54 protein-coding genes, 1 tRNA gene, 1 riboswitch and 1 other annotated feature (2 of these 57 only partly in view) are annotated in these 57,671 nt (G+C 45.2%); of the genes, 11 read left to right on the plus strand and 44 right to left on the minus strand.

The genetic code is table 11. The features are described 5' to 3' along the window. Together M1M80_RS14575 and hemA are read right to left on the minus strand one after the other, a co-directional pair. Positions 1–226 carry the 5' portion of a cytochrome c biogenesis protein gene (locus M1M80_RS14575; protein WP_003222575.1) on the minus strand. 605 nt of this gene lie to the left of the window's left edge, so 226 of the gene's 831 nt are visible here — the first part of the coding sequence; it begins with the start codon at positions 224–226; its stop codon lies off the left edge, out of view. A 7-nt stretch (positions 227–233) separates the two neighbouring features. After that, entirely contained in the window at positions 234–1,601 is a 1,368-nt protein-coding gene (gene hemA, locus M1M80_RS14580; protein ID WP_060399213.1) for a glutamyl-tRNA reductase, read from the minus strand. Between the two features lie 231 nt (positions 1,602–1,832). Here hemA and M1M80_RS14585 point away from each other — a divergent pair, with 231 nt between their 5' ends. After that, a complete protein-coding gene (locus tag M1M80_RS14585) occupies positions 1,833–2,330 on the plus strand; it encodes a hypothetical protein (RefSeq protein ID WP_003237604.1) in 498 nt (165 codons plus the stop codon). Positions 2,331–2,353: 23 nt separating this feature from the next. On the opposite strand, the gene yihA is transcribed toward M1M80_RS14585, so the two are convergent. The 13 genes from yihA to ilvB all read right to left on the minus strand — a co-directional run bounded on the left by yihA (position 2,354) and on the right by ilvB (position 19,446). Next, positions 2,354–2,941, minus strand: a complete 588-nt coding sequence (yihA, locus tag M1M80_RS14590) for a ribosome biogenesis GTP-binding protein YihA/YsxC (protein WP_003229621.1) — start codon at positions 2,939–2,941, stop codon at positions 2,354–2,356. Then, positions 2,938–5,262: an endopeptidase La gene (gene lon, locus M1M80_RS14595; protein WP_003237606.1), complete on the minus strand. Its 2,325-nt coding sequence runs from the start codon at positions 5,260–5,262 to the stop codon at positions 2,938–2,940. Before lon ends, yihA begins: the two co-directional genes overlap by 4 nt. A 180-nt stretch (positions 5,263–5,442) precedes the next feature. Continuing rightward, positions 5,443–7,101, minus strand: a complete 1,659-nt coding sequence (gene lonB, locus M1M80_RS14600) for an ATP-dependent protease LonB (RefSeq protein ID WP_003237608.1) — start codon at positions 7,099–7,101, stop codon at positions 5,443–5,445. A 153-nt stretch (positions 7,102–7,254) separates the two neighbouring features. Then, positions 7,255–8,517 (minus strand): ATP-dependent protease ATP-binding subunit ClpX, encoded by a 1,263-nt coding sequence (clpX, locus tag M1M80_RS14605; RefSeq protein ID WP_003222561.1) that lies wholly within the window; start codon positions 8,515–8,517, stop codon positions 7,255–7,257. Between the two features lie 271 nt (positions 8,518–8,788). Further along, positions 8,789–10,063: a trigger factor gene (gene tig / locus M1M80_RS14610; protein WP_019259085.1), complete on the minus strand. Its 1,275-nt coding sequence runs from the start codon at positions 10,061–10,063 to the stop codon at positions 8,789–8,791. A 227-nt stretch (positions 10,064–10,290) separates the two neighbouring features. Continuing rightward, positions 10,291–11,295 carry a DNA damage checkpoint antagonist DdcA gene (gene ddcA / locus M1M80_RS14615; protein WP_060399214.1) on the minus strand — a complete coding sequence of 335 codons (1,005 nt, stop codon included), beginning with the start codon at positions 11,293–11,295 and terminating at the stop codon, positions 10,291–10,293. A gap of 118 nt (positions 11,296–11,413) precedes the next feature. Continuing rightward, positions 11,414–12,013 (minus strand): 3-isopropylmalate dehydratase small subunit, encoded by a 600-nt coding sequence (gene leuD, locus M1M80_RS14620; protein ID WP_019259087.1) that lies wholly within the window; start codon positions 12,011–12,013, stop codon positions 11,414–11,416. Between the two features lie 12 nt (positions 12,014–12,025). Then, positions 12,026–13,444 (minus strand): 3-isopropylmalate dehydratase large subunit, encoded by a 1,419-nt coding sequence (gene leuC / locus M1M80_RS14625; RefSeq protein WP_060399215.1) that lies wholly within the window; start codon positions 13,442–13,444, stop codon positions 12,026–12,028. 49 nt (positions 13,445–13,493) lie between these two features. Beyond that, positions 13,494–14,591 (minus strand): 3-isopropylmalate dehydrogenase, encoded by a 1,098-nt coding sequence (leuB, locus tag M1M80_RS14630; protein ID WP_060399216.1) that lies wholly within the window; start codon positions 14,589–14,591, stop codon positions 13,494–13,496. A 20-nt stretch (positions 14,592–14,611) separates the two neighbouring features. After that, positions 14,612–16,168 (minus strand): 2-isopropylmalate synthase, encoded by a 1,557-nt coding sequence (locus M1M80_RS14635; protein WP_060399217.1) that lies wholly within the window; start codon positions 16,166–16,168, stop codon positions 14,612–14,614. Next, positions 16,155–17,183, minus strand: a complete 1,029-nt coding sequence (gene ilvC / locus M1M80_RS14640) for a ketol-acid reductoisomerase (protein WP_060399218.1) — start codon at positions 17,181–17,183, stop codon at positions 16,155–16,157. The genes M1M80_RS14635 and ilvC overlap by 14 nt, the downstream gene beginning before the upstream one ends. Before the next feature lie 23 nt (positions 17,184–17,206). Next, entirely contained in the window at positions 17,207–17,725 is a 519-nt protein-coding gene (ilvN, locus tag M1M80_RS14645; protein WP_003237622.1) for an acetolactate synthase small subunit, read from the minus strand. Next, entirely contained in the window at positions 17,722–19,446 is a 1,725-nt protein-coding gene (gene ilvB, locus M1M80_RS14650) for an acetolactate synthase large subunit (RefSeq protein WP_060399219.1), read from the minus strand. The genes ilvN and ilvB overlap by 4 nt, the downstream gene beginning before the upstream one ends. 122 nt (positions 19,447–19,568) lie before the next feature. Continuing rightward, positions 19,569–19,815: a binding site (T-box leader), on the minus strand. Positions 19,816–20,260: 445 nt separating this feature from the next. Here ilvB and cotQ point away from each other — a divergent pair. From cotQ to M1M80_RS14665, 3 genes are all read left to right on the plus strand, one after another. Continuing rightward, entirely contained in the window at positions 20,261–20,587 is a 327-nt protein-coding gene (gene cotQ / locus M1M80_RS14655) for an inner spore coat protein CotQ (protein WP_060399220.1), read from the plus strand. Positions 20,588–20,774: 187 nt separating this feature from the next. Further along, positions 20,775–21,230, plus strand: coding sequence for a GNAT family N-acetyltransferase (locus M1M80_RS14660; protein WP_060399221.1), 456 nt, complete (start codon positions 20,775–20,777; stop codon positions 21,228–21,230). 189 nt (positions 21,231–21,419) lie between these two features. Next, positions 21,420–22,244, plus strand: a complete 825-nt coding sequence (locus M1M80_RS14665) for a YsnF/AvaK domain-containing protein (RefSeq protein WP_060399222.1) — start codon at positions 21,420–21,422, stop codon at positions 22,242–22,244. Positions 22,245–22,306: 62 nt separating this feature from the next. Here the strand turns inward: M1M80_RS14665 and M1M80_RS14670 are convergent. From M1M80_RS14670 to sdhC, 12 genes are all read right to left on the minus strand, one after another. After that, positions 22,307–22,380 (minus strand) — tRNA-Arg (locus M1M80_RS14670). A gap of 130 nt (positions 22,381–22,510) precedes the next feature. Continuing rightward, entirely contained in the window at positions 22,511–23,020 is a 510-nt protein-coding gene (locus tag M1M80_RS14675) for a metallophosphoesterase (protein WP_003237634.1), read from the minus strand. A 16-nt stretch (positions 23,021–23,036) separates the two neighbouring features. Continuing rightward, complete coding sequence (locus tag M1M80_RS14680) at positions 23,037–23,633, minus strand: XTP/dITP diphosphatase (protein ID WP_080429044.1); 597 nt, start codon at positions 23,631–23,633, stop codon at positions 23,037–23,039. Between the two features lie 12 nt (positions 23,634–23,645). After that, a complete protein-coding gene (gene rph, locus M1M80_RS14685; protein WP_019259098.1) occupies positions 23,646–24,383 on the minus strand; it encodes a ribonuclease PH in 738 nt (245 codons plus the stop codon). 111 nt (positions 24,384–24,494) lie between these two features. After that, a complete protein-coding gene (gene gerM, locus M1M80_RS14690) occupies positions 24,495–25,595 on the minus strand; it encodes a spore germination protein GerM (protein ID WP_060399224.1) in 1,101 nt (366 codons plus the stop codon). A 114-nt stretch (positions 25,596–25,709) separates the two neighbouring features. Beyond that, positions 25,710–26,528 (minus strand): glutamate racemase, encoded by an 819-nt coding sequence (racE, locus tag M1M80_RS14695; RefSeq protein WP_080429045.1) that lies wholly within the window; start codon positions 26,526–26,528, stop codon positions 25,710–25,712. A gap of 7 nt (positions 26,529–26,535) precedes the next feature. Then, positions 26,536–26,976, minus strand: a complete 441-nt coding sequence (locus M1M80_RS14700) for a MarR family winged helix-turn-helix transcriptional regulator (RefSeq protein WP_003237645.1) — start codon at positions 26,974–26,976, stop codon at positions 26,536–26,538. 249 nt (positions 26,977–27,225) lie between these two features. After that, a complete protein-coding gene (gerE, locus tag M1M80_RS14705; RefSeq protein ID WP_003184172.1) occupies positions 27,226–27,450 on the minus strand; it encodes a spore germination transcription factor GerE in 225 nt (74 codons plus the stop codon). Positions 27,451–27,565: 115 nt separating this feature from the next. Next, positions 27,566–28,009 (minus strand): acyl-CoA thioesterase, encoded by a 444-nt coding sequence (locus tag M1M80_RS14710; protein WP_003237647.1) that lies wholly within the window; start codon positions 28,007–28,009, stop codon positions 27,566–27,568. Between the two features lie 59 nt (positions 28,010–28,068). Further along, positions 28,069–28,830, minus strand: a complete 762-nt coding sequence (sdhB, locus tag M1M80_RS14715; RefSeq protein ID WP_003222517.1) for a succinate dehydrogenase iron-sulfur subunit — start codon at positions 28,828–28,830, stop codon at positions 28,069–28,071. A gap of 2 nt (positions 28,831–28,832) precedes the next feature. After that, positions 28,833–30,593, minus strand: a complete 1,761-nt coding sequence (gene sdhA / locus M1M80_RS14720; RefSeq protein ID WP_019259104.1) for a succinate dehydrogenase flavoprotein subunit — start codon at positions 30,591–30,593, stop codon at positions 28,833–28,835. A gap of 33 nt (positions 30,594–30,626) precedes the next feature. Then, a complete protein-coding gene (gene sdhC / locus M1M80_RS14725; protein WP_003222512.1) occupies positions 30,627–31,235 on the minus strand; it encodes a succinate dehydrogenase cytochrome B558 in 609 nt (202 codons plus the stop codon). 291 nt (positions 31,236–31,526) lie between these two features. Between sdhC and M1M80_RS14730 the strand changes: the two genes are divergently transcribed. Then, entirely contained in the window at positions 31,527–31,973 is a 447-nt protein-coding gene (locus M1M80_RS14730; RefSeq protein ID WP_003237653.1) for a YslB family protein, read from the plus strand. 45 nt (positions 31,974–32,018) lie between these two features. Here M1M80_RS14730 and M1M80_RS14735 read toward each other — a convergent pair whose 3' ends face one another. From M1M80_RS14735 to zapA, 14 genes are all read right to left on the minus strand, one after another. Continuing rightward, complete coding sequence (locus tag M1M80_RS14735; RefSeq protein WP_060399226.1) at positions 32,019–33,248, minus strand: aspartate kinase; 1,230 nt, start codon at positions 33,246–33,248, stop codon at positions 32,019–32,021. A gap of 126 nt (positions 33,249–33,374) precedes the next feature. Then, positions 33,375–33,554: riboswitch (Lysine riboswitch) on the minus strand. A 64-nt stretch (positions 33,555–33,618) separates the two neighbouring features. Next, positions 33,619–35,391 carry an excinuclease ABC subunit UvrC gene (uvrC, locus tag M1M80_RS14740; protein WP_060399227.1) on the minus strand — a complete coding sequence of 591 codons (1,773 nt, stop codon included), beginning with the start codon at positions 35,389–35,391 and terminating at the stop codon, positions 33,619–33,621. 135 nt (positions 35,392–35,526) lie between these two features. Beyond that, positions 35,527–35,841, minus strand: coding sequence for a thioredoxin (trxA, locus tag M1M80_RS14745; protein ID WP_003222500.1), 315 nt, complete (start codon positions 35,839–35,841; stop codon positions 35,527–35,529). Between the two features lie 326 nt (positions 35,842–36,167). Then, positions 36,168–37,655: an alpha-L-arabinofuranosidase AbfB gene (gene abfB, locus M1M80_RS14750; protein ID WP_060399228.1), complete on the minus strand. Its 1,488-nt coding sequence runs from the start codon at positions 37,653–37,655 to the stop codon at positions 36,168–36,170. 213 nt (positions 37,656–37,868) lie between these two features. After that, positions 37,869–38,846 (minus strand): electron transfer flavoprotein subunit alpha, encoded by a 978-nt coding sequence (gene etfA, locus M1M80_RS14755; RefSeq protein ID WP_060399229.1) that lies wholly within the window; start codon positions 38,844–38,846, stop codon positions 37,869–37,871. Between the two features lie 35 nt (positions 38,847–38,881). Then, the gene (etfB, locus tag M1M80_RS14760) at positions 38,882–39,655 is read right to left on the minus strand and encodes an electron transfer flavoprotein subunit beta (RefSeq protein WP_060399230.1); all 774 of its coding nucleotides are present in this window, start codon (positions 39,653–39,655) and stop codon (positions 38,882–38,884) included. 14 nt (positions 39,656–39,669) lie between these two features. Further along, positions 39,670–40,446, minus strand: coding sequence for an enoyl-CoA hydratase (locus M1M80_RS14765; protein WP_060399231.1), 777 nt, complete (start codon positions 40,444–40,446; stop codon positions 39,670–39,672). A 14-nt stretch (positions 40,447–40,460) separates the two neighbouring features. After that, positions 40,461–41,045 carry a fatty acid metabolism transcriptional regulator FadR gene (fadR, locus tag M1M80_RS14770; protein ID WP_003237670.1) on the minus strand — a complete coding sequence of 195 codons (585 nt, stop codon included), beginning with the start codon at positions 41,043–41,045 and terminating at the stop codon, positions 40,461–40,463. 110 nt (positions 41,046–41,155) lie between these two features. Beyond that, a complete protein-coding gene (gene lcfA / locus M1M80_RS14775) occupies positions 41,156–42,838 on the minus strand; it encodes a long-chain-fatty-acid--CoA ligase LcfA (RefSeq protein WP_060399232.1) in 1,683 nt (560 codons plus the stop codon). A 188-nt stretch (positions 42,839–43,026) separates the two neighbouring features. Next, entirely contained in the window at positions 43,027–43,431 is a 405-nt protein-coding gene (locus tag M1M80_RS14780; protein ID WP_003237674.1) for a DUF350 domain-containing protein, read from the minus strand. Between the two features lie 14 nt (positions 43,432–43,445). Next, positions 43,446–45,803, minus strand: coding sequence for an endonuclease MutS2 (locus M1M80_RS14785; protein WP_060399233.1), 2,358 nt, complete (start codon positions 45,801–45,803; stop codon positions 43,446–43,448). 20 nt (positions 45,804–45,823) lie between these two features. Beyond that, positions 45,824–47,536 (minus strand): DNA polymerase/3'-5' exonuclease PolX, encoded by a 1,713-nt coding sequence (polX, locus tag M1M80_RS14790; RefSeq protein WP_060399234.1) that lies wholly within the window; start codon positions 47,534–47,536, stop codon positions 45,824–45,826. 72 nt (positions 47,537–47,608) lie between these two features. Then, positions 47,609–48,142: a CvpA family protein gene (locus M1M80_RS14795; RefSeq protein ID WP_003237680.1), complete on the minus strand. Its 534-nt coding sequence runs from the start codon at positions 48,140–48,142 to the stop codon at positions 47,609–47,611. Between the two features lie 6 nt (positions 48,143–48,148). After that, positions 48,149–48,406 carry a cell division protein ZapA gene (zapA, locus tag M1M80_RS14800; RefSeq protein ID WP_003237682.1) on the minus strand — a complete coding sequence of 86 codons (258 nt, stop codon included), beginning with the start codon at positions 48,404–48,406 and terminating at the stop codon, positions 48,149–48,151. 133 nt (positions 48,407–48,539) lie between these two features. Here zapA and rnhC point away from each other — a divergent pair, with 133 nt between their 5' ends. Continuing rightward, on the plus strand, positions 48,540–49,481 hold the full coding sequence (gene rnhC, locus M1M80_RS14805; protein WP_060399235.1) for a ribonuclease HIII: 942 nt from the start codon (positions 48,540–48,542) through the stop codon (positions 49,479–49,481). 35 nt (positions 49,482–49,516) lie between these two features. Here the strand turns inward: rnhC and pheT are convergent, their stop codons facing one another. Then, positions 49,517–51,931 carry a phenylalanine--tRNA ligase subunit beta gene (gene pheT, locus M1M80_RS14810; protein ID WP_060399236.1) on the minus strand — a complete coding sequence of 805 codons (2,415 nt, stop codon included), beginning with the start codon at positions 51,929–51,931 and terminating at the stop codon, positions 49,517–49,519. 15 nt (positions 51,932–51,946) lie between these two features. After that, positions 51,947–52,981 carry a phenylalanine--tRNA ligase subunit alpha gene (gene pheS, locus M1M80_RS14815; RefSeq protein WP_003237687.1) on the minus strand — a complete coding sequence of 345 codons (1,035 nt, stop codon included), beginning with the start codon at positions 52,979–52,981 and terminating at the stop codon, positions 51,947–51,949. An 80-nt stretch (positions 52,982–53,061) separates the two neighbouring features. Between pheS and M1M80_RS14820 the strand changes: the two genes are divergently transcribed. Continuing rightward, entirely contained in the window at positions 53,062–53,268 is a 207-nt protein-coding gene (locus M1M80_RS14820; RefSeq protein WP_019259117.1) for a hypothetical protein, read from the plus strand. 66 nt (positions 53,269–53,334) lie between these two features. Here M1M80_RS14820 and M1M80_RS14825 read toward each other — a convergent pair whose 3' ends face one another. Beyond that, positions 53,335–54,081, minus strand: a complete 747-nt coding sequence (locus M1M80_RS14825; RefSeq protein WP_003237689.1) for a TrmH family RNA methyltransferase — start codon at positions 54,079–54,081, stop codon at positions 53,335–53,337. Between the two features lie 119 nt (positions 54,082–54,200). On the opposite strand from M1M80_RS14825, the gene sspI reads away from it, so the two are divergent. The 4 genes from sspI to M1M80_RS14845 form a co-directional block, all read left to right on the plus strand. Then, the gene (sspI, locus tag M1M80_RS14830) at positions 54,201–54,416 is read left to right on the plus strand and encodes a small acid-soluble spore protein SspI (RefSeq protein ID WP_003222464.1); all 216 of its coding nucleotides are present in this window, start codon (positions 54,201–54,203) and stop codon (positions 54,414–54,416) included. A 68-nt stretch (positions 54,417–54,484) separates the two neighbouring features. Continuing rightward, positions 54,485–55,591 carry a CdaR family transcriptional regulator gene (locus M1M80_RS14835; protein WP_060399237.1) on the plus strand — a complete coding sequence of 369 codons (1,107 nt, stop codon included), beginning with the start codon at positions 54,485–54,487 and terminating at the stop codon, positions 55,589–55,591. 102 nt (positions 55,592–55,693) lie between these two features. Beyond that, positions 55,694–57,106: a glycolate oxidase subunit GlcD gene (gene glcD / locus M1M80_RS14840; protein ID WP_060399238.1), complete on the plus strand. Its 1,413-nt coding sequence runs from the start codon at positions 55,694–55,696 to the stop codon at positions 57,104–57,106. After that, positions 57,103–57,671, plus strand: the 5' end (the start) of a protein-coding gene (locus tag M1M80_RS14845; protein WP_060399239.1) for a (Fe-S)-binding protein. 766 nt of this gene lie beyond the right edge of the window; 569 of the gene's 1,335 nt are visible here — the first part of the coding sequence; its start codon is at positions 57,103–57,105; its stop codon lies beyond the right edge, outside the window. The genes glcD and M1M80_RS14845 overlap by 4 nt, the downstream gene beginning before the upstream one ends.

A 57,671-nucleotide genomic window follows, 5' to 3' on the forward strand; every position in this document is an offset into this window, starting at 1 on the left:
AAAAGTAAAGCGCCTCCGTCACATTTAATACTGGAAACCGCCCCGTCACCCACATAAAATAGGCCAAATACACGGTTTGCAGAGTCCAGACAATAGAAAGCAACCAGAAGGCCATTTTTCCAGCCTTCCGGTTGTGTTGAAGAAAATCTATAAAATAAAAGAGTACACTTAATGCGTAAATGACGATTGTTCCCTCATTAAGTCTTGCCATTGCAGTATCAATCATTCAGCATTCACTCACTTACAAGTGGGGCAAAGCCCGCTTTTGATTCAGCCTTCTTAAAAGAATGGACCTTTTGGCTGCTTTCGACAGTTTTTATCATTTGACGGCCCGCAGCTTCTTCAATATCAAAGATCTGCATAAACAAGGCCAGCTTTTCTTCAGAATCAGCATCTGCTGCAAGCTCTTTCACCTTTAATATCGGATCGCGCAGCATTTGATTAATGATACTTTTGGTATGTTTGTTCAACAGTTTTTTCTCTCTTGTGCTCAAGTGCGGCAGCTTCCGCTCGATACTGTCCATCGTTTCTGACTGGATGGCAAGCGCCTTTTCGCGCAATGCGGAAATAACTGGCACAACCCCAAGTGTATTTAGCCATTGTTTAAACTCCACAATGGTTTCTTCAATTAACAGTTCAACTTTTTCAGCGGTTTCTCTCCGCTCTTTCATGTTCGCTTCTACAATGCCTTCCAGATCATCGATATCATAAAGGAAAACACCTTCAAGGTCATTCAGCGCCGGATCAAGATCTCTTGGCACAGCAATGTCCACCATAAACAGCGGACGTCCCTTACGAAGCTTATTCGCGTTTTCCATCATCTCTTTGGACACGACAAAATCACTTGCGCCGGTTGAACTGATTAAAATATCGGCCTCCGCAAGCGCGCTTTCAAGCTGATTCAAGCTTCTCGCTTCACCGGAGAAACGGTCTGCAAGCTCCTTCGCTTTCAAGTAAGTTCGGTTAATGACAGTAACCTTGCCGATTCCCTGTCCGTGCAGGTTTTCCGCTGCAAGCTCGCCCATTTTTCCCGCACCGAGAATCAAGATGTGCTTGCTTGAAAGGTTTCCGAAGATTTTTTTCGCAAGTTCAACTGCTGCATAGCTTACTGACACTGCATTTGAGCCAATGTCTGTTTCAGCGTGAGTCCGTTTACCCACCGTAACAGCCTGCTTAAACAGCTCATTAAAAATCGTCCCGATCGTTTTTTCTAGCTGAGCTGTTTTAAAGCTGTCGCGCACTTGGCCGAGAATCTGCGTTTCGCCAATCACCATCGAATCAAGTCCGCAGGCTACACGGAATAAATGCTCAACAGCCGCATCGCTCTCGTAAAATGTTAAGAACGGTGACAGCTCTTCTTTGCTTAGTTGAAACCAATCAGCTAAAAACTTTTTTATATAATAACGGCCGGTATGGAGCTGGTCGACTACCGCATAAATTTCGGTGCGGTTGCAGGTGGAAACGATGATGTTTTCAAGAATGCTTTTCTCTTCTTTCAGCTGCACCATCGCTTCTGCCAGCTCATTTGGCTGAAAGCTTACTTTTTCACGTATCTCAATAGGGGCGGATTTATAATCTACTCCCACAACAAGTATATGCATCGCTTTAATTACACCCCCAACACCCAATCTTTATTTATAATCATTCTAACATAGAACTCATTATTTATAATAATTATAACATAGTTTCTTTCGTAAAATGTGAACAGATTTTAAAATTCTTATGCTATATTAGAAAAAGCTTCACGCAAAAGAAGCATTCCTATTGACAATACCAAAAACAGCAGATTTTTACTACACATCAGCTCTAAAAAACAAGAAGGTGATATTTGCATGAAACAAAAATCAATTTTATTCCCTTGTCTGCTCCTTGCCGCTTCTGTATATGCATGGCTTGAAAGCGGCCAAGCCGAACTGTTTTCAGGGCAGGATCAATGGCCTGTTCTCCTCATGCTGTTAGGCGCTGCCTTTGTATATCAAGGAAAAAAAGAAGCCGTCACACCCCATTTTTTTATCGGTTTGCTTCTTTTCGGAATTGGTTTGCACTTTTTTGCAAAGCCGAAATGGACATGGTGGCCGGATGATTTTGAAATGCTTCTCTTTCTGATCGGTTTCTCGCTCTTGATTTCAACCGTTCAGAAAAAAGAATATGTATATGAAGCTGTGTCGATGATTTGTTTTTCCCTGTTTTTGTACTTTTTCAAACAAATAATGGCGTGGCTTGAGTCTGCTCGTATTCCGACAGCGCTTCTGAAAGAGTATTGGCCGTTTGTCTTTATTGGAATCAGTTTATTGTTATTATTGATAAAACGAAAAAAATCTATACGATAAATAAAACCGGCAGAGAGTATTCTCTACCGGTTTATCATTTTTTTGATCGCTCCCCAAGCTTCATCTTTCCCCTTTTTCGTTTCTGAGGAGAAGAGAATCAGTTCGTCTTCCGGATCAATATTTAATGTCTGTCGGACAACCTTCGCGTGTTTGTCCCATTTTCCTTTCGGGATCTTATCCGCCTTTGTAGCGATAACAATAACAGGAATGCCGTAATACTTTAAGAATTCATACATCTGCACATCATCATTAGACGGCGCATGCCGCAAATCAACGATCTGCACCACTGCTTTCAATTCCTCGCGTGTCGTGATGTAGGTTTCAATCATTCTGCCCCAAGCTTCACGCTCAGATTTTGACACTTTGGCAAAACCGTAGCCCGGTACATCCACAAAATGCAACTCATCATTGATAATGTAGAAATTGAGCGTTTGTGTTTTTCCCGGTTTAGATGATGTTCTCGCAAGATTTTTGCGATTGATTAATGAATTGATAAAAGATGATTTTCCCACGTTCGATCTTCCGGCCAGTGCAATTTCCGGAAGCCCGCCCTCAGGGTACTGTTCCGGCTTAACTGCACTGATCACGATTTCTGATTTTGTGACTTTCATTTCTTCTCTCCTACTAAGGCATGTTCCAAAACTTCGTCTAAGTGGGACGCCAATATAAATGTCAGCCCTTCTCTGACGCTTTCCGGAATATCCTCTATATCTTTTTCATTCTCTTTAGGCGCAATGATGGTCGTTAATCCCGCTCTATGCGCGCCAAGCGCTTTTTCCTTCAATCCGCCGATCGGCAGCACACGTCCGCGTAGCGTGATTTCCCCAGTCATGCCGACTTCGCGTGAAACCGCCCGCCCAGTTAAAGCAGAAACAAGCGCTGTCGCCATCGTAATACCGGCTGACGGACCATCTTTAGGCACCGCACCCTCAGGTACATGTATATGAATATCATACTTCTCATGAAAGTCAGGTTCAATGCCAAGTTCTTCTGTTTTTGAACGCACATAGCTGAATGCAGCCTGAGCTGACTCTCTCATGACATCTCCGAGCTTTCCTGTCAGGATCAATTTTCCTTTCCCCGGAGAAAGCGATACTTCAATAGACAGCGTATCTCCGCCGACGGTTGTATAGGCAAGCCCTGTAACTACACCTATCTGGTCTTCTGTTTCAGCTTGTCCGTATCTGAAAATGCGTTTTCCGATAAAGTCCTGAAGATTCTTCTCAGTGACCGTAATCCGTTTTCGCTCTTCAGCAACAATGGCTTTTGCGGCCTTACGGCAAATCGCGGCAAGCTGGCGTTCAAGACTTCTCACACCCGCTTCTCTCGTATAGTAGCGGATGATATCGAGAATCGCCTGGTCACGAAGCTGCAAGTTGCTTTTCTTGAGCCCGTGTTCCTTGATTTGCTTTGGAAGCAGGTGGTCTTTTACAATTTCGAGCTTTTCTACTTCTGTATAACCCGCAATATTAATAATTTCCATTCTGTCTCTAAGCGGGCCCGGGATCGTGGCCAAATTGTTCGCCGTTGCGATAAACAGCACTTTTGATAAATCAAAGGTTTCTTCAATATAGTGATCACTGAAGGTGCTGTTTTGCTCTGGATCAAGCACTTCAAGCATAGCAGATGACGGGTCGCCTCTGAAATCAGATGACATTTTGTCAATTTCGTCTAATAAGAAGACCGGATTCAGCTTGCCGGCTTTTTTCATGCCTTGAATAATGCGTCCAGGCATTGCTCCGACATAGGTCCGTCTGTGTCCGCGGATCTCTGATTCGTCACGCACGCCGCCGAGTGAGATTCTGACGAATTTCCGGTCCAAGCTTTTTGCAATTGATTTGGCTAAAGACGTTTTCCCGACACCAGGAGGTCCCGCCAAGCAGAGAATCGGACCTTTCAGGGATTTTGTCAGCTTCTGGACAGCCAAATATTCTAAGATACGTTCTTTCACTTTTTCAAGTCCGTGATGCTCTTCGTCCAAGAGGCGTCCTGCCTCTTTCAAATCAAGCTTATCATCTGTCTCATCCGTCCACGGGAGAGCAATCAGCCAGTCGATATAGTTGCGGATGACAGAGCTTTCTGCGGAACTTGACGGAATTTTTTCGTATCTGTTCAATTCCTTAAGCGCGGTTTCCTTCACATGGTCGGGCATGCCTGCTTCTTCGATTTTTTCCGTCAGTGTCTGAACTTCGCCTGTTTTGCCTTCTTTATCGCCAAGCTCTTTTTGGATCGCCTTCATCTGTTCGCGCAAGTAGTATTCCTTCTGCGTACGCTCCATCGAACGTTTGACGCGCTGGCCGATCTTTTTCTCGATCTCAAGCACTTCTTTTTCATTATTAATAAAATCAATAACCTTGTTCAGCCTGTCTTTGACGTCAGCCGTTTCTAAAATATCCTGCTTATCCTTTAGTTTAAGGGGCAGGTGAGAAGCAACGATGTCTGCCATTCTCCCTGGCTCTTCGATATCAGTAACCGCGGCGTATGTTTCGGCCGAGATTTTTTTAGAAATTTTTATGTACTGATCAAAGTGATCTAACAAAGTCCGCATCAATGCTTCGTCTTCTGTATCTTTCGATTCATCTTCATGAATCAGCTGAATGTCGACCGACGTGTAATCCTCATGCTCATTGTATTTGACGATTTGGGCGCGCTTAAGGCCCTCAACCAACACACGAATCGTACCGTTCGGAAGCTTCAGCATTTGCTTAATTTTTGTATAGGTGCCGACAGTAAAAATCTCATCTTCACCCGGTTCGTCTATCGAAATATCCTGCTGAGTGGCTAAAAATATCATATGATCATGCATCATTGCCTGTTCAAGGGCCTGAACCGACTTGTCACGTCCTACATCTAAATGTAAAACCATCGTCGGGTACACTAATAAACCTCTTAAAGGGAGGAGCGGGATGCTGCGTTTTAATTCTTCTGCCATGTGACTGACACCTCCGTGACTTTAGTATGAACCATTATAATACAACTTTTTCATCCTTGTACAATAAACGGCATGGGTCCATTTTCTATAAAACAGTCTCCTCGTAGTATACCCTTTCTTTCTGATATGAAAAAGGAAAAGATGTCCTTCATGAAAAAAACCCTATTTTTAAAAATAGGGTTAAACGGATTCTTTATTGATTTCAATATTAAACGGCTTTTGTTCCGTTGGCGGATTCACTAAAATTTCATCAAGCACTTCCTGGAACGTCTTTACTGCAATAATCGTGATTCCATCAATCTGCTTTAAAATCGACTGCTGATTTTCATATGGGATAATCACCTTTTTCGCACCGGACTGCTTGGCCGCTTTTATTTTCGGAATCACGCCTCCAATGGGTTTCACAAGACCGTTCAAGCTGATTTCACCCGTCATGGCAATGGTATTGTCAATTGGAATTTTGTGAATCGCCGAGAAAATTCCTGCAGCCATCGCGATGCCCGCCGACGGACCGTCAATTGGAATCCCTCCTGGGAAATTGATGTGAATATCATAATCAGACGGCTTCATTCCCATTGTCCGGAGCACGGTTAACACATTTTCAACCGAACCCTTCGCCATGCTTTTTCGCCGGATTGATTTGGATTGGCTGCCGATGCTTTCTTCTTCAGCTATACCCGTGATATTAATTGACCCTTTATCCTGAGCCGGGGTTACACTCACTTCGATTTCCAGCAGCGACCCGCTGTTAGGTCCATATACGGCAAGCCCATTTACAATGCCGACCTGCGGTTCAGCGCCGATTTTCTGCTCGTGCTTTGGAGTAAGCTGGCTGGAATGAATGACCCATTCAATATCCTCAATCGTAATGTCTTTCCGATTCTCTGTTACCGCCATTCCCGCTGCGATTTGAATCATATTAACAGCTTCCCGCCCGTTCCGTGTATAGCTGGTCAGCAGATCCAGACTTTCATCGGAAATGTTTTTTTCAATTTTATCCGCTGCTGTTTTGGCAACGGTTTTCAGCTCATCCTTTTCAAGCTCACGGAAAAACACCTCTAAACAGCGGGATCGGATAGCTGGTGGAATTTCGTTCGGCATTCTTGTCGTCGCGCCAATCAGACGAAAATCAGCCGGCAGCCCATTTTGAAAAATATCGTGAATATGATTCGGGATTTGTGTGTTTTCCTCACTGTAATACGCACTGTCTAAAAAGACTTTTCTGTCCTCAAGCACCTTCAGCATTTTATTCATTTGAATAGGATGCAGCTCCCCTATTTCATCAATAAACAGCACACCGCCATGGGCATGGGTAACAGCTCCCTGCTTCGGCTGCGGAATCCCCGCCTGTCCCATTGCTCCGGCCCCTTGGTATATGGGGTCATGGACAGAGCCGATGAGCGGATCGGCAATTCCTCTTTCATCAAAACGAGCTGTTGTCGCATCGAGTTCCACAAAAACAGCCTGTTCTTTAAACGGTGATTGTTTATGTTTTTTCGCTTCTTCTAACACAAGCCGTGCAGCAGCTGTTTTCCCGACGCCCGGAGGTCCATAGACAATGACATGCTGTGGATTCGGCCCGCATAAAGCCGCCTTTAATGCTTTAATGCCGTCTTCCTGTCCGACGATATCTTGAAAGCTTTTAGGGCGGACCTTTTCAGATAATGGCTCGGACAAGCTGATAGCGCGCATTTTCCGAAGCTGCTCCATTTCCTTCTTTGATTCCTTATCTATCGTGACCTTTTGTGTCCTTTGATTTTTAAGCAAATTCCAAAAATACAAACCAATGATGATCCCAAAAAACAGCTGAATAAATAACGCGATCCCTGTCCAACTCATGATGGTCCCTCCTGAAAAACAATTTATGTATCCAATTCATTCCTCTGATTGCTAGTATCTCCCATAGAAGACGGGAATAAACGTTTTTCCGGAAGAGTTTGCAGGACAAAAAAACCTCCTGAATGTCACCACTCAGGAGGTTCGTGCTTATCTTTATGCAGATGTTTTATCTTGGCTTACCTCAGTGCCGTCTTTTAATAAGAGGCGAGGAGGCTCTCCGTGTGTTACAGTTGCCCCGGTAATCACACATTTTTCAATGTCATCACGGGAAGGCAGCTCAAACATCACATCAAGCATAATACCTTCAATGATAGAACGGAGTCCGCGCGCGCCAGTCTTGCGTTCAATTGCTTTTTTAGCAATTTCAGAAAGCGCTTCTTCTTCAAACTCAAGTTCAACATTGTCAAGCTCAAGCATTTTCTTGAATTGCTTAACAAGAGCGTTTTTCGGTTTTGTTAAGATCGCAACCAACGCTTCCTCGTCGAGCTTTTCAAGGCTTGCAATAACCGGAAGACGTCCGATAAATTCAGGAATTAACCCGAAGCGAAGCAAGTCTTCAGGAAGCACTTTTGAAAGAAGATCTTCTTTCTCCAGATCAGCAGCTTTATTGTCCCCACCGAATCCAATCACTTTTTGGCCTAAACGGCGTTTGATGATTTGTTCGATGCCATCAAAAGCACCGCCGCAAATGAACAAAATATTTGTTGTGTCAATTTGAATGAATTCTTGATGAGGATGCTTACGTCCTCCTTGAGGCGGCACGCTTGCCACTGTACCCTCAAGAATTTTAAGCAACGCCTGCTGAACACCTTCGCCTGACACGTCACGTGTAATAGACGGGTTTTCTGATTTTCTTGCCACTTTATCGATTTCATCAATATAGATAATGCCTTTTTCGGCTTTTTCTACATCATAGTCAGCAGCTTGGATGAGCTTCAAGAGAATATTCTCTACATCTTCACCCACGTATCCAGCTTCAGTCAAAGACGTAGCGTCCGCAATCGCAAACGGCACATTTAAAATACGAGCCAATGTTTGCGCCAGAAGGGTTTTACCGCTTCCTGTAGGACCGATTAATGAAATATTACTTTTCGAAAGCTCAACATCATCAACTTTGCTGTTGGAGTTAATGCGCTTATAGTGGTTATACACAGCAACAGCGAGTGATTTCTTCGCTTGATCCTGGCCGATGACATATTCATTTAGAATTTCGCGGATTTCCTGAGGCTTCGGTACGTCTTTAAATTCTACTTCTTCTTCAGTTCCGAGTTCTTCTTCCACAATTTCAGTGCAGAGTTCGATACATTCGTCACATATATATACACCAGGTCCGGCTACAAGCTTACGAACCTGATCTTGTGTTTTTCCACAGAACGAGCATTTTAATTGTCCTTTTTCCTCGTTAAATTTAAACATTCTTTCACCCCTTAATCTTGTCTCACTTTTTCTTTTACCGGCAGAGCAAAAGAAAATGATTCTTGAAACGAACGAGTATGTATTGCATTTTACCATACTTTCCAAAAAGACGGTAACAATGTGTTTCTGACTTGCACATTCTATATGTATGACAAAAAACAGCCTTGCATTAACTATCTTGCCCCAAGAAAAAGAGATATATCATAATTGTACAAAACAAGGCACGAATCATTCGCGCCCTGTTTTATTATTACTATTATTATGCACCATATTAACGGTTTTCTACAAGAAAATCAATTGCTTTGCGAACTTTTAAATCTTCCTTCATCGCGTCAGTAGAACCGATGGCTTGTTTAATATTTTCAACAGGCATGTTGTATGCTTCAGCCATTTTAGAAAGCTCAGCATCAACTTCCTCATCTGATACTTCAAGGTTTTCCGCTTTCGCAATCGCCTCAAGAGTCAGGTTAGATTTTACGCGTTTTTCAGCATCTTCTTTCATTTGCTCTTTTAACGCAGCTTCATCTTGGCCTGAGAATTGAGTGTAAAGCTCAAGGTTCATGCCTTGCATTTGCAGACGCTGTTCGAATTCTTTCAGCATGCGGTCAAGCTCAGTGTCGACCATTGCTTGCGGCACATCGATTTCAGCATTTTCAGAAGCTTTCAGAACAAGCTCTTCACGCAATTTAGCGTCAGCTTCGTTTTCTTTTGCTTCTTCTAAACGTTTCTTTGTTTTTTCAGTTAATTCAGCAAGTGTTTCCACTTCTTCATCGATATCTTTTGCGAATTCATCGTCAAGCTCAGGAAGCTCTTTCGCTTTGATTTCGTGAATTTTCACTTTGAACACAGCTGGTTTGCCTGCAAGCTCTTCAGCGTGATACTCTTCAGGGAATGTCACTTCAACATCCTTCTCAGCACCTGCTTCAAGGCCGACTAACTGATCTTCGAAGCCAGGGATGAATGAACCAGAACCAACTTCTAGAGAGTAGTTTTCAGCTTTTCCGCCTTCGAACGCTTCGCCGTCAACGAATCCTTCGAAATCAAGAACAACTGTGTTTCCTTCTTCAACAGCGCCTTCTTCTTTTACAACGAGCTCAGCTTGACGCTCTTGAAGCGCTTTTAGTTCGTTTTGAACATCTTCGTCAGTTACAGCTGTGTCGTCTTTTTCAATACCTAAGCCTTTGTAGTCGCCAAGCTTCACTTCAGGTTTTACTGTTACTTTCGCAGTGAAGATTAAGCTTTCGCCTTTTTCGATTTTTTCAACATCGATTTCAGGACGGTCTACCGGCTCGATTCCAGCTTCTTCAACCGCTTTAGGGTATTCTACAGGAAGAAGAATATCCAAAGCATCTTGGTAAAGAGCTTCTACGCCAAAGCGCTGTTCGAATAATCCGCGAGGAATTTTACCTTTACGGAATCCAGGAATTGAAACTTGTTTTACTACTTTTTTAAATGCATCATCAAGTGCTGTTTTAAACGTTTCAGCATCAACTTCAACCGTTAAAACGCCTTCGTTGCCTTCTTGTTTTTCCCATTTTACAGACATGTGTTTCCCTCCAAAAATCTATTCAGGTTGTGTCGGTCTTCCATTCTAAAGCAATCATTCGGCTTCGTCCAACAAAAACAAAGCTGCCAAAGATCAGAATCATTATGTATAGATGTTAATAATGAACTGCAAAGCCTGTCCAACCGTATTTCTTATAACCCGTTATACACAAATACAACCATTATATTATAACATAACACATAGCGCTTTCAACTATATGGCGCGATTTACAAATAAGAAATTTCTTCAATATCTTTTATCATTGTGCACGCTTCATCGAGTTCTCTGTCGGTAAACTCATACATCATATGAAGTTCTTCTCTTTCAATTTCAATCCCGTGCATCTCGTAACCGACTTTATGCAGGGCAGCCGCCCAAAGATCGGCCGATAGCAATTTCGGCTGGAACGGATATAAAACGTACAGATGTCTTCTCCACAGTTCTTCTACTGCCGCGTATAAGGTTGGATTTTCATTTCCAAGCGTCTCATCCAGCACCCGTAGCACACGGTGTAAAATCGGAGCGGCATCAGGCGGGACAATCTCAGACGGTTCAATTGTCAAAGACTCGCCAAATTTAGTAATGTGTACGGGTTTGCTGTACTCATGTTCGGCCAATAACATGACAATCATCGTTTTGATAATCGGGTGAGCTGAGGGGTCTTGAAGAATTGTTTTCAGCAGTCCCGTATACTTCGCTACATTGCGGTCTTTTAAGGAATGAATTAAATTCATTTGCTCCTCAGGGCTTGCCAGCACTTTCTCAGTGTCAATGGTATCCTCATATTCCTCGGCCCAAGCCTCGTCCTCACGCTCCGGATCAGTCATTTTACGGCTGAAATCAAGCAGCTTATAAAATTGCTCTGCACTTTCCGCAGGCAGCTGGTTTTCTTCTAAAACGGCTTCAATGGTGCTTTTGACTTCTTCGTATTTTTTGAGCTGAATTAAGATGGTCATGTACACCTGCAAAACCGTAAAATAATGGCCATAGCCTTCTTTGAGCATCTTCTCGCACACGCTTTTTGCCTCTTCCAACTCGCCCAGCTCTAAAAAGCAGATGGCCATCCCTAAGTGAAGATCGGATTCAGTATCATCATATTTCATCGCTTCTGAAAACAGCTCAAGCGCTTCTTGATACTTTTTTTCCTTCAGTGATGCCATCCCTTTTTCCACAAGACGGTCTTTCAGATGAGGAAAAGGAATAATTTTTGCGTTCTTCTTGTCATGCGTCATACCTATATTCCTTTCAGGCATTTATTTTGTTCAAGTGTATCAACACCTGTGAACAAACACAAGAAATGAAAGGTTTCATCAGGCAAAAAAAGCCGCCGGACAGATGCCGGCAGCTTTTTCAGGCTTTAAGCCAAGAGCTTCTTTGTGATTCAAATTCCTTGATTTCATCTTCAAGCAAAAGCGTTAATGAAATTTCATCATAGCCGTTGATGAGCATCTCTTTCCAATGCGGATCCACTTCGAATGAAATTTGATTGCCTTCACTATCATGAATAAGCTGATTTTCAAGGTCAACAGTCATCTGCAATGACTGGTTTTCATACTGACCGACAAGCTTTTTCCAATTGTCATATGGCATGCGAATCGGCAGCATACCGTTTTTAAAGCAGTTCTGGTGGAAAATATCAGCAAATGACGGCGCAATAATGATTTTAAATCCATAATCATCAAGTGCCCACGGAGCGTGTTCACGTGATGATCCGCAGCCGAAGTTTTCTCCTGCTATTAAAATGGAAGCGCCTTGATAAGCCGGCTGGTTTAATTCAAATTCAGGGTTCGGTTCACCGTTCGCATCATATCTCCAGTCAAAGAATGCAAAACGGCCGTAGCCTGTTCTTTCAATCCTCTTCAAAAATTGCTTAGGAATAATTTGATCTGTGTCAACATTGATTCGATTTAATACGGCCGCTTTCCCCGTATGTGTTTTCAAAGGTTCCATCTCGCGCACTCCTTACACAACTGATTTTTCCTGATAAAACTTTCTGACATCAACGAAGTGTCCGTGAATGGCGGCCATCGCAGCCATTGCCGGGCTGACGAGATGTGTTCTCGCACCTTTTCCTTGTCTGCCCTCAAAGTTGCGGTTAGAGGTTGACGCACAGCGCTCTCCCTCAGGAACAACGTCATTATTCATGCTTAAACACATGCTGCAGCCTGACTCTCTCCATTCAAATCCAGCTTCCAAGAAAATTTGGTCAATCCCTTCTTTCTCAGCCTGTAGCTTCACGCTTTGAGATCCGGGAACAACAATGGCTCTTACGCTGTCAGCTACCTTCTTCCCTTTGATCATATCAGCAGCCTGGCGAAGGTCAGTCATGCGAGAATTTGTGCAGGAACCGATAAATACGTGCTCCACTTTGATATCTTCTATTTTCTGATGAGGAGTCAGCCCCATATATTCATAAGCGCGAATCGCTTCTTTTTTGTCATCTTCCGCGGAAAAGCTTTCCGGGGCAGGAACCTCAGAATCGACAGGAAGAACCATTCCCGGGTTGATGCCCCATGTCACCATAGGAGAAATGTCGTTGCCGTCAAGGACGATAGATTTATCGTAAACAGCGCCCGGATCTGTGCGCAGCGCCTTCCATTCCTCTACGGCCTTGTCAAATTCTTCGCCTTTTGGCGTGTACTTGCGGTTTTTGCAATATTCAAATGTCACCTCGTCAGGTGCAATCAAACCTGCTCTTGCCCCTGCTTCAATTGACATGTTACAAACGGTCATCCGCTCATCCATCGTCATATTTCTGAATACTTCCCCAGTGTATTCAATGACATAGCCAGTGCCGAATTTCACACCGTATTTGCCGATGACAGCAAGAATGACATCCTTTGCCGTTACCCCTTTTTGAAGCGTTCCGTCTACGCGCACTTCAAGTGTTTTCGGACGCTGCTGCCACAGTGTCTGTGTGGAAAGAACATGTTCAACTTCACTCGTCCCGATTCCAAATGCAAGGGCGCCGAATGCGCCATGGGTTGATGTATGGCTGTCGCCGCATACAATCGTTTTCCCCGGAAGTGTTAAGCCCAGTTCAGGACCGACGACATGGACAATCCCTTGATCCACACTGTGAAGATCGGCAAGGCGCACGCCAAATTCTTCACAGTTTCGTTCAAGCGCCGTCACCTGGCGTTTCGCAACTTCATCCTTTATCTCAAAACGATTGACGGTCGGGATGTTGTGGTCCATTGTCGCAAATGTGTTTTGCGGTCTTCTGACCTTCCTTCCCTTTTGTCTCAACCCTTCAAATGCCTGAGGAGACGTCACCTCATGAATAAGATGCAAATCAATATAGAGAAGATCCGGTTTTCCCTCACCATGTTTTACAATATGCTGATCCCAAATCTTTTCGATGATTGTTCGAGGCATCATCTTTTATTTCCTCCCTCTACCTATGAACTAAGACCGCTTAACAAAGCTGTCACACATTAGAAATTGTATTTTCACTCATTATTGCTGCCTTAACTTCCTCTGTAATGGCCTGAGTGCTGCTGAACTCTTCGCCTCGTGCCAAGTCTCTTGTTCTTTTTCCGGAAGCCAAGACTTTGTTAACCGCATCCTCTACAGCTTTCGCTTCCTCTTCAAGCCCGAAAGATGTTCTCAAAAGCATTGCCGCTGACAATATGGCCGCGAATGGATTAGCCATCCCTTTGCCGGCTATGTCAGGCGCGGAGCCATGAACAGGCTCAAACAGATGAAGGCCTGAGCTTGATAGGCTGGCTGACGGGAGCATTCCGAGTGAGCCTGTAAGCATGGACGCTTCATCGCTTAAAATATCACCGAACATATTTTCAGTCACCACGACATCAAATTGATTCGGTGCATAAATCAGCTGCATGGCCGCGTTATCCACAAGCATGTGCTCCAGCTTCACATCAGGAAAATCTTTTGCAACGTCTTCAGCCACTTCACGCCAAAGCCTGCTTGATTCAAGTACGTTCGCTTTATCAACAGAGGTCACTTTGCCTTTTCTGGCTGCCGCCATTTTAAAGCCCTCTCTGATCACACGTTCAATTTCCGTCCGCTTATAAAACAGCGTGTCTACAGCTTCCTGCTCGCCTTCAGTGTTTACATAGCGTTTGCTCGGCTGGCCGAAATACAAGCCGCCTGTCAGCTCACGGACGATAACAAAATCAACGTTATCTATATATTCTTTTTTCAAAGGCGAAGCGTCAGAAAGGCTTTCAAACACCTTCACAGGCCGCAAATTCGCAAACAAATCAAGCTGTTTTCTGATGCTGAGCAGCCCTTTTTCAGGTCTCAGCTCCGAAGGATTTTGATCCCATTTCGGTCCGCCGACAGCGCCAAGCAATATAGCGTCCGCATTTTTACAAGCCGTAACTGTTTCCTCCGGAAGGGGATTGTTATGTTCATCAATCGCCGCCCCTCCAATCAGGCCATATTCAAATTCAAATTCATGGTTAAAGCGTTCGGCAACACTTTTCAGTACGTCTGTCGCTGATTCTAATACTTCAGGGCCGATCCCGTCTCCGGGCAATAGAGCAATACGTTTCTTCAAGTTAACCGTACTCCTTTCTTTTATGATCCGACAGCTGTATGGTTTTTAAGTCCGCTCATATTCGACTGGAAAACCAGTTGACGGTTGACTGCATTCAAATAGGCTTTCGCTGAAGCTTCTAATACGTCTTGCGCTATGCCCCGCCCTGCTGATTCTTTTCCGTTCACCAAAACTCTTACATAAACCTGGGCAAATGCGTCTTCGCCTTTTCTGTTGGACTGAATGCGGTAGTCCAAGAGCTCCACGTCTTTATCGATGCAGCGCTCAAGCGTGTTGTAGATCGCTTCCACGCTTCCTGCTCCAGTTGCCGCTTCCTGAATAAGCTCTGCGTTTTCTTGATTTTTCAAAGAAAGTGTAGCCGTAGGAACCTGACTTGTTCCGTAATGCACTTGCAGGGAAAGAAATTCATACCCAATCTTGCGATCTGTTACTTTTTCTTCTAAAATAAGAGAAACAAGATCCTCATCAGTGATTTCTTTTTTCTTCTCAGTCAACTCTTTGAACATCGTAAAGAATTTATTAATCTCTTCACTATCAAATTGGAATCCTAAAGCAGTCAGCCGGTCTTTAAATGCGTGGCGTCCGGAATGTTTCCCTAGGACAAGCGCATCTGCTGTTACGCCGACAAGCTCCGGTGAAATAATTTCATAAGTCGATTTTTCTTTTAAGAAGCCGTCCTGATGGATGCCTGATTCATGAGCAAATGCATTATCGCCCACAACCGCTTTATTGCGCGGAACAGCCATGCCTGTCAACTTGCTTACTAAATCGCTTGTTCGCTTAATCTCGTTCAATGTAATGCCTGTTTCAACTTGATAGAAATCTTTTCTGATATGAAGGGCAACGGCAATTTCCTCTAATGCCGCGTTTCCGGCTCTTTCACCGATTCCGTTCACAGCGCATTCAATTTGATCAGCGCCATTTTCAATCGCAGCAAGAGAGTTTGCGACTGCCATTCCCAAATCATCATGACAGTGGGCCGAAAGCTTTGCTTGATGAATGTTCGGAACGTTTTCCTTCATATATTTAAAGATATTTCCGTATTCCGCTGGGGCCAGGTAGCCGACCGTGTCCGGAAGATTAATAACACTTGCGCCTGCGTCAATGACTTTCTCAACGATTTCCGCTAAAAACGGCAGTTCAGTGCGGCAGGCATCTTCAGCTGACCATTGCACAACAGGAAAACGTTCTTTTGCGTATTTCACCATTTCAACCGCTCTTTTAATCACTTGCTCACGAGTCATTTTCAGCTTGTGTTTCAAATGAATGTCCGATGTAGCGATAAATACGTGAATTCTAGGGTAAGCACCGTCCTTTAACGCTTCCCAAGCAGCATCAATATCACCTTTTACACAACGAGCAAGACCAGTCACTGAACAATTTTTAATGGTTCTTGCAATTTCCTGAACAGCTAAAAAGTCACCTCGGGACGAAGCGGGAAACCCCGCTTCAATGATATCTGCCCCGAGTCTTTCGAGCTGCTTTGCTATGGCAAGTTTCTCCTGAGTATTTAAGTTCACGCCAGGGGACTGTTCACCATCACGAAGCGTCGTATCGAAAAAATTAATTTTGCGCAACGGAGACCACCGCTTCCTTCTTCTTGCCTTGTTTCACAAACGGCATCATTTCACGAAGCTTTCTTCCCACCACTTCGATTTGATGTTCGTTCTCGCTCGCATTGATGGCGTTGAAACGAGGACGGTTTACTTGGTTTTCGACGATCCACTCTTTTGCGAATGTACCGTTTTGGATATCTTTTAATACTTCTTTCATAGATTCTTTTACTTTAGCGTCAACAACGCGAGGTCCTGATACAAAATCTCCCCACTGCGCTGTGTCAGAGATTGAATATCTCATTCCTGCCAGTCCTTCTTCGTACATAAGGTCTACGATTAATTTCAGCTCGTGAAGACACTCGAAGTATGCAAGTTCAGGCTGATAACCTGCTTCAGTTAATGTTTCAAATCCGGCTTTTACAAGCGCGCTTAATCCGCCGCAAAGAACTGCTTGCTCACCGAACAAATCTGTTTCTGTTTCTTCTTTAAATGTCGTTTCCAAAACGCCTGCTCTTGCGCCGCCGATTCCTTTTGCATATGCAAGGGCTTTGTCTCTTGCTTCTCCAGTCACATCTTGATAAATCGCGAACAATGCCGGTACGCCAGCTCCTTGCTCATATGTTCTTCTTACCAAGTGTCCCGGACCTTTAGGCGCTACCAAGAATACATCTACATCCGCCGGAGGAACAATTTGATGGAAATGAACGTTAAATCCGTGAGCGAACACCAATGATTTTCCAGCTGTCAATTCATCTTTGATTTCAGCTTCGTATACTTTTTGCTGCTGTTCATCAGGAAGCAGAACCATGATGATTTCGGCTTGAGCTGCCGCTTCTTTTACTGAAAATACTTTATGTCCGTCTTCTTGGGCCTGAGCGAAAGATTTTCCTTGTCTAACACCGACGATAACGTCAACGCCGCTTTCTTTTAGGTTCAGGGCATGCGCGTGGCCTTGCGAACCGTACCCGATAACCGCTACTGTTTTTCCAGCCAATACGTTTTCTTTGATATCACCGTTATAATATACTTTTACCATTTCAATCTCTCCCTTGTTATGTTTTATACAATAGATATTGTTTTATTGGATGACGCCTTTTGCTGGGTTCCCCTCGCAAAAGCCGTTGTACCTGTTCTCGCGATTTCTTTAATGCCATAAGGTTTTAACAGTTCAATAAGCGCTTCGATTTTGTTAGATTCGCCTGTCACCTGAACAACAATGCTGTCTCTGCTGACATCAACGACAGAGGCTCTGAACGGCTCTATGATTCCATTAATCTCTGTTCTCGTTGACGGTGCGGAAACGACCTTAATTAAGGCCAGTTCCCTCTGGACAATCGATTGATTAGTGATGTCTGTGACTTTCAGCACATCAATCTGTTTGTTGAGCTGTTTTGTCAGCTGTTCAACATCATTTTCTCCTTCAACGTGAACAACGAAGGTAATTCTGGAAACGCCGGTTGTTTCTGTGTGTCCAACTGTAATGCTTTCAATGTTGTAATGTCTTTTTGTAAATAGACCGGTGATCCGGTTTAACACCCCGGAACGGTTCACCACTGTCAATGTGATAATTCTTTTCAAGGTTTCACCCCCACCATTTCATGCAGCCCTTTTCCCGGAGCCACCATCGGGAATACTTTTTCTTCGCTGGCAACCCGCACGTCAATGACAACCGGTTCTTTTGATGTTAATGCCTCTTCCAGCTTTTCTTTCGCTTCCGCTTCTGTTGAAATTCTGATGCCTTTAATGCTGTATGCTTCTGACAATTTGACGAAGTCAGGCTGAGAAGCGAATTTAGACTCTGAATAGCGTTCTTCATAGAAAATTTCTTGCCACTGTCTGACCATTCCGAGACAAGCGTTATTTAAAATCACGACTTTGACGGGAAGATTCAATTCGCGAATGACATCTAGTTCTTGGAGCGTCATTTGAAAACCGCCGTCTCCGAGAACCGCGACTACAGTAGCATCTCTATCTGCCAGCTGTGCGCCAATCGCTGCCGGGAGGCCGAATCCCATCGTTCCAAGTCCGCCTGATGTGACCCATTTATCTGCTTTTTGGAACGGATAAAATTGCGCTGACCACATTTGATGCTGGCCGACATCCGTTGCGACAATGGCCTCGCCATTTGTAAATTGATGAATATATTCAATCAATTTCTGAGGTTTAAAGCCCTCTTCTTCATTATCTACATACCAGAGCGGGTACTCTTCTTTCCATTCGGCAAGCTGTTTTTTCCATTCGCTTGAATCACTTTGTTTGCCGTCTTGTTTGATCAGCTCTTGGAGGACAATTTTGCTGTCTCCGACTACAGGAATTTGTGTTTTCATGATTTTTCCGATTTCAGCCGGATCAATATCGATGTGGGCAATCTTTGCGTTTCTTGCAAAGTGCTTCAGGTTTCCTGTGACGCGGTCATCAAAACGGGCGCCGATACTGATTAAAAGATCACAATCATGAAGGGCCATATTGGCTGTATAAGTACCGTGCATTCCGGCCATTCCAAGGAAAAGCGGATGGTCAGCCGGGAAGCCTCCGAGCCCCAAAAGGGTGTGTGCCACAGGGATTTGCTGCTGCTCTGCATAATTTTTTAATTCTTCTGACGCTTTTCCGTGCAGTACGCCCGCACCCGCCAGGATCACCGGTTTCTTTGCGCTGCTTACGGCTTCTACAAGCTTGCGGATCTGCAAATAATTCGGTTCTGTTGTCGGCTGGTATCCCGGGAGATTCATCTCATGATCGTAGCTGAATTCTCCTTCGATTGTTGCTACATCTTTCGGAATATCAATCAGTACAGGGCCGGGTCTCCCAGTTGTTGCAATATGGAACGCTTCTTTAATAATGCGCGGCAGATCTTCCGGCTGGCGAACCTGGTAGCTGTGTTTTGTCACCGGCATGGTAATTCCTAAAATGTCCGCTTCCTGAAATGCATCGCTGCCGATAACGGAGGTCGCTACCTGCCCTGTAAAAACCACTAATGGCAATGAATCAATCATGGCATCCGCAAGGCCTGTAACGAGGTTTGTCGCCCCCGGACCTGACGTGGCAATGACGACACCAGGTTTTCCAGATACTCTTGCGTATCCTTCCGCTGCATGAATCGCACCTTGTTCGTGACGGGGAAGGATATGTACCATCCCTGAATTGTAGAGTTTATCGTAGATCGGAAGCACTGCCCCGCCCGGATAACCGAATATCATTTCTACTTTCTCTTTTTTTAATGATTCAATCAGCATTAATGCTCCGCTCATCGTCTGTGTACATTTGGCAGATGCTGAATCCACCTGTACATTAGTCCCCATTTTCAGTTCCTCCTTTTGGATTTTCATCCTCTAAAGATCATCTTTAAATTAGCTTGATAGCTGATTATTCAATAAAAAAAGCCCTTCCGCCCACAATCAGCCGCGCAGTGAATGCGATAGCTAAAAGGGGCGAAAAGGCTCTTCTTTCCGCGGTACCACCCTTGTTTACGGCCTTAAAATCGGCCGTCTCATGGATATTTCTATCCGCTTTAATAACGAGTGAATCAAGTTCACCCGGCCAAGTCCTACTATGATTTCAGACTGGCACTCTGAGGCGAGTTCACCTTGTAAAGCTTCACCGGTTCTCAGCTAACCCGGTTCTCTGTGGAAAACTTCAGCAAGGCTACTTATCCTCATCTGCGCTTTTCATATTCAGTCTCCTGAACGGCTTTTCAGCAGTTCAAGAGGGTCAATTGTTTTTTGATTTTTCAGAATCATATTGCGATCATTTTTGCTTGTGAAGCTTGCGTTTATCTTTTGTTGAACTCATATTACGCCGCTTTGGACGCAGTGTCAACAGCATTTTTTAAAATTATTAGACAATTTTGATTAATCAATCTATATTGTATACGCTTTCATTATTGGTATGTAAGGAATTGCAAATGTTAAAAGTTTTTATAATTTTTTTATTAATCTATCAAGGATACACCAGAATTTTTTAATCTGATATAAACATGTCATAAAATATGACGTGCTATTATTTCGATGAGACATATGTATGAAAGATCTTCTTGCAAACATTTTCAATTCGGATAGGCTCTTTCATCAATTCCCGGCATAGACTAGTGATATCTTGCATAGAAAAGGTGATACGATGAATAAATCATTAGCAGACATCCAAGGATTCCCCGGAGGTTTTCCAAGCTTTCCGCAGCCATATTATCCGACGGCTCCTGCCTTTTATCAGCAAAGCTATCAGCCGTTTGGAGGCTATGGATACGGACAGCCGTACAGCCAAGCATACAGCCCGCTAAGCACTCCATCTGCTATGTACTCCTCATTTCCATATGCTTCAGGATTTTACGGACAGCAATTTGCAGGTGGCGGCTATAGCGGTCACGGCGGCGGTTTCAGTATCCCGGCAACGCACGCTGGCGGATTCAGCGGAGCAGCCGGTGTACACGGAGGCTTTAGATATTAAAGAAAACCACAAGGGGCCGAACATCTATTTCGGCTCTTTTTTTTGCTTTGAAACGTCTTATCATTCTAAACAATAATCCCATACTGTCAGATTTTCTGTCTTTCTATTTGGAAACAGAACGGAATATGATTAAGATGAAATGAAAATACGTTCTGCAAATCAACAAGTTTCTGAGGAGGAACTAGAATTGTATATAAAAATAGATGATTTAACTGGACACCAAGTGATCTCACTTGTGAAGGAGCATTTACATAGCATGACACTCATGTCCCCGCCCGAAAGCATCCACGCCTTAGGCTTAGAAAGACTGAGAAAGCCTGAAATAACATTTTGGAGCGCATGGGAGGGAGATGAACTAGCCGGCTGCGGAGCGCTTAAAGAACTGGACAGCCGGCACGGAGAAATCAAATCAATGCGAACGTCTGCATCCCATTTAAGAAAAGGCGTTGCCAAACAAGTTCTTCAGCACATCCTAGAGGAGGCTGGGAAGCGAGGATATGGGCGGTTAAGCTTGGAAACGGGTTCAATGGCTTCATTTGAGCCGGCAAGAAAATTGTATGAAAGCTTCGGTTTTCAGTACTGTGAACCGTTTGCAGACTATGTTGAAGATCCGAACAGTGTGTTTATGACGAAGGAATTGTGAAGCATTTTTTATGAGGGTAGATAAGTGCAGAGGGTGATCTGCCTTATCTATCCTTTTTTGTCTTTCACACCTAATCCGCCTTGTTTTAAAACACACCCGGTGTTTTCAATTTTGTTTATTTTAAAGAGCAGCGGGAATTACAAACGACATGAACGATAAAATGTAAAATTGATAAAGGAGGAGATTGATATGAAAAGTATAGTTGGTGTATACGAAACTCCGCAGGAAACAATCGCAGCAATTGAAGGCTTATTAACAAAAGGGTATGATTCTGACGACATTTCTGTTGTGACAAGCCGTCGAGATACAGATTATCTTGAATCACGCACAGGAACAGAAGTCAATCAGGCCATCGATGCACATGAGGGCGATTCTGAATCTTTTTTCGATAAACTGAAAGATTATTTCACAATGGATGATACTGCTGCTCATAGCAAGGCATTATCCGATTTGGATATCACAACTGACGAAATCGACAAGTATCAAGAGGATCTGGATGACGGAAAACTCCTTGTGGCCGTTGATACAGATGCAGATGTAAATACTCCTCTTGATAACGGCAATGCTCTTTCAGACGGCTTTTCAAGTACAAATGAAATAGCCGATTATACAACGAAAGAAGAAAAAACCATGCCGTTGCGCGAAGAACAGATAAAAGTCGGTAAGGAAGACGTTCAAACCGGAGAAGTAGAGATAGGAAAAGAAGTGAAAACAGAACAAAGAGATATGGACATCCCAGTGAGACACGATGAAATTTATGTTGAACGCCGCCCAGTGGATGAAAACACAGCGGAGGCTTCTCCTGTCAATGATTCAGAAACGGTCAGAGTTCCAATCGTTGAGGAAAAGCTGGAAGTGACTAAAAAACCGGTTGTCACTGATGAAGTAGTTGTTGGAAAACGTACTGTTGAAGAAAATGAACATATTTCTGAAACTGTGAAGAAAGAAGAACCTCGCCTGAATAAAGAAGGAAAAGTTGACGGCTTGGATGATGATCCGTTAAATAACAAATAAAAATTATAAACCGACAACAAAAAACCTCAAATCCTTAAGGATTTGAGGTTTTTCTTTTGGTACGTCCCAGGAGAGATTCGAACTCCCGACCGACGGCTTAGAAGGCCGTTGCTCTATCCAGCTGAGCTACTGGGACATGTTTTATTTTTTCGTTTTTCGCTTTAACTATCAGCGACAAGATTTATTATATATGGGATACAACAATAAGTCAACGGTTTTTTAGAATTTTTTTCATGAGGAAGAAAATTTTCTTCCTCATGACATTTTCATAGTGTGACTCGGTTTTGCAGATCCTCAATTTCATGGCCTGCTTGGTCGTAAAAACGCACGGTTGCGGCATCATTTTCTAATGTCAGTATAGCATAGCTTTCTGTCCTGCGCACCCTCGGAAGGCGGATGCTGCCAGGGTTAATCATCAGTTTTCCGCGCAGCACTTCGCTTCCCGCGATGTGCGAATGCCCGAAACAGATAATATCCGCCCCGAGCTCCTCTGCACGATAGTATACGTTTAACAAGGTTTGTTTTATACCATGAAGGTGGCCGTGCGTGACCAGTATTTTTTTTGAACCGGCAGTCAGAAGAAGCTCGTCCTTAAAATTGCCGGTGAAATCGCAATTGCCTTTTACAACCTCATAAGAATCCAATGCGGGATGCCCGGTTTCAAGCTCAGAGTCTCCGCAGTGAATCATGAGATCAACTTCTGCTTCATGTCGTTTCGCGATGGTTTGGAGTTCTTCTTCAAGGCCATGGCTGTCACTGATAATCAGTACGTTCATGTACAAAGCTTCCCCCTTATGCCTCCAAAAGCTTAGACAGCTTTTTAAGCGCGTCAGCCCTATGGCTGATTTTATTTTTTTCATCACTTGTCAGTTCAGCCATTGTCTTATCTTTATCCTTCACGATAAAGATCGGGTCATAGCCAAAGCCGTATTCCCCTCTCGGTTCTTCTGCAATATACCCTTCAACATGGCCTTCGACTGTTTTTGTTTCCTCTCCAGGGATACTCACAGCCAGCGCGCAGCGGAAACGGGCCGTGCGCTGTTCTTTTTCAATTCCTTTCAGCTCACTAAGCACTTTATCGATATTTGCCTGATCGTCTTTCTGTTCCCCTGCATAGCGGGCAGAATAAACGCCGGGTCTGCCTCCAAGATTATCGATGGACAGACCGGAGTCGTCCGCAATCACCATTTTGTTCACTGCTTTGGCAACAGCTTCTGCTTTCAGAATGGCATTTTCTTCAAACGTATGGCCTGTTTCCTCAATTTCTTCTGTGAATCCAATTTCAGCTAACGATTTGACATCATAACCTTTTGGCTCAAGGATTTCTTTAAATTCCTTTACTTTTCCCGGATTATGTGTCGCAATAATTGCTTCTTTCATGATGATCAAGCCTTTCTGTCTTTATTTCAGTTCTGGCAGAGAATCACCCAGCACTTCTTTTTGCTTGTCAATCAGCTCTTGAATGCCTTTTTCTGCAAGACCGAGAAGTCCGTTTAGATCTTCCCTTGAAAAAGTCGCCTCTTCCCCAGTTCCCTGCAGCTCCACAAAACGGCCGCTGCCTGTCATAATGACATTCATGTCAACTTCTGCGGAGGAATCTTCTTCATAGTTTAAATCTAACAAAATTCTCTGTTCCTTATCAATTCCGACAGAGATCGCGGCGAGAAAATCAGTGATCGGGTTTGCCTTGATTGTTCCCGCTTTGAGCAGCTTGGCAATCGCAATCGACATCGCAAGAAATGCGCCTGTAATGGAAGCGGTTCTTGTTCCGCCATCAGCCTGAATGACATCGCAGTCAATCCAAATCGTCCGTTCACCGAGCTTTTCTAAATCTACCACTGCCCGAAGCGCGCGGCCGATCAGGCGCTGAATTTCCATTGTTCTGCCGGAAATTTTCCCCTTTGAAGATTCTCTGATTGTTCTTTGGTTTGTTGCCCGCGGCAGCATGCTGTATTCAGCAGTAATCCAGCCTTTTCCCCCGCCCCGTAAAAACGGCGGCACGCGATCCTCAACAGATGCGTTGCAGATTACTTTTGTATTTCCCGCTGTTATTAGAACAGAACCTTCCGGATGGCTGATAAAATCCAAATCGAATGTGATTGGACGCAGCTCATCATGTTGTCTTCCGTCATGTCTCATGTTTTACCTCCGATTATATGTACATAAACCATTTTTGTCCCGGAAATTGAATAAAGAAAGAGGCAGCCGGAACGCTTACCTCTTTCTTTCTAGTATATCAAAAATCCCAATTTAAAAACTACCCGTATTCACTTGAGAAGGTCTGGAGACCGGTTCTGTGAGTTTTTCACCTTTTTCATTTACAAGCTCTGATTTCCCGTTTACTTTAACAGAGACACTTTTTACATCCGGCTGCTCCGTCAACGTCAGCACAATGCTGTTCAGCACTTCTGAAGAAATCATTTTCGTCTTTTCATCGGCGCTGCCGAATATAGATTGATTGAAATCTAACGTCACCCGTCCGTCTTTGATCTTCGGCTTGCTGATCAGCTTTACGTCTTCACTGAAGTCTGTTAACAGTCCGCTCACCTTGCTTGGGCCTTTAGCCAATTCATTGATAGCTGCTGTGATGTCGTCTTTTTCCGAATTGTCGATCCGTTTTGTCACCGGCACATAGTACTCACTGTCATCGTTTTCCGCCAAATAGTAGACTGTCAGCGGATGGGTAGCAGTGAGGTCATTTACACCGGCTGTTTCCAAATTAATGCCGTCCTTACGGCTTAAATCATCTGAGATCGGCGTCCCGCCTACAGGCATCTCCTTCAGTTCATGGCCGTTTATTCTCAGCTTCACTTTATCTATCGAACTGAATTGTGTAAGCGTCCACGTCACAGATTGAACAATTTTCTGTTCGTCTTCCTTCTTATAATTTTTAAATTCATTAGAGAAATCAGCTATTGCAGTCCCATCTTTTTTGATGTCAACGTTAACGGTTGTGTCAGCCGGCAATACGGCTCTGAAGCCATTCGGAAGAATTTCTGACACAGGTCCGCCCTGAACGAGGTATTCAAGCGCCTGTTTGGCCGTGCCTTCACTTTTCGGAAGGGGCAGCGTTTGCGCAACGACATACCCGTTTTTATCAATGAGATAAAGCTCCCTCATGACTGCAGATGAGGCTTGATCCGCTTTGGCGGTATCGCTTTTTTCACTTTCTGTTTTTTCGGCTGCTGTTGTATTTGAATCGGCCCCCGCTTCATCGTTCACGTATGTAACGTCTTGAGGCGGATCAATTTCCTCGGCTGCCTTATCAGATTGAAACAAACCGCATCCGGATAAAAGCAAGACAGAGGTGAGACAAGTGGCACCAATGACTGCAGGTCCTTTTTTCAGCATACTTTTCCCTCCTAAGGCTGTTTGTACTATTATGTATACGAGCCTCTTTAGGAAATAGACCGAAGAATTCCGGCAAAACAGAAAAAACCCGCAACATACCGTTGCGGGGGAAAACTATCTTCTAATCGGTTCTTGCAGTGAGATGCATTCCACATGACCCACCTCATGGCCAAACCAGTCGTCTGCGATTTTCGCAAACTGATCACGTGCTCCTGTTGTCAGGAACTGATGATCCGGGACAAACGGAGACTGGTTCAGCAGCCCTTTATATGAGAGAATTGTGCTGACTTCCCGGGCTGTTTCATCGCCGGATGATATAATGTTCACGTGCTCTCCCATATATCTCTGAATGGATTCTTTTAAAATAGGATAGTGGGTGCAGCCTAGAATCAGCGAATCAATCGATGTGTCTTTTAACGAATTCAGCGATGTTTTGACAATCTCGTCTGCTGTTTTGTCGAGAAACTTTCCGCTTTCCACAAAAGGCACAAGCAGCGGACAGGCAAGGTTCTCAACCTTCAGATCAGGATTTAATGCCAAAAGCGCCTCTTCGTACGCATTGCTCTTAATCGTATTCTCTGTGCCGATGACACCGATATGCTGGTTCTCCGTCACTTTTATCGCTGCTCTCGCACCCGGCTGGATCACTCCGACCACCGGTATACCGACGTTGCGCTGGATGTCCTCCAATGCGATCGCTGTTGCTGTGTTGCAGGCGATCACGAGCATTTTGATGTGGTGGTTTTCGAGTAAATAATTCGTCAGCTCCCACGTATATTGAAGCACTTCTTCTTCAGGACGCGGCCCGTATGGACACCGTTTCGTATCCCCGACGTAGATAATATTCTCTTTTGGTAGCTGTCTCATGATTTCCTTTGCAACGGTTAAACCGCCAACCCCGGAATCAATGACTCCTATTGGTTGCTCCAACAAAATCGCCTCATTTTCTCTTCATTTCATGCTGCAGTTTCATCAATGATTTTTCGAAGATGGCTATTTCTTCATCTGTAAACGTTTCGAACATATCACGCAGATATTCCTGCCTTTTTGTAATGACCTCTTGGATAATCCGTTCTCCTTCAGGCAGCAGATGTATCCGGACAACACGTCTGTCCGCCGGGTCCTTGACCCGCTCGACAAGCTGATTTTTTTGCATGCGGTCGATTAAATCCGTCGTTGTGCTGCATGCCAGATACATTTTGCCCGATAGTTCGCCGATTGTCATATCTCCTAATTCATAAAGCCATTGCAGGCCGACAAATTGCGGCGGCGTAATCGCATATTGGTTAAGGATTTCTCGTCCTTTTTGCTTAATGATCGCGGCAATGTGGCGGAGTGACTTTTCAATATCCGCAACATGCTCCAAAGGTTTTGATGTCATTTGTCCATCCCTCACTCAAGGATCTCTTACGCACAAAAGCGTTCCGTGTCTATTTTCCTTCTTTTTTGAAGAAAATGCAAGACTCGCGGAAGAGAAATAGAGGACATTTAGGCAAACAACATCAAATAAAAAAATTTGTTTTATGCCTCGCTATCCAAGTTTTGCATAGCATTCCAAATATGGTTTTGAACTTTCCAAACAAACAGCAATAACCGGCTCCTTCCTGAAAAGAAGGAATACCGGCAAGGATTAAAGCTCTAGCTCACCCATTCTAAGAAGCTCAACAACGGCTTGCGAACGCCCTTTCACACCCAATTTCTGCATGGCATTTGAAATATGGTTTCGAACGGTTTTCTCACTGATAAATAGCTCGCTTGCAATCTCCTTTGTTGTCTTATCTTGAACGAGCAATTCGAACACTTCTCTTTCTCTTTTCGTTAGCAGCGGCTTCGATTGAAATTCTTTCTCCTTCAAGTATTGTAACCCTCCTTGCTAAGGTGAGAGCGAATCAGAAACGAATGGGTTTTGATATAGTCGAGATATCATATGTAAGAAGGGCGCAGGAGGTGACGTTTACAAGAGAATTAGTTTATGGTGTATGGAGAAGCGTTTCTTTCTCCTCATTCGTCCAGCTGACAGCCTTGCCGCTTTCCTTTGAGACCTGGACCATCACAACCGCTCCGGTAAAGCAGGGCTCGCCATTGCGGTTCTCTCCGAGATAATGCAAGGTAAGGGATGAGCTGCCGACGGCACTTGTTTTCACATAGATGCGCAACTCTTCATAAGGCATGACTTGGCGCAGATAATCGCATTGCTGGCTTGCCACGACTGTCATGGTCTGTTTGTTTTCATTCATCATATTCAGCTTTTTAAAATAAGAAATCCGTGCCTCCTCAAAGTATATAAAAGGAGTTACATTATTCATATGCCCAAACATGTCCGTCTCGGAAAATCGCACGGATACTTCATAAAAAAAAGAAAAGGTTGTTTTCCATTCTTGAAACGGCATATCAATATAAGCGGGAAGCTTCATCTTTCCTCATCTCCTTATTGTTAAAAAAACCTCTCCCATGCGGAAGAGGTTTTTTCTTCTTATACTCTGTCGCTTCCGAAGAAATTGCGGAACGCTTGTAAGTTTGTATCTCTATTTAAGGCTGCAATCGAAGTAGTGAGCGGGATGCCTTTCGGGCAGGATTGAACACAGTTTTGCGAGTTGCCGCAATCTGCTAGGCCGCCTTCATCCATAAGTGCTTCTAACCGATCAGACTTATTCATGGCGCCTGTCGGATGTGCGTTAAACAGGCGGACTTGAGACATCGGTGCAGGCCCCATAAACTTCGATTTGCTGTTCACATTCGGGCAGGCTTCGAGGCAGACACCGCACGTCATGCACTTTGATAATTCATATGCCCATTGACGGCGTTTTTCCGGCATTCTCGGTCCCGGTCCTAAATCGTACGTACCGTCAATCGGTATCCACGCTTTTACTTTTTTCAATGAATCAAACATTCTGCTTCGGTCGACCTGCAAATCACGCACGACCGGGAATGTTTTCATTGGTTTTAAGCGGATCGGCTGCTCAAGCTGGTCGATAAGTGCCGTACAAGACTGGCGGGGTTTTCCGTTTATGACCATTGAACATGCGCCGCATACTTCTTCAAGACAGTTCATATCCCATGTGACAGGGGTTGTCTTTTCACCTTTCACGTTAACCGGATTCCGGCGGATTTCCATCAGAGCGGAAATGACGTTCAGGTTCGGGCGGTATGGAACTTCAAATTCTTCATCGTAAGGCGTGCTGTCGGCTGTATCTTGACGTGTGATAATAAATCGTATGGTTTTTTGTTCACTCATGATTATTTCGCCACCTTCTTCTTCGAGTAATCCCGTTTCCGAGGCGTTATCAGTGATACATCAACATCCTGATACTCAAATTCCGGCGCTTCATACGGGCTTACATGTTTAGCCATTGTTGTTTTGAGCCATTCATCATCATTACGTTCAGGATAATCCGGTTTATAATGGGCGCCCCGGCTTTCATTACGGTTGTATGCGCCAAGGGTAATCACCCTTGCAAGCTGAAGCATGTTCGAGAACTGGCGTGTGAACATTGCCCCTTGGTTGCTCCATTTTGTCGTGTCATTGATGTTAATCTTTTTAAACCGCTCCATTAATTCCTGAATTTTGTCATCCGTTTTCAATAGCTTGTCGTTATGGCGGACAACCGTGACATTCGCCGTCATCCACTCACCGAGTTCTTTGTGAAGAACATAGGCATTTTCGGTTCCGTCCATACTCATAATCTCAGACCATTTTTCTTCTTCTTTTTTGACGTGAGCGTCGAATAAAGAGGAAGACATGTCTTCTGCTGAAGATTCCAAACCGTTTACATATTTCACTGCATTCGGTCCGGCCACCATTCCTCCGTAAATCGCAGAAAGCAGGGAGTTTGCTCCCAAACGGTTGCCGCCGTGCATAGAGTAATCACATTCCCCAGCTGCAAACAGTCCCGGGATGTTTGTCATTTGATCGTAATCCACCCATAAACCGCCCATTGAATAATGGACTGCCGGGAAGATTTTCATCGGAAGCTTCCGCGGGTCGTCTCCCATGAATTTCTCATAAATCTCAATGATGCCGCCAAGCTTAATATCAAGCTCTTTCGGATCTTTATGAGACAGATCGAGATACACCATGTTTTCGCCGTTAATGCCAAGCTTCTGGTTGACACACACATCAAATATTTCGCGTGTCGCAATATCACGCGGCACCAGGTTTCCGTAAGCCGGATATTTTTCCTCTAGGAAATACCATGGTTTACCGTCTTTATATGTCCACACGCGTCCGCCTTCACCGCGCGCTGATTCACTCATCAGTCTTAGTTTGTCATCGCCCGGTATGGCTGTCGGGTGGATTTGAATGAATTCTCCGTTTGCATAGTACGCTCCCTGCTGATAAACGATCGACGCAGCAGAGCCTGTATTAATCATGGAGTTAGTTGATTTTCCAAAAATGATTCCCGGTCCGCCCGTCGCCATAATGACCGCGTCTGAACGGAAGGATTCAATTTGCATGTTTGTCAGGTTTTGCGCAACAATTCCGCGGCAGGTTCTGTCATCATCTAATACAGCGCCAAGGAATTCCCAGCCTTCGTATTTTGTGACCAGACCCGCAACTTCATATCTGCGCACTTGCTCGTCCAGTGCGTAAAGCAGCTGCTGCCCCGTCGTCGCACCCGCATAAGCTGTTCTGTGATGCTGTGTACCCCCGAATCGGCGGAAATCAAGCAGCCCTTCAGGCGTCCGGTTAAACATGACGCCCATCCGGTCTAATAAGTGGATGATAGAAGGCGCCGCTTCACACATCGCCTTGACCGGCGGCTGGTTGGCAAGAAAGTCTCCCCCGTATACAGTGTCATCAAAATGTTCCCACGGAGAGTCGCCTTCCCCTTTTGTATTGACCGCTCCGTTTATGCCGCCTTGGGCACAAACCGAATGAGAACGTTTGACAGGAACGATGGAAAACAGCTTAACCGCCATTCCTGATTCCGCTGCTTTAATTGTCGCCATGAGGCCGGCAAGACCCCCGCCGACTACGATAATGCTTGATTGACTCATGATAGCCCCTCTCCCTCTAGTAATCTAGTACTCTTATACAAATGCAAAAATCGCTTTTAAGCCTACGTATGACAGTGCAACAAAAATAATCAGCGTAACGTATGTCGAAATTCTTTGAGAACGAGGCGTTACCGTGATGCCCCATGTAACAGCGAAAGACCATAAACCGTTCGAGAAGTGGAAAATTGTTGATAAAACACCGACAATGTAAAAGCCAAGCATAGCCGGAGAGCTCAAAATATTCGCCATCATGTCGAAATTGACCTCAGCGCCCATTTGTGCTGCAATGCGGGTTTCCCACACGTGCCAGCTCACGAAAATGAGGGTGATGATACCGGTTACACGCTGCAGGACGAAGAGCCAGTTTCTCATATAGCTGTATTGGCCTGCGTTATTTTTTGCAGTAAACGCTATGTACACACCATAAACTGCATGATAAATTAATGGTAAGAAGATAATAAAAATTTCCAAGGCATACCTGAAAGGCAGACTATCCATAAAATGAGCAGCACTATTGAATGCTTCAGCGCCCCTTGCGGCAAACTGGTTGACGACTAAATGCTGAATGAGAAAGATGCCGACCGGTATGACGCCAAGCAAGGAATGCAATCTTCGAAAATAAAACTCTCTGTTCCCAGACATTACTTTACCCCCTGTTTGATAAGTGCGAAATGTGCTAAATCTCTTCCCCCACTTCTTTCAATTGTAAGCACTTTATTAAGATTTATTGACAATTTCATTTTACTCCTCCCTCAAAAGGGCGTCAAGAAAACGCGTACATAAATTATAATTTTCCGAATTGAATAGTTGATTTAAAAATTTTATTTTATCAATATATATTTCTGCTTAATTTTTCATTAGAATTACAGGATCATTCTGTAATCCTCCCCCCTGTTTGGGCTATAATATACGAAGGAGAGAGGGGAGACAGATATGAAGTCTAAATTTGAAGCATCTATTGACAATCTAAAAGAATTTGAAATGAACGCCTATGCCTACGAACTAATACGAGAGATCGTTCTCCCAGATATGCTTGGCCAAGATTACTCTTCCATGATGTATTGGGCAGGGAAGCATCTCGCCCGTAAGTTTCCTCTTGAATCATGGGAGGAATTTCCGGCCTTCTTTGAAGAAGCGGGCTGGGGAACCCTCACCAACGTAAGCGCTAAAAAACAAGAGCTTGAATTTGAACTTGAAGGGCCGATCATTTCCAACCGGCTTAAACATCAGAAAGAACCATGCTTTCAGCTGGAAGCTGGTTTTATTGCTGAACAAATTCAATTGATGAATGACCAAATTGCCGAATCATATGAACAAGTGAAAAAGAGAGCCGATAAAGTGGTTCTGACTGTGAAATGGGATATGAAAGACCCAGTGTAATCAAAAAAGGCGGTGACTGCATAGTCCCGCCTTTTTTGATTGTCATTACACAGCTGAAGGGTGTTTTGAAAGCTCAAATGCATCGTGCAGCGCTTCGACTGCTTTCACCATGTCATTTTCGCTTACGACTGTTGATACTTTGATTTCAGATGTGCTGACCATTTTGATTAAAATGTTTTTTTCCGCCAGTACAGCAAACATTTCAGCGGCTACACCAGGGTTTGAGACCATGCCGGATCCGACAATGGATACTTTAGCCAATTTGCTTTCTGTCTCGATTTTCTCAAATTCAAGCGCGTCTTTATACTCTTCAAGCACCGCAACGGTTTGGTCTGTGTCTTCTGTTTTGACAGAGAAGGAAATTCCGGTCTGATTGTCTCCGGCCTGCGTTTGGATAATGATATCGACGTTAATGTTTCTTTTGGCAAGTGTTGTAAAAATAGTAGACAAAGTTGTCAGGCCGCCAGTCAGCCCGTAAATGGTTACCCTTGTGATTTGATCTTCAAACGCAATGCCTCTGACAATTAAATTTTGCTCCATGGATGATTCCTCCTCAATTAATGTTCCAGCTTCTGTTTCTGTACTTGAACGCACTTCTAACGGCACTTGGTAATTTTTCGCGAATTCAACGGCTCTCGGATGAAGAACGCCGGCGCCTAAATTAGCAAGCTCAAGCATTTCATCGTATGAGATGCCTGCAAGCTTTCTCGCAGATTTCACATAGCGCGGATCGGTAGTAAACACTCCGGGCACGTCCGTGTAAATGTCACATTTATCCGCTTTTAATGCGGCAGCCAAAGCGACTGCTGTTGTGTCTGACCCGCCACGGCCCAATGTCGTGATTTCACAGTCCTCTGTCATGCCTTGGAATCCTGCGACAATGACAATCTTTCCTTGCTCGAGCTGGTCTCCTAAAACCGAAGTGTCGATATCTGTAATTCTGGCGTTTCCGTGAACGGCTTCCGTGCGGATTCGCGCCTGCCAGCCAGTATAAGACACAGCGTCATAGCCTTTTTCCTGCAGCGCCATAGAAAGCAGGGAAATTGTAACCTGCTCGCCTGTCGCCAGCAGCATATCCATTTCGCGTTTGCTCGGCTGGTCAGTAATTGCTTTTGCAAGGCTGACCAATTCGTCAGTGGATTTCCCCATAGCTGAAACGACAACAACGACTTGATGGCCCTTCTGTTTTTCTGCAATCGCGCGGTTTGCCGCATTTTGAATTTTTTCAACTGAGCCGACGGAAGTACCTCCGAATTTTTGTACGATAAGACCCATGTATTACCACCCTTTACATTTTGGTTCGTGCGGGTGAGGAGAAAGAGCGCTTTGTCCACAATAAAAAAAGCAATGAGAGGAATTGCTCTCATTGCTTATCAATTAATCATCATGAATGATTATGAACAACGAGATAGCCCTCCAAGAAAATGATTTCTTGACAGCCTTACATTTATTCAATGCACGGCCAGCAAATAATACCGATGGGGTTTTATTTGCTTCGGCGACGCTCCCCTTTCAGCCTTTTTCACAGAATCCATCTTTCTCCAAAGGCTTACTCTTGAAGTTCGCACCTCTATCTTCACCATATAACACGATCTTACTATGAAATTAGTTCACATTTTATCAGATCTTTTTTAAAAGGACAACATTATTTTTGCAGTTTATCGTAAAGCAGCTGAGCCGCCGCTGCGGGAACACCCGCTTTTTTGATGTCCTCAAGGCTTGCTTCCTTTATTTTTTTTACGGAACCGAAATGCTTTAACAGCATTTTCTTTCTTTTCTCTCCGATACCCGGGATGTCGTCCAAGACGGATTGAAACGCGCTTTTTCCGCGGATTTGTCTGTGAAAACTGATCGCAAACCGGTGCACCTCGTCTTGAATGCGCTGCAGGAGGTAAAATTCCTGGCTGTTCCGTTCCAGATACACCGCCTCCAGCGGATCCCCGATTAGTAAATTTGAAGTTCTGTGTTTTTCGTCTTTGGCTAAACCGGCGATCGGGATATCCAAGCCGAGTTCGTTTTCAATGACATCCCTTGCAGCGTTGATCTGCCCTTTTCCTCCGTCAATGATGATCAGATCAGGCAGCGGCAGGTTTTCGCGAAGCACTCTCGTATAGCGCCTTCTGACAACCTCTCTCATAGAACCGTAATCATCCGGCCCTGTAACGGTTTTGATTTTATATTTGCGGTATTCTTTTTTGTTCGGTTTGCCGTCGATAAACACGATCATCGCGGAAACCGGGTTTGTCCCCTGTATGTTTGAGTTATCAAACGCTTCGATTCTGTGAGGCGTATAAATATTCAATGCTTCTCCGAGTTTCTGCACAGCCCCGATTGAGCGCTCCTCGTCCCGTTCGATTAAGGAGAATTTTTCTTTCAGCGCGATTTTCGCATTTTTATGAGCCAGCATGAGCAGTTCTTTTTTCGGGCCCTTCTTCGGCTGGTGGACGTTTGTTTCCAGTAGCTGCTCAATCATAGATTGATCTACGCTGTCCGGAACTAAAATTTCCTTCGGAAGGAAGTGGTTGTTTTTCGAATAGAACTGTCCGATGAACGTAAGAAACTCATCATCTGCTTCCTGATAGAGCGGGAACATGCTGACATCGCGTTCAATGAGCTTTCCTTGGCGGATGAAAAAGACCTGTACGCACATCCAGCCCTTATCATATGCGTACGCGAATACGTCACGGTCGACTAGATCGTTCATCGCCATTTTTTGTTTTTCCATCGTTGATTCGATATGAGCGATTTGGTCACGAAGCTCTTTTGCCCGTTCAAACTCAAGATTCTCGGCAGCTTCATGCATTTTCTCTTCAAGCTCTTTTTTGACCTCATTATAGCCGCCCTTTAAGAAACGGGTAATGCTCTCAACCAGCTCTCTATTCGTCTCTTCGGAAATGTCCTTTACGCACGGAGCGAGACATTGACCCAGATGATAGTATAGACATACTCTGTCCGGCAGCTTGGAGCATTTTCTGAGAGGATACAGACGGTCGAGCAGTTTTTTAGTTTCCCTTGCGGCCTGCACGTTCGGGTACGGCCCGAAATAGCGCCCTTTGTCTTTTTTGACATTGCGGGTGACGATCAGCCTTGGGTGGCGTTCATGGGTGATTTTTATGAAAGGATAGGTTTTGTCGTCTTTGAGCATGACGTTGTATTTCGGATCATGCTTTTTGATTAGATTCATTTCTAAAATAAGCGCTTCAAGATTGGAGGACGTCACGATATATTCAAAATCCTCGATTTCCGTCACAAGCCTTTGTGTTTTCGCATCGTGAGAACCGGTGAAATAGGAGCGCACTCTGTTTTTCAGCACTTTTGCTTTTCCTACGTAGATCACAGTCTGCTGCCGGTCCTTCATGAGATAACATCCGGGCTGATCGGGAAGGAGGGCGAGTTTTTCTTTCAGTTGTTTGTTCATATGTTACCCTTCCTTATGTTTAATCCTTTGTTTCCAGTTTAACACGAACGTTTGTTTTTCTCTATGATTCACGATTGGCGAATAAAAAAAGCGATCCCTCAATCGGAATCGCTCTGGCATGTAAGCAGCCGAAAATTAAAGATGTTTGTTGACAAGCTCTTGAAGCGCTTCTTTTGGTTTGAAGCCGACAGAAGTTTCAACTACTTCTCCGTCTTTTAACACAAGAAGTGTCGGGATGCTCATAACGCCGTATTTTCCGGCTGTTTCTTGGTTTTCATCCACATCGATTTTTACGATCTTCAGTTTGTCTCCCATTTCTTGATCCAGTTCTTCAAGAACAGGTGCAATCATTTTGCAAGGTCCGCACCAAGGAGCCCAGAAGTCTGCCAGTACGACGCCTTCGCTTGTTTCAGCTGAAAAAGATTGATCAGTTGCTTTTACGATAGCCATTATTGAATTCCTCCAATTGTGAAATGATGATTTTTAGTATAGCATCTCCCATTCGTTCACGCTATTTTAATGCTTGCAAATTATTTTTTCCTGATCACAATCGGTTTACTCATTTTTATCTGGATTGAATGGGATATGTCACTTTTCATTAAAACACGAATCTGATAATGGCCCCGATCACTACAATAGCCCCGATAATCATTAAAATGGTACGAAGCATAGGATAACATCTCCTCTTCACTGTCATGTACTTTACCATGCCCTGCCGGAGCTGTTTTAAAACATGAAAGAGAGCGCCGGCATGAAGCTCCGGCGCTCTCGCTCGATTAAGAATCAGCACGCAGTGTGAGTAAGACGACTGACATTGGCGGCAGTTTTGCTTTCAGTTTGTTTTTGTTAAGCGTATATCGGCTGAAAGACTCCGGTTTGACGTGATGAGGATCGTCAAACGTGTTATGCGCATTCATTTTTTCTGCCGTGAGAATGACTCCGGAATGGTCCGCTGTCTTGTGAAGGCCTCTCAGCTCAATCTCAGCCTCCGCTTTGTTTTGGTGGTCGATGTTGCAGATCGTGATATTGATATCGCCTTCTGCATGTTTCGATGCTGAAATACTGATTTGCGGCAGCGTTTCACCCTTCCATTCATAGTCAGCAGACGTTGTTTCAGTCTCTAAAAGAGAAGCGTCCTGGTGTACCTTAAACATATCAAATACATGGTACGTCGGTGTCAAAAGCATGCGTTCTCCCTCAGTCAAAATCATCGCTTGAAGAACGTTTACCGTTTGGGCGATGTTGGTCATTTGCACCCGGCGGCAATGCTGATGGAAAATGTGGAAATGAGAAGCCGCCACCAGTGCATCACGAATGGTGTTTTGCTGATAAAGGAAACCAGGGTTCGTGCCTGGCTCAGGATCAAACCACGTGCCCCATTCGTCTATGATCAGCCCGACCCGCTGCTCTGGATCGTACCGGTCCATAATCGTTCCGTGTTTTTGAATCAATTCATCAATGTATTTGGCTTTTTTCATTGTAATAAACCATTCATCCTCCGTGAATTCTGTGGCTGATCCTTTGCCCTTCCAGAAATCACCCGGAATCGTATAATAATGAAGGCTCAATCCGTCCATCAGGCCAGCAGCTTTTTTCATGAGCACGTCTGTCCAATTAAAATCATCTACATTTGCGCCGCCTGCAATTTTATATATTTCATTGCCGCTGTAATTGCGGACATAGGTTTGAAAACGCCGGTACAGATCGGCATAGTATTCAGGATGCATGTTGCCGCCGCAGCCCCAGTTCTCATTGCCCACGCCGAAATATTTCAGCTTCCAGGGCTCCTCTCTTCCATTTTGTTTTCTCCAGTCTGACATCGGCGTGCCGGCTTCAAACGTCATATACTCGATCCATTCCGCCATTTCCTGAACGGTTCCGCTTCCGACATTGCCGCAAATATAAGGCTCGCATTCAAGCAGCTCGCAAAGCATCATAAATTCATGCGTTCCGAATTCATTTGATTCAATTGTTCCGCCCCAGTGAGTGTTAAGCATCGTCTTACGGTCACCGACACCGTTTGCCCAATGGTATTCGTCCGCAAAGCACCCGCCCGGCCACCTGAGGACAGGGATATGAAGCTGCTTGAGCGCTTCCAGCACATCCTTTCGAATTCCGTTTATGTTGGGAATGCTTGACTCCGTTCCGACCCAAATCCCCTCATAAATCCCTCTTCCTAGATGCTCCGCAAAATGACCGTATATATTTTTGTTAATAGTTCCTTTTACAATATCCGTCTGGATCACTGCTTGATGTTCAGACATGCTTGATCATTCCTTTCATACGAATATGAAAAGCACCACAGTCAAATATGTGATCTGTCTTTTGCCTGAGGAGTCAGCATGAATGTAAGCGCTTTTAAAGTAACCATATTATATATGTTCGTACATGTCAATGACATTTTTTCTAAACTTTATATTTGTACGTATGTATTTGAAAATGTAAAAACCCCGAACTTCAGCAGTCCGGGGTTTTCTTTACGAGTGTATGTTTAATTGTTTGAATTCCTCAGTTAATAACGGGACGACTTCAAATAAATCGCCTACAATGCCGTAATCCGCTATTTTAAAAATATCTGCTTCGGGATCTTTATTGATGGCGACAATCACCTTGCTGTTTGACATGCCGGCCAAATGCTGGATGGCGCCGGAAATGCCGCAGGCAATATACAAATCCGGGGTAACGACTTTTCCGGTCTGTCCGATTTGGAGAGCGTAATCGCAATAATCAGCGTCGCATGCCCCGCGAGATGCCCCGACTGCGGCCCCCAGCACATCTGCAAGCTCCTGCAGCGGCTGAAATCCTTCCTTGCTTTTGACTCCGCGGCCGCCCGCAACAATAATTTTTGCTTCGGAGAGATCAACGCCGTCCGCTGTTTTTTTCACGACTTCTTGGATAACGGTGCGGAGGTCTGTAAGAGAAACATCAATGCTATCGATACTCCCCGACCTGCTGGCGTCTTTTTCTGCAGCTTGAATGTTATTGGGGCGAATCGTTGCAAAAATCAGCGGATCGGTTGAAATGACGCGTTCAAATGCTTTCCCCGAGTAAATTGGCCTTGTAAATACGATATTTTCTCCGGTAACGCTTACATCTGTAGCATCAGAAATTAAGCCTGTTTGCAGCCGGGCGGCAAGCTTCGGTGAAAGGTCCTTTCCCATTGCCGTGTGCCCGCATATAACGGAATCGGGCTTTTCTTGGTCAATAATGGCCCTCATGACCTGGCTGTATCCATCTGCCGTATATGCTTTCAGCTTCGGATCCTCGGCTGTGAGAACTTTATCGGCTCCGTAATGGATAAGCTCCTGTGCAACGCTTTGTACATTTTCTCCAATCAGAACACCGATGACTTCTCCATCGCCTGAAATGGTTCTTCCTGCAGCTATTGCTTCAAAGGTGACATTCCGCAATTCTCCGTCGCGAATTTCTCCGAGTACGATCACTTTTTTTCCCATTCTAACATCCCCCTGTTTCTTTGAATGTCCAAGCTTTAAATGACTTTAGCTTCGCTGCGGAGCAATGAGACGAGCTCTTTTGCCTGTTCGGCAGGCTCACCTTGGAGAAGCTTCCCGGCTTCTTTTTTCGGCGGCAGAAAACGTTCGATCGTTTTCATCTTTGGTTCAGCATCCTCTTCGTCAAGATCAAGATCATCAAGTTCAAGCTCTTCAAGCGGTTTTTTCTTGGCCTTCATAATTCCCGGAAGCGATGGATAGCGCGGTTCGTTTAAGCCCTGCTGAGCTGTGACAAGCAATGGGAGTGTCGTTTTGATTTTTTCAACATCCCCTTCGACGTCCCTTTCTGCTTCCGCATCAGTGCCGTTGATTTCGAGTTTGGTGATCGTTGTGATGCACGGAATGTCCAGAAGCTCGGCAAGCCGCGGCGCCACTTGTCCTGATCCTCCGTCAATGGCAACATTTCCGCCGAGAATCAAATCAAACTCCTGATCCTTCATATAGTGGTATAAAACTTGAGAAATGGAATATTGGTCGGGTTCTTCAAGATCATCTTCTATGTTGATTAAAACGGCTTGGTCACATCCCATGGCAAGCGCCGTACGCAATTCCTTCTCCGCATCTTCACCGCCGACAGTGACGGCGGTGATCGTGCCGCCGTGCTTTTCCTTCAGCTGGATGGCTTCTTCTATTGCGTACTCGTCGTATGGATTAATGATCCATTCCGCTCCGTCATCCTGAATTTTTCCTGCTTCAATGACGATTTTTTCTTCTGTGTCAAACGTCCGTTTCATCAGTACAAATAGATTCATGATCATATCCCCTTTTATTCGCCTTTGAACTGAGGCTTTCTTTTTTCGAGAAATGCCTGGATGCCTTCTTTGGCGTCCTCTGACTCAAATGCTTCTCCAAACCGCTTCGCTTCAAGCTTTAAGCTGCCTTCATAGGAATACACCTTGTTTGAGTAAAGAAGCTCAAGCAGTGATGCCAGCGTTTGCGGGCTTTTTTCTGCAAACTTAGCGGCAAGTGCTTTTGCTTTTTCAAGCACTTCTGCTTCATCCTTTGCTCCAATTGACACAAGCCCGAGATCAAGCGCTTCTTTTCCGGATATCGGTTCTCCAGATCCGATGAGCTCAAGCGCTTTGGCTGTACCGATATATCTTGGTAGACGCTGTGTCCCCGCAAAACCCGGTATAATACCGAGGTTAAGCTCCGGGAGCCCCAGTTTGGCATCTTCTGCCGCAATTCTGATATGACAAGCCATCGCAAGCTCCAGCCCTCCGCCAAGAGCAGCACCGTGAATCGCTGCGATAATCGGTTTCGGGAAGCCTTCAATTCTTTCCATCAGCTGCTGGCCGCGCTCAGCCAGCAGTGAGGAATCCTCATTGCCTTTAAGTGATGTAAATTCTTTAATATCAGCGCCGGCTGAGAAAAATCTTCCCTCACCGTGAATGATAATGCTTCGTACGCCTGCATCTGTCTCACATTGATCAAGACAGGAGGACAGCTCTTCTAATATCCGGCTGGAAAGCGCATTTGCCGGCGGATGTTGAATCGTCAAAACTGCCACAAATTGATCAACTGCCAGTGATATTGCATTCATAGGACAGAACCCCTTTACTTATTGTGAATTCCGGACACCAACAATTCTAAAACGCTGTCTGACAAGGCAGCGAGATCGTACTTTTGGTCATTCATAACCCAAGTTGTCACAGTTTCGTCAATCGTTCCAAAAATCATCTGCCGGGCGAGGCGGACATCGAGGCCCTCTTTTAATTCGCCTGATTGTATGCCTTCGGTCAAGATGCCATCTAAAATATTTAAGTAGCCTTTTAATATTTCATTGATTTTCTGGCGCAGCTCCAAGTTTGACTGGCGGAGCTCAAGCTGAGTGACAATCGCGAGATTATGGTCATCGGCTAAAAGGGAAAAATGCTTTGAAATCACAAGCGCCAGTTTCTCTTTCGCTGTTGTCTTTTCTTTTATGTCCTCTTCCATCCGCTCAATAAATTGGCCCATTTTTTCTTTGAAAAGAGAAATTAAAATGTCTTCTTTGTTTTTGAAATAGAGATAGATGGTGCCGTCCGCTACTCCGGCTTGTTTGGCAATTTTAGATACCTGTGACTGGTGGTAGCCGTTTTCCGCAATGACTTCTACTGCTGCATCAATAATCTGCATATACTTTGGCCGTTTTTGCTTCAATGTTCATCGTTCCTTCCTATAGAAATGAATGACTATTCATTCATAATTTCATGATAAAAAGGATTTTCGGCTTTGTCAAGTTTATTCACAGGTGTTCTCTTTTTCTTCTGTTATTTGATGTGATGATTTTCAACTTCTTCTTCGAGTAAACGCCTTCTTAAAATTTTCCCGACCGCTGTTTTCGGTAGCTCTTTTCTGAACTCATAGGCTTTCGGCACCTTGTAAGGAGCGAGGCGGGATCTGGCAAAAGCGTCCAGTTCTTCTGCATCGGCTTTTGCATCTTTCTTTAACACGACAAATGCTTTTACTGTTTCTCCCCTGTAGGAATCGGGCACACCTGCAACCACAATTTCCTGGATGGCTTCATGTTCATAAAGCACCTCTTCGACTTCACGCGGGTAAATATTATAACCGCCGGCGATAATGATGTCCTTCTTCCTGTCGGCAATATAGAAAAAGCCCTCTTCATCCATATAGCCCATGTCTCCGGTGAACAGCCAGCCGTCTCTTAGTACAGCGGCGGTTTCCTCCGGTTTGTTCCAATATCCTTTCATGACTTGCGGACCTTTTACAATGATTTCTCCATGCTCATATGGAGCGGCAAACTCACCCGTTTCCTCAGAATAGATCACTGCGTCAGTACCCGGCCAAGGACAGCCGATACTGCCCGGCTTGTTTTTCCCCCAGATAAAATTAGCGTGCGTCACTGGTGATGCCTCAGACAAACCATAACCTTCCACAAGCTTTCCGCCAGTCACCTTTTCAAATTTCTGCTTTACCTCAACAGGCAGTGCGGCTGATCCGCTAAGACAGCTTTTAATGGATGACAGATCATAATGCTGCAGTTCGGGGTGATGCAAAAGGCCGATGTAAATCGTCGGTGCGCCTGGAAAGAGCGTCGGTTTTTGTTTGTCGATGATTTTAAGCGTTTCGAGCGGGTCGAACTTAGGAAGAAGAATCATTTCAAAGCCTTGCTTAATCGAATAATTCATCACTGCCGTCAGCCCGTAGACGTGAAAAAACGGGACGATGCCAAGCACTTTTTCAGCGCCTTCCTTCACATCGTACATCCAAGCGGCGCACATTTCGGTATTGGCCAAAATATTCCGGTGCGTGAGCATGACCCCTTTTGGAGCCCCCGTTGTTCCTCCGGTATACTGGAGAACAGCGATATCATGTTCAGGATCGATCTTCGGGATTGTCAGAAGCTCCATTTTTTCCTGCTTCATGCTGGAGGCGAACGTGTGAATGTTAGCTGTTTTGTCAAAGTCGATATGCACTTTTTGTTTTTGCGTCAGCGGGTAAAGAATATTCTTCGGAAAAGGCAAATAGTCTTTTACGCTGGTTATCAAAATCTGGTCGACTATTGATAACGTTTTCATTTTTATTGCCTTCGGGAAAAGCAAATCTAAGGTGATGATTACACTTACCTGAGCATCTCTAAGCTGGTATTCAAGCTCATGCTCGGTATAAAGCGGATTCGTCTGCACCACGATGCCGCCGGCAAATAAGACACCGTAATAAGAAATGACTGATTGCGGGCAATTAGGCAGCATGACAGCTACTCTGTCTCCTTTTTGCAGGCCATTGTTCTGCAAAAAGGCTGCGAGTTTAAGAGCATCCGTCAGAATGTCATGAAAGGTGAGTTTTTTTCCAAAGAAAGATACGGCAGTTTTGTCAGGGAATCGTGCGGCGGAGTCTGTCAGGATGGATTGCAGGGTTTTGTTCGGCAATGGAAGCTCGTGCGGGATATCGTCGGGATACTCGGCAAGCCACGGCTTTTGAGACTGCATAAAACCTCCCCTTTCGGTTTTAGAGTTCCACCCTATCATTATAGCAGATGGACGGCAAAAAAAAGAAAAAGAAAGGTAAATCTTTCTTTTTCTCATGATACGAACAGATATATAAGACCAATTACCAAAAAGATTCCCGCCGCGGCGAGCAGTACTTTTGCAAGCTTTTCCATCTATTCTCCGTCCCCTTATATTCCGGCTGCCACCACAAATGAAAGCCCGACAGAAATGACAAATGAAATAAAGCCGACAGCCCGGTTATCATTCTCGATTTCCTGATCAATTTTAAACCGCGGAGTCAAAAACTCAAAAATAAAGTAACTGATCAGAAGCATAACAAACCCGTAAACGCCCCAGCCGATCATTTGCAGCAGAGAATTGTGCTGGGAGATGGAATGCTGAAACACGTTTGCGATTCCTAAAATTTTTCCGCCGGTCGCCATTGCCACCGCAAGATTTCCTTTTTGAATCTCTTCCCAGTTTTTATAAGCCGTCACCAGCTCAAACACAGTCAAAAAGAGGACGAGGCAGAGAACCGCGACACTGTAATATGCCGCGATTTCCACAAGCTCGTTTTCCCAAAAATCACTCATGGCCATACTCCCTTTTATTTTAGTTCAACAACCGTAACGCCTGATCCTCCCTCACCTGCTTCACCGAAACGGGAGCTTCTAACGCTGCGATGGTTTTTCAGGAGATCCTGCACGCCTTTTCTTAAAGCGCCGGTTCCTTTTCCGTGGATGATTGACACTCTTGGATATCCGGCTAATACTGCATCATCCAAGTATTTTTCAACACGGCTGAGGGCATTTTCATAGCGTTCGCCGCGAAGGTCAAGTTCAAGCGATACGTGGTAGTCCTTCCCTTTGACCGCCGTAATGATTTTTTCTTTTTTTGGTTCTGGAGCTGATTTGATAAACTCCAGGTCTTTTTCTTTTACTTTCATTTTTAAAATTCCGATTTGAACATTCCATTCATTGCCGCCGGTTTTTTCAAGCAGTGTTCCTTTTTGCCCGAAGGTGAGGACTTTCACCTCATCACCAGGCTTGAAGTCGCGTTTTTGCGTTTTCGGTTTTTCTGGTTTTTTGGACTTTTCAAAAGTAGGAACTGCGCCTTCTAACCGTTTCTTCGCGTTGATCAGCTCGTGATCCTTGAAGGATTTGTGTTCTTCTTTTATTGAGCGCAATTCATGAATAATATCTTCGGCTTCTTTCGTTGCCGCTTTTACTTTTTCAGCCGCTTGCTGTTCAGCCTCTTCGAGCATTTTGTCTTTTTTGCTGTTGAGCTCGATAATTTGCTGCTGCAGCTCTTTATGCAGCTTTTCTGCTTCTTTTCTGATTGATTCCGTCTCAGAAAGTTCTTCTTCCGCGCGTTTTTTGCTTTGTTCGAGCGACGCAATCATCGTGTCGACTTCGTTATGCTCGGCCGTCATTTCTGATTTGGCCTGCCCGATAATATGGTCCGGGAGTCCGAGGCGTTTTGAAATTTCGAAGGCGTTGCTTCGTCCCGGCACACCAATTAAAAGTTTATAGGTTGGTGACAGTGTTTCAATGTCAAATTCGACGCTGGCATTCATGACGCCTTCTCTGTTATAGCCGTATGCCTTTAATTCCGGGTAATGCGTCGTGGCTAACACTCTAGCATTGGTGCGATGCACGTCATCCAAGATGCTCATGGCGAGGGCCGCCCCTTCCTGCGGGTCTGTCCCTGCGCCCAGTTCATCGAAAAGCACAAGACTGTTTTCATTGACATGTTCTAAAATGCCGACAATGTTCACCATATGGGATGAGAACGTACTTAAGCTTTGCTCAATCGATTGTTCATCGCCGATATCAGCAAACACATGCTCAAATACGGCGGCTTCTGACCCTTCATCTGCCGGAATATGAAGTCCGGATTGCGCCATCAAGGTTAACAGGCCTAACGTTTTAAGGGTGACTGTTTTCCCCCCGGTGTTTGGCCCTGTAATGACAATGGTTGAAAAATCGCCGCCAAGCTCGATGTCATTAGCAACCACTTGATCAGGCGGAAGCAATGGGTGGCGTGCCTTTTTCAAACGGACAAAGCCGTTGTCGTTCACGATCGGTTTTGTCGCTTTGACCGCTTTTGCATATCTTGCTTTTGCAAAAATAAAGTCAAGCGTCTGTAGCACTTGCAAATCTTGAAAGAGCTCTTCTGTGTGCTCCGCCGTATGCTCTGTGAGCACGCGCAAAATCCGTTCAATTTCTTGCTTTTCTTTCACTTTCGCCTGCTGAAGCGAGTTGTTCATATCTACGATCGCCTGCGGTTCAATGAACAGTGTCGCGCCTGAGGAAGAGGTATCATGCACAATTCCTCCGTAGCTTGATCTGTACTCTTGTTTGACCGGGATCACAAAACGGTCATTCCGAATCGTAACGATCGTATCAGACAGCATTTTTGAAGCGGAGGAGGAGCGCAGCATGGACTCTAACCGGTCTCTGATTCTCGATTCGAGTGTTTTGAGCTGTGTGCGGATTCCTCTTAATGTTCCTGATGCATGATCAAGCACTTCTCCGTGATCATCAATGCAGGAATTAATGTCCCGTTCTAAATCGGAAAGCGTGATAAGCTGTTCAGCATGCTGATGGATCAGCGGAATGTCGACGCCGTCTTCAGCCATTTGGCTGATAAAATGTTTCATTTGTTTAACTGCGTAAAGCAGACCTGAGATCTCAGTGAATTCTGAAGGACTGAGAACACTGCCGATTTCCGCCCGTCTTAACGCTCCTCTAATATCAGTAAGGCCGCCAAATGGCGCCTGCCCTCTCAGCCGGATAATGGCGGAAGCTTCATCTACTTCATCAAGCTGTTTTTTGATTTCGTCTATAGAAGCAGAAGGCTTAAGCTCGAGAAGCATTTCTTTTCCGAGCGATGAAGCGGCGTGCTCAATAACCTGTTCTTTCACTTTATGAAATTCAAGAGCTGATAATACTTTTTGCTGCACGATTGTGTGAGCCTCCTTACTTAATCGTTGCGCTTCAGGAATGCCTCTACGTCTTTAAGCGACCGGGCATTCAGAACGTTTTTCGTTTCCGTCCATCCTTTGCGCGCGGCAGTAACGCCGGTTTTCATATCGTCTAACATCTCAATATTATGGGCATCGGTATTAATGACCAATGTGACCCCTTGTTCGTTTGCTTTGATTAAATGTTCTGTGCGCAAATCGAGGCGCGCAGGGTTGGCGTTGAGTTCAAGCGCCGTATTTGTTTTCTTCGCAAGCTCAATCAGCTTATCAATATCGATTTCGTAACCGGCCCGTCTGCCGATCAGGCGTCCGGTCGGGTGTGCGATAATGTCAACATGCTTGTTGGTCAGTGCCGTCTCAAGCCGTTTCATAATGACGTGTTCCGGCTGATTAAAGCTGGAATGAATCGATGCAATAACGATGTCCATTTCGGCCAGCACGTCGTCATCATAATCAAGCGTACCGTCAGGCAGAATATCCATCTCGACGCCTTTCAAGATCCGGAAATTCTCGAACTCAGCATTCAGTGCGTCAATTTCTTTTGCCTGCTGCTTGAGCCTTTCTGCAGTCAGCCCGTTGGCAACCTTTAAATATTGCGAGTGATCGGTGATCGCCATATATTGATAGCCTTTTTCCATGCATGCTTCAGCCATCTCTCTGATAGAAAACGCCCCATCGCTCCACGTTGAGTGCATGTGGAGATCTCCCTTGATTTGCTCGGGCTCTATCAATTCAATGCTGTTGCTGTAGGTTTCCACTTCTTGCCCGCTTTCACGGAGCTCCGGCGGAATCAGCGGCAGGCCGAAGTGCGCATAAAATTCACGTTCACTCGGAAATGTTTTGATATCTCCGGTTTCAACTGTCTCGACGCCGTATTCACTGATCCGCTCGCCGCGTTCTTTCGCGATTTGGCGCATCTTAATGTTGTGATCCTTTGATCCCGTAAAATGATGGAGTGTTGTCGGAAACTGCTCTTCCGTGACAAGACGGAAATCAACGCTTGTTTCATATTCAAAGGAAAGGATAACGGACACCTTCGTATCTCCGCTCGCGATCACGCTTTTGATGTTTGGCAGTGCAAGCAGTTGCTCTCTTACTTCAGCAGGGCGATCTGTGGCAATGATATAATCCAGATCCTTCACCGTTTCCCGCGCTCTGCGGAGACTTCCGGCACGGGAAAATTTGATGATATCCGTAAATTGAGAAAGATGCTCTTCAATGTCCCTGGCGATCCGGAGGGCGTAGCCGATCGGGAACCGTTCAGGCTGTTTTCCGGCTTCCCCGAGCGCCTGTAATATTTTTTCTTCTGATTTTTTGCCAAAACCCGCAAGACCTTGTACCTTTTGCTGCTCACAGGCTTCCTTCAGAGATTCTGCATCATGTACGCCGAGCTCTTTATACAGCTTTGCGATTTTTTTGCCGCCGAGGCCCGGCAGCTTCAATAAAGGCACGAGTCCTTCCGGCACTTCTTTCTGCAGCGATTCGAGTGTACTTGACTTTCCTTCATCTATATACTCTTTAATGACGCTGTACGTTCCTTTTCCAATGCCGGACAGCGACATCATATCGTCCATTTCTGATAAACTGCGGTCATCCTGTTCTAGGGCTGCCGCTGCTTTTCGGAAGGCGGATACTTTAAACGGGTTGTCCCCTTTGAGTTCCATGTAGACTGCAATGGTTTCAAGCAGCCGGATAATATCTTTTTTATGCATACAATAACCCCCAGACGTTCACATATGTTTCCATCATACTTGAAAAAAACTTCTCCGGACAAGAGAAGTTTTTTATGCCCCGTACTGTGTCCACAGCTCTTGTAGGAGCCCTGACAAATACGGTGTATGGTTAATGATCACATTTGCGAGAGACGATTGCCCCATCATTTGCTGCAAAGCATCTACCGGAAGCACGGATGCAACATACAGCAGCACAAATGTAAATAAATAGACTTCAAGAAAACCGAGAACGGCGCCCAGCACCTGGTTGATTTGTTTAATCACCGGAATGCCGGCTACAATACTCAAGAATGAGCCTATGATTCTCAGTAAGATTTTAGCGATAATAAATAAAACGATAAACGCAATCGCATTATAGTAGGCTGCTTCCAAATTTCCCGTGAAAAAAGAAAGAGCCGGCTGTCCCGCTGAAAAATCGGGTGCGGGAATCCACTTTAAATGCGGCGCCACATTTTTATAGAATAAAGCCGCAAAGGCGATCGATAAAATAAAGCTCGTCAAGCGGATAAACTGCAGAATAAAACCGCGTTTTAATCCCAGTAAAGTCCCCATCAGGAGCAAGATTAAGATGATGATATCTAGCATAGTTGTTCAATCCTTTTCTTTAAGCTGACGCTCCAGTTTCTCATATTTCTCTTGTAATTTGACATAATCGTGCACCACATTTACCGCTGTCAGCACTGCAAGTTTATTTATATCAAGGTATGGATTTTTTTCATTGATTTCTCTCATTTTATCATCAACAATTCCGGCGACATACCTCATATGGGCTTTGCTTTCTTCACCGACAATCGTGAAGTGCTGGCCGTAAATGTCAACGGTTGTTTTTGTTTTTTTGCCGTCAGACAACGTTTCTCCTCCATTCCGCGAGAATCCTAGTTCTTATCATAACACGTTTATTAAATGAATGGAAAGACGAGCCTCCCGCTGTTATGATACACTGGTATATACAGTGAAAAGTGTAAAAAAAGGAGATTATTACGTGTCCCATTCTGTGATAAAAGTACCGTTGTCTGCTATTGACCAAATGAAAATGACGTATAGCGGTTCGCTTACTGCCTCTGTTCCGCAGGGAGCCGTTTTTCAGGCGAAACCGCCAGGCTGTACCATTACAGCATATAAATCCGGCAAGGTCTTGTTTCAAGGCAAAAACGCAGCGGCAGAATCAGCGCGCTGGGGAACAGCAGAACCGCAGGAAAAGAAGAAAACGGCCAAAAAACCGGCTGATCCCCGCTATGTTCCTCCGGCAAATATCGCCGGAATGTCTGTTATCGGCTCTGACGAGGTCGGAACTGGAGATTACTTTGGCCCGATGACGGTTGTATGTGCGTACGTCGACAAAACCATGCTTCCTTTAATGAAGGAACTCGGTGTTAAGGACTCTAAAGACTTAAAGGACCCGCAAATCATTGAGATTGCCCGAAACCTGATCAAAACCATTCCGTACAGCCTGCTTGTGTTAAAGAATGAAAAGTACAACAGCATGCAGGAAAAAGGCATGAGCCAAGGGAAAATGAAAGCCTTGCTGCACAATCAGGCCATCACCCATTTGTTAAGAAAAATGGACGGGGTAAAGCCTGAGGCCATTTTGATTGACCAATTCGCTGAGCCTGGCGTCTACTTCAATCATTTAAAGGGCAGAGACATTGTGAAGGAGCGGACCTATTTTAGCACAAAGGCTGAAGGCATTCACCTGTCAGTCGCCGCTGCTTCAATCATTGCAAGATATTCGTTTTTAATGGAAATGGATAAACTATCGCGCGAGGCAGGAATGACGCTTCCGAAAGGGGCCGGCCCGCACGTGGATGAGGCGGCTGCCAAGCTGATCCTTAAAAAAGGGGCATCCGCTCTCAGAGCCTTTACAAAACTCCATTTTGCCAATACGCAGAAAGCGCAGCGCCTTGCCGCTAAAAAACGTTCATAGAAAAAAGCTTGCAGATAAATCTGCAAGCTTTTTTATTAGCCTCTTAAAACGGCCTGATATTTGTCTTCTAACGCCTTCAGCACTTTGCTGTGCGCCTTTGTCACTTCTTCTTCAGTCAGGGTTTGTTCAGGGTTTACATATTGAAGTGAGAAAGCAACTGACTTTTTGCCTTCCTCCATATGCTCGCCTTCGTATACGTCAAAGACGGATACTTCTTTCAGAAGCTTTCCGCCAGCCTCTTTAATGACGCTTTCGAGCTGGCCGCTTGTGACGGATTTATCTGTTACAAGCGCGATATCACGTGTCACAGACGGATATTTTGGAATCGCCGTGTAAACAAGCGGCGCTGTTTCCGCTGCGAGTAACGCATGAAGATCAAGCTCAAACACGTATGTCTCTTTTATATCCAGTTCTTTTTCCAATGAAGGATGGACTTGGCCGATGAAGCCGATAAGAGAACCATTCAATAGAATGTTCGCTGTTCTGCCTGGGTGCAGCTGTTTGCGTTCAGACTGAACAAATTCAATGCTGTCGAGGACGTTCAGTTTTTCTAACAGCCCTTCTACAATTCCTTTGGCGACGAAGAAATCAACCGTTTTTTTCTCGCCCTGCCACAGCTGCTTGCGCCATAATCCGGTAACAGCTCCTGCCACGCGTTCTGTTTCAACAGGTTTTGTGTCCTCTTCCTTCGTCAGGAAAACGGAGCCGACTTCGTACAGTGCGACTGAGTCAGTCTGTCTCGCCAGGTTGTAAGAAACGGAGTCAAGCAGATTCGGAACAAGACTGTGTCTGAGAATGCTTCTTTCTTCACTCATCGGAAGCGCAAGCACAGTGTTCAGTGATTTTTCAATCGCAAACGCTGCCGCTTTCTTCTCGTTTGTCAGTGAGTAAGTGATGGCTTGTGACAAGCCTGCGCCTTCAAGAAAACGTCTGACTTTACGGCGTTTTGCCTGATATGGCGTTAATCCGCCTGTTGTTCCCGCTGTCTCAGGAAGCGTAGACGGAATGTTATCATAGCCGTACAGTCTTGCCGCTTCTTCAATTAAATCCTCTTCGATTGTAATGTCACCGCGACGTGATGGAACTGTCACGACGAGCAAATCATTTGCTTCACCGACAGTAAAGCCGAGACGATTATAAATGCTGATCAGTTCTTCTTTGCTGATTGTCATGCCGAGGACGCTGCTCACTTTGTCTGCAGAAACATGAATGTTATTCGCTTCGATTGTCAGGTGATCTTCCTCAACCGTTCCAGCGAGCACTTCACCGCCTGCATACAGATGGATTAGCTGTGCAGCCCGTTCTGCCGCAAGACGTACGCGCGCCGGATCAATGCCTTTTTCAAATCTTACGCTTGATTCACTTCTCAAACCAAGATCTTTGGAAGCCTTGCGAACCGTCTGTCCGTTGAAGTACGCAGCCTCAAGCAAAATCGTTTTCGTATCTTCCTGAACCTCTGACTCTGCTCCTCCCATGACACCGGCAACGGCTTGCGCTTTCGTTCCGTTCGTAATAACAAGGTGATCGGCAGACAGCTTACGTTTTTGATCATCAAGTGTTAAGATCGTTTCATTTTCAGCTGCTTTTCTTACTACGACTTCCTTGGAGCCGAATCTGTCATAATCAAACGCGTGAAGCGGCTGTCCGTATTCCAGCAGGACAAAGTTTGTGATGTCAACAACGTTGTTGTGCGGGCGAATGCCTGCATTCATCAGCTTTGTCTGCATCCAAAGCGGTGACGGAGCAATCGTGACGTTTTTAATGATTTTTGCAGTATACAGCGGGTTCGCTTCTTGATCTTCGACTTTGACAGCGATATAATCAGACGCTTGTTCTGAAGCAGCCGGATAATCCGTTTGCGGAAGTTTTACCTCTGTATCTAAAATCGCCGCAACCTCGTAAGCAACACCAAGCATGTTCATTGCATCCGCGCGGTTTGGCGTTAAACCAAGCTCAAGGATCGCATCGTCAAGCTGTAAAGCCGCTAAGGCATCGTTTCCTGTTTCAGCGTCATTCGGGAATACGAAAATGCCTTCCGCATACTCCTGCGCCACAAGCTTGCTTTCAATGCCAAGCTCCTGTAAAGAACAGATCATGCCGTTTGATTCTTCACCGCGAAGCTTTGCCTTTTTGATTTTGAAATTGCCCGGCAGCACCGCTCCGACTGTTGCAACTGCGACTTTTTGTCCTTTATCCACATTCGGCGCGCCGCAAATGATTTGTACAGGTGCTTCCGCTCCGATATCAACAAGGCATTTATTCAGCTTATCAGCATTCGGATGCTGCTCGCGCTCCAGCACGTGGCCGATGACAACGCCTTTGATGCCTTCCCCTTTGTATTCAATTCCTTCAACCTCAATGCCGGCTCTTGTAATTTTCTCAGCAAGAACAGCCGGGGCCATGCCTTTTATGTCAACATAATCCTCTAACCATTTATAAGAAACAAACATCCTAGCATCCTCCTCTTACGCCTGTTTAAACTGCGAAATAAATCTGACATCGTTTGTATAGAAGTGGCGGATATCATCAATGCCATATTTCAGCATCGCGATACGCTCAACACCCATTCCGAATGCGAAGCCCTGATATTCCTTCGGATCAAAGCCAGCCATTCTCAGCACGTTCGGGTGAACCATGCCAGCGCCGAGGATTTCGATCCAGCCTGTTCCTTTACATACTGAGCAGCCGTTTCCTCCGCATTTAAAGCATGTCACGTCTACTTCTACTGAAGGCTCAGTAAACGGGAAGAAGCTTGGGCGGAGTCTGATTTCGCGGTCTTCCCCGAACATTTTTTTCGCAACGAGTTCAAGCGTTCCTTTTAAATCACTCATGCTGATGTTTTTGTCAACGACAAGCCCTTCAATTTGCATAAATTGGTGAGAGTGCGTCGCATCATCGTTATCACGGCGGTATACTTTACCCGGACAAATGATTTTAACCGGCCCTTTGCCTTCGTGCTTTTCCATCGTCCGTGTCTGAACTGGAGAAGTTTGCGTTCTCATCAGAGTTTCCTCTGTAATGTAAAAGCTGTCCTGCATATCGCGCGCAGGGTGTTCTTTCGGCAGGTTGAGCGATTCGAAGTTGTAGTAATCCGTTTCAACCTCAGGTCCTTCCTCGACAGTGTAGCCCATACCGATAAATAAATCTTCAATTTCTTCAATGACAACTGTGAGCGGATGGCGGCCGCCGACTGCGACAGGGTTCCCCGGCAGCGTGACGTCAATTGTCTGTCCCGCAAGCTTCTGCTTCATTTCTTCTTCTTCAAGCTTCTCGTTTTTGATAGCAATCGCATTGGCGATACGCTCTCTTACTTCGTTCGCGAGCGCGCCCATTTTCGGACGTTCCTCAGCAGAAAGTTTGCCCATTCCGCGCAGCACTTCTGTAATCGGCCCTTTTTTTCCGAGATATTGCACCCGAATATCATTGACAATCTTTAATGAGCTTGCCGCTTCTACTTGTTCTAAAGCTTCTTGTTCCAGCTGTTTTAGCTTTTCTTCCATTTTGCATCCTCCTTTTATGTAACAAACCGTTATATGTCTTTGGAAAACAAAAAAAACCCGTCCCTTGTACAAGGGACGAGTTGTGGCCGCGGTACCACCCTTATTTCAGACAGACTGATGCTGTCGTCAGCTTCATTGACATAACGGAATCAGATTCCGGTTCACCTTTACGCGCAGTGTGCGCGGTCCCGGCGACAACTCAAGAGGTGAAGACAATTTCCGGCTGCGTTAAAAATGCTCTCAGTCAGCGGCATTTTCTCCCTGGAAAGCAGTTGATCAGAAATTGAGGTCCTCTGTCACGGTTTTTCAAATATTATGTTCTATTATAGAGAAATCCAACGCTTCGCGCAACACTATCCTCGCAAGTGATACACGAGGATGGCAGCCGCAATCGCAACGTTCAGTGATTCAGCCTGTCCGTAAAGCGGCACGTACAGGTTCAAATCCGTTTTTTCCAGCAAGGCGGCATCCACCCCTGCCCCTTCATTTCCTACAATGAGCGCAAAGGATTCAGCCTGAGGCATATCCCTGTAAGGCGCTCCGTTTTGCAGCGCCGTGCCGTACACTTTTACCCCCTCTGCTTTCAATTCATCCACATATGTATGCAGGTTTCTTCTCACAACAGGAATATGAAAGTGAGAACCTTGTGCGGATCGAAGCGTTTTTCCGTTAAAGGCGTCCGCCGTGCCGTCACCGAGCACAACCGCATCTAAACCGGCCGCATCTGCTGTCCGAATCATCGTGCCGAGGTTTCCCGGATCTTGAACAGCGTCAATCAGCAGCACCCGCTGAGGCGACGCCAGTTTTTCTTCAGGCATATGGCACACAGCGGCGATCTGCTGCGGCGTTTCAGTTTCAGTAACAGCTGAAAACGCATCTTCACTCAGCACGTAGCACTGGATGCTTACATCAAGTTCTGACGGAATTTTCGTTTCATCCTTTACAAGGATTTCTTTCACCGTGCCCGGGCTCTTGAGCGCCTCTTCAACAAGATGTTCTCCCTCAATCAGAAATGTATTCGTTTTTGTTCGTTCTTTTTTCGTGTGAAGCTTTTTCCAATCCTTCACTTTTTGGTTTTTTGCGGATTCTATTTGTTTCACTGTCTGTGTGGCTCTCCTTTTTTTAACATGATGTTATTATATCGCAAGAACAGCACATAATAAACCAGGTGCAGGGTTAGAATATACGTATAACATTTTAGGAAAAGGAGCGTTTTTACATGGATCTTAATTTACGTCATGCCGTCATTGCCAATGTAACCGGCAATAATCAGGAGCAGCTTGAACATACAATTGTGGATGCGATTCAAAGCGGTGAAGAAAAAATGCTTCCGGGGCTCGGCGTTTTATTCGAAGTCATTTGGCAGCACGCATCCGAGAGTGAGAAAAACGAAATGCTAAAAACGCTTGAAGGCGGATTAAAACCCGCCCAATAAGACATGAAACCGGGTGACAGCGCCCGGTTTTTTTCTTATATAATAAAAACATGATGAGGGGGATCGCCATGTTTTTACAACCGTTATTAGTGAAAAAAATCATTGCTGAAGTCAAAAAAATGTACGAACGTGAAGTCATTATTGTGAACACAGACGGTCTCATTATGGCAAGCACAAATGATGAGCGGGTCGGACGTTTTCATGAGGGAGCGCTCATCTGCGCAAAAGAGAAGCGCAATGTCATTATTACAAAAGAAGATGAAAAGAAATTAAAAGGAGTGAAGGCAGGCCTGAATCTCCCTGTATTTTCTGACCGTGATGTGATCGCCGTCTTCGGGCTGACAGGCGAGCCCGCTGAGATTCAGCCATACGGGGAGCTGCTTCGGAAAATGACAGAACTGTTCATTAAGGAATCGTGGCATTTAGAGCAGTCCCAGTGGCGTGAGAGAATGCTGGAGTCCTTTATGATTGATTGGCTGCAATTAAAAGAATGGTCACCCGGTTTTCTGGAGAAAGCCCAGCTTCTTGGTATTGACCTTGCCTCCCCGCACCAAATGATTCTCATTCAAGGCTATGAGTGGTCACGCTATGAAATTGAACAAATGACACATATCTGGAAATCAGCGTACCCTTCGGATTTGTTCATCAGGTGGGGAAATGAACGGATTCTGATTAATCACGAAGTGCCAAAACATGAACAGAGGGATCGGCTTTTACGGCAGATTCTTCTCATTTGTTCGTTTGCTCATACCGCAAACAGCCGATATGCCGCAGCTGGCGCCGGAAGGGCTGTTTCAAGCTCCAGCCTGACAGACTCATACGAGCAAGCGGAAAAAGCGCTGGCTGTCAGCCTTAAGCGGAAAACGCCCATCTTCGAAGAGGATCTGAAGCTTGATATGTGCCTGACTGAGATCAGCCCTGGTACCCGTAATGAATTTCCGCAAAGGGTATTCCGTGAGGCACTTCAACGTCTGGAGCTTATGAATACGATACGGACTTTCTTTCATCACGATTTGTCTTTGAAACAAACCGCTGAAGACATGCATATACACATCAATACATTGCGTTATCGTCTGTCTAAGGCTGAACAGCTGACAGGTTTGCGTTTTGACCGCACTGAGGACATCGTCACAATGTATGTTGCACTCTGTTTTTTAGATCAAGATACAAAATAAAGAGAGTTTCAGTTTCATTATTTATATGTTTCTCCATGGAAGGCTTTGCTTTTTTTCTTTTACAATAGATTGAAAGCGTTTTTTGACAGGGGGATGGGTGAAATGATCACCAAAGATGTAAAAGAACAGCTGATACAAATCGTCGGACCGGAAAACTTTGATGACTCCAATGCCGGGCGTCTCGTCTATTCATATGATGCGACGCCGCAGTTTCAGTCTATGCCTGATGCCGTGATTGCACCGAGGAATACAGATGAAGTATCACGAATTTTAGCGATTTGCAGCGAACATCAAGTGCCGATTGTTCCAAGAGGATCAGGGACTAACCTGTGCGGCGGCACGTGCCCGACTGAAGGCGGACTTGTTCTTCTCTTTAAGCATATGAACCGGATTCTTGAGATTGATGAAGAAAATTTGACCGCCACAGTCCAGCCGGGCGTCATTACGCTGGATATGATCCGCGCGGTTGAAAGCAAGGGTTTGTTTTATCCGCCTGATCCGAGTTCTATGAAAATATCAACCATGGGCGGAAACATCAATGAAAATTCCGGCGGGCTCCGCGGATTAAAATACGGCGTCACCCGCGACTATGTTATTGGACTGGAGGTTGTGCTCGCAAATGGTGACATCATCCGCACCGGCGGAAAACTCGCAAAGGATGTGGCCGGATACGATCTCACACGTCTTTTTGTCGGCTCAGAAGGAACACTCGGCATTGTGACAGAGGCAATCGTCAAACTCGTTCCAAAGCCGGAAACAAAGAAGACGCTGCTTGCCCTTTATGAAAATATCGACGCCGCTGCTCAAACGGTATCAGACATCATTGCCGCAAAAATCATACCCGCCACGCTTGAATTTCTCGACCAGCCTACACTTTTGGTGATTGAGGATTATGCCAAAATCGGCCTTCCGACAAACGCAAAGGCGGTTCTGTTAATTGAGCAAGACGGACCGCTTGAAACCGTAGCACGGGATATAGAAAAGATTGAGGCGATCTGCAAAAAAGGCGACGCCGTCTCCGTTCAGACCGCACAAACAGAGGAGGAAGCGTTTGCCCTGACTGAAGCCCGGCGCTCTGCACTTTCTGCCCTGGCCCGCCTCAAGCCGACGACGATTTTAGAGGATGCGACCGTTCCTCGCTCAGAAATCGCCAATATGGTAAAAGCGATTAATGATATTGCTGCTAAATATGATATTTCCATCTGCACTTTCGGCCATGCGGGAGACGGGAACCTTCACCCGACATGCACGACAGACATAAGAAATGAGGATGAAATGGAACGTGTCGAACAGGCTTTTGCCGAGATTTTTGAGAAAGCGATTGAACTTGGCGGGACGATAACCGGGGAGCACGGAGTCGGGGCCATGAAGGCGCCTTACTTGGAAATGAAGCTGAAAAAAGAAGGCATTGCCGCGATGAAAGCGCTGAAAGCGGCATTTGATCCCCAGAACATATTAAATCCGGGCAAAGTGTTTGCGAAAGACGCCAGAAAACGTGTGGTGACGGAAAGATGACAACAGAAAAAGAAATGAAACAGATCCAATATGAGTTTAAAGAGCGCATGGATGAAGGCGAGCTTTTGAATTGTATGCGCTGCGGCTTCTGTCTTCCTTCCTGCCCGACCTATATCGAATCGGGATTTCAGGAAACTCACTCTCCGCGCGGGCGCATCGCCTTAATGAAAGCCGTAGCTGACGGTATGATTGAACCGGATGAAGATGTCGAACGGTCGCTGTCACTTTGCCTCGGCTGCCGCGCCTGTGAACCTGTATGCCCGTCAGGCGTGAAATACGGACAGCTGCTTGAGGAAGCCAGAGATATTATCCACCAAAATAAAAAACACTCGCTCGGCGCACGTGTCATGCGAAAGGCGGCTTTTCACGAGCTGTTTCCGCATCAAAACCGCATGCGCTCAGCTGTAAGCCTTATCGGTTTGTATCAGCGGTCAGGGCTGCAAACCGCTATGCGTAAAACCGGTATGCTTCGCGTCCTGCCAGAGCATTTGCGGACAATGGAAGCCGTTCTTCCTGATGTTCCCAAAAGCAAAGACATGAAGCATCGGCCGCGTTTACTGCCGTC

It is taken from the genome of Bacillus inaquosorum, from assembly GCF_023238325.1.
GTDB lineage: Bacteria > Bacillota > Bacilli > Bacillales > Bacillaceae > Bacillus > Bacillus inaquosorum.

What these genes read in the sequence shown, in the direction of transcription:
- M1M80_RS14700 (WP_003237645.1), bottom strand. Translation starts at nt 26,976, where the DNA reads ATGACATCAAAACCTTTGGAGCATGTTGCGGATATTGAAAAGTCACTC.
- cotQ (WP_060399220.1), top strand. Translation starts at nt 20,261, where the DNA reads ATGAATAAATCATTAGCAGACATCCAAGGATTCCCCGGAGGTTTTCCA.
- sdhC (WP_003222512.1), bottom strand. Translation starts at nt 31,235, where the DNA reads ATGTCTGGGAACAGAGAGTTTTATTTTCGAAGATTGCATTCCTTGCTT.
- lcfA (WP_060399232.1), bottom strand. Translation starts at nt 42,838, where the DNA reads ATGCAGTCTCAAAAGCCGTGGCTTGCCGAGTATCCCGACGATATCCCG.
- lonB (WP_003237608.1), bottom strand. Translation starts at nt 7,101, where the DNA reads ATGAGTTGGACAGGGATCGCGTTATTTATTCAGCTGTTTTTTGGGATC.
- M1M80_RS14665 (WP_060399222.1), top strand. Translation starts at nt 21,420, where the DNA reads ATGAAAAGTATAGTTGGTGTATACGAAACTCCGCAGGAAACAATCGCA.
- yihA (WP_003229621.1), bottom strand. Translation starts at nt 2,941, where the DNA reads ATGAAAGTCACAAAATCAGAAATCGTGATCAGTGCAGTTAAGCCGGAA.
- trxA (WP_003222500.1), bottom strand. Translation starts at nt 35,841, where the DNA reads ATGGCTATCGTAAAAGCAACTGATCAATCTTTTTCAGCTGAAACAAGC.
- sdhA (WP_019259104.1), bottom strand. Translation starts at nt 30,593, where the DNA reads ATGAGTCAATCAAGCATTATCGTAGTCGGCGGGGGTCTTGCCGGCCTC.
- M1M80_RS14835 (WP_060399237.1), top strand. Translation starts at nt 54,485, where the DNA reads ATGTTTTTACAACCGTTATTAGTGAAAAAAATCATTGCTGAAGTCAAA.
- ddcA (WP_060399214.1), bottom strand. Translation starts at nt 11,295, where the DNA reads ATGACGCATGACAAGAAGAACGCAAAAATTATTCCTTTTCCTCATCTG.
- M1M80_RS14765 (WP_060399231.1), bottom strand. Translation starts at nt 40,446, where the DNA reads ATGAATGCAATATCACTGGCAGTTGATCAATTTGTGGCAGTTTTGACG.
- tig (WP_019259085.1), bottom strand. Translation starts at nt 10,063, where the DNA reads ATGTCTGTAAAATGGGAAAAACAAGAAGGCAACGAAGGCGTTTTAACG.
- M1M80_RS14675 (WP_003237634.1), bottom strand. Translation starts at nt 23,020, where the DNA reads ATGAACGTACTGATTATCAGTGACAGCCATGGCCTTGAAGAAGAACTC.
- rph (WP_019259098.1), bottom strand. Translation starts at nt 24,383, where the DNA reads ATGAGACATGACGGAAGACAACATGATGAGCTGCGTCCAATCACATTC.
- polX (WP_060399234.1), bottom strand. Translation starts at nt 47,536, where the DNA reads ATGCATAAAAAAGATATTATCCGGCTGCTTGAAACCATTGCAGTCTAC.
- ilvB (WP_060399219.1), bottom strand. Translation starts at nt 19,446, where the DNA reads ATGGGGACTAATGTACAGGTGGATTCAGCATCTGCCAAATGTACACAG.
- leuC (WP_060399215.1), bottom strand. Translation starts at nt 13,444, where the DNA reads ATGATGCCTCGAACAATCATCGAAAAGATTTGGGATCAGCATATTGTA.
- glcD (WP_060399238.1), top strand. Translation starts at nt 55,694, where the DNA reads ATGATCACCAAAGATGTAAAAGAACAGCTGATACAAATCGTCGGACCG.
- hemA (WP_060399213.1), bottom strand. Translation starts at nt 1,601, where the DNA reads ATGCATATACTTGTTGTGGGAGTAGATTATAAATCCGCCCCTATTGAG.
- etfB (WP_060399230.1), bottom strand. Translation starts at nt 39,655, where the DNA reads ATGAATCTATTTGTACTGATGAAACGGACGTTTGACACAGAAGAAAAA.
- M1M80_RS14710 (WP_003237647.1), bottom strand. Translation starts at nt 28,009, where the DNA reads ATGAAGCTTCCCGCTTATATTGATATGCCGTTTCAAGAATGGAAAACA.
- sdhB (WP_003222517.1), bottom strand. Translation starts at nt 28,830, where the DNA reads ATGAGTGAACAAAAAACCATACGATTTATTATCACACGTCAAGATACA.
- M1M80_RS14735 (WP_060399226.1), bottom strand. Translation starts at nt 33,248, where the DNA reads ATGGGTCTTATCGTACAAAAATTCGGAGGTACTTCCGTCGGCTCAGTT.
- M1M80_RS14780 (WP_003237674.1), bottom strand. Translation starts at nt 43,431, where the DNA reads ATGAGTGATTTTTGGGAAAACGAGCTTGTGGAAATCGCGGCATATTAC.
- M1M80_RS14730 (WP_003237653.1), top strand. Translation starts at nt 31,527, where the DNA reads ATGAAGTCTAAATTTGAAGCATCTATTGACAATCTAAAAGAATTTGAA.
- pheS (WP_003237687.1), bottom strand. Translation starts at nt 52,981, where the DNA reads ATGGAAGAAAAGCTAAAACAGCTGGAACAAGAAGCTTTAGAACAAGTA.
- gerM (WP_060399224.1), bottom strand. Translation starts at nt 25,595, where the DNA reads ATGCTGAAAAAAGGACCTGCAGTCATTGGTGCCACTTGTCTCACCTCT.
- M1M80_RS14795 (WP_003237680.1), bottom strand. Translation starts at nt 48,142, where the DNA reads ATGCTAGATATCATCATCTTAATCTTGCTCCTGATGGGGACTTTACTG.
- M1M80_RS14585 (WP_003237604.1), top strand. Translation starts at nt 1,833, where the DNA reads ATGAAACAAAAATCAATTTTATTCCCTTGTCTGCTCCTTGCCGCTTCT.
- clpX (WP_003222561.1), bottom strand. Translation starts at nt 8,517, where the DNA reads ATGTTTAAATTTAACGAGGAAAAAGGACAATTAAAATGCTCGTTCTGT.
- etfA (WP_060399229.1), bottom strand. Translation starts at nt 38,846, where the DNA reads ATGGGAAAAAAAGTGATCGTACTCGGAGAAATTCGCGACGGAGAATTG.
- abfB (WP_060399228.1), bottom strand. Translation starts at nt 37,655, where the DNA reads ATGTCTGAACATCAAGCAGTGATCCAGACGGATATTGTAAAAGGAACT.
- lon (WP_003237606.1), bottom strand. Translation starts at nt 5,262, where the DNA reads ATGGCAGAAGAATTAAAACGCAGCATCCCGCTCCTCCCTTTAAGAGGT.
- uvrC (WP_060399227.1), bottom strand. Translation starts at nt 35,391, where the DNA reads ATGAACAAACAACTGAAAGAAAAACTCGCCCTCCTTCCCGATCAGCCC.
- leuD (WP_019259087.1), bottom strand. Translation starts at nt 12,013, where the DNA reads ATGGAACCTTTGAAAACACATACGGGGAAAGCGGCCGTATTAAATCGA.
- pheT (WP_060399236.1), bottom strand. Translation starts at nt 51,931, where the DNA reads ATGTTTGTTTCTTATAAATGGTTAGAGGATTATGTTGACATAAAAGGC.
- sspI (WP_003222464.1), top strand. Translation starts at nt 54,201, where the DNA reads ATGGATCTTAATTTACGTCATGCCGTCATTGCCAATGTAACCGGCAAT.
- ilvC (WP_060399218.1), bottom strand. Translation starts at nt 17,183, where the DNA reads ATGGTAAAAGTATATTATAACGGTGATATCAAAGAAAACGTATTGGCT.